Source organism: Mycobacterium sp. NGS49 (assembly GCF_059812565.1).
The window spans coordinates 1-56314 of record NZ_JCALCX010000028.1 but is presented as its reverse complement, the minus strand read 5'-3'; the positions used below and the strand labels follow the sequence as shown (position 1 = coordinate 56314).

Annotated in this window: 52 protein-coding genes, 3 pseudogenes and 1 riboswitch (1 of these 56 cut by a window edge); of the genes and pseudogenes, 27 read left to right on the top strand and 28 right to left on the bottom strand. The window is 66.7% G+C overall.

Annotation, left to right across the window (positions count from 1 at the left end; genetic code table 11):
- Together AC5Y7D_RS24185 and metE are read left to right on the top strand one after the other, a co-directional pair.
- Positions 1-977: the 3' portion of an Rv1453 family transcriptional regulator gene (locus tag AC5Y7D_RS24185; RefSeq protein ID WP_499928368.1), read on the top strand. It extends 316 nt beyond the left edge of the window; only the last 977 of its 1293 coding nucleotides appear in the window; the start codon falls outside the window, past its left edge; it ends in the stop codon at positions 975-977.
- 30 nt (positions 978-1007) lie between these two features.
- Positions 1008-1220, top strand: a riboswitch (cobalamin riboswitch).
- 135 nt (positions 1221-1355) lie between these two features.
- Positions 1356-3641: a 5-methyltetrahydropteroyltriglutamate--homocysteine S-methyltransferase gene (metE, locus tag AC5Y7D_RS24180; protein ID WP_499928386.1), complete on the top strand. Its 2286-nt coding sequence runs from the start codon at positions 1356-1358 to the stop codon at positions 3639-3641.
- A gap of 105 nt (positions 3642-3746) precedes the next feature.
- On the opposite strand, the gene AC5Y7D_RS24175 is transcribed toward metE, so the two are convergent.
- Positions 3747-5477, bottom strand: a complete 1731-nt coding sequence (locus AC5Y7D_RS24175; RefSeq protein WP_499928367.1) for a DUF3556 domain-containing protein — start codon at positions 5475-5477, stop codon at positions 3747-3749.
- A gap of 137 nt (positions 5478-5614) precedes the next feature.
- Here AC5Y7D_RS24175 and AC5Y7D_RS24170 point away from each other — a divergent pair, with 137 nt between their 5' ends.
- The gene (locus AC5Y7D_RS24170; RefSeq protein WP_499928366.1) at positions 5615-7129 is read left to right on the top strand and encodes an MmgE/PrpD family protein; all 1515 of its coding nucleotides are present in this window, start codon (positions 5615-5617) and stop codon (positions 7127-7129) included.
- 287 nt (positions 7130-7416) lie between these two features.
- A complete protein-coding gene (locus AC5Y7D_RS24165; RefSeq protein ID WP_499928365.1) occupies positions 7417-8775 on the top strand; it encodes a flavin monoamine oxidase family protein in 1359 nt (452 codons plus the stop codon).
- Between the two features lie 206 nt (positions 8776-8981).
- Here AC5Y7D_RS24165 and AC5Y7D_RS24160 read toward each other — a convergent pair whose 3' ends face one another.
- The gene (locus tag AC5Y7D_RS24160) at positions 8982-9491 is read right to left on the bottom strand and encodes a DoxX family protein (RefSeq protein ID WP_499928364.1); all 510 of its coding nucleotides are present in this window, start codon (positions 9489-9491) and stop codon (positions 8982-8984) included.
- A gap of 107 nt (positions 9492-9598) precedes the next feature.
- Between AC5Y7D_RS24160 and AC5Y7D_RS24155 the strand changes: the two genes are divergently transcribed.
- Both AC5Y7D_RS24155 and AC5Y7D_RS24150 read left to right on the top strand, forming a co-directional pair.
- The gene (locus AC5Y7D_RS24155) at positions 9599-11212 is read left to right on the top strand and encodes a pyruvate, phosphate dikinase (protein WP_499928363.1); all 1614 of its coding nucleotides are present in this window, start codon (positions 9599-9601) and stop codon (positions 11210-11212) included.
- Positions 11209-11814 (top strand): MarR family transcriptional regulator, encoded by a 606-nt coding sequence (locus AC5Y7D_RS24150; RefSeq protein WP_499928362.1) that lies wholly within the window; start codon positions 11209-11211, stop codon positions 11812-11814. Before AC5Y7D_RS24155 ends, AC5Y7D_RS24150 begins: the two co-directional genes overlap by 4 nt.
- Position 11815: 1 nt before the next feature.
- Here the strand turns inward: AC5Y7D_RS24150 and AC5Y7D_RS24145 are convergent, their stop codons facing one another.
- Together AC5Y7D_RS24145 and AC5Y7D_RS24140 are read right to left on the bottom strand one after the other, a co-directional pair.
- On the bottom strand, positions 11816-13054 hold the full coding sequence (locus AC5Y7D_RS24145; RefSeq protein WP_499928361.1) for a WS/DGAT domain-containing protein: 1239 nt from the start codon (positions 13052-13054) through the stop codon (positions 11816-11818).
- A gap of 4 nt (positions 13055-13058) precedes the next feature.
- Positions 13059-13964 carry an alpha/beta fold hydrolase gene (locus AC5Y7D_RS24140; RefSeq protein ID WP_499928360.1) on the bottom strand — a complete coding sequence of 302 codons (906 nt, stop codon included), beginning with the start codon at positions 13962-13964 and terminating at the stop codon, positions 13059-13061.
- 181 nt (positions 13965-14145) lie between these two features.
- Between AC5Y7D_RS24140 and AC5Y7D_RS24135 the strand changes: the two genes are divergently transcribed.
- Both AC5Y7D_RS24135 and AC5Y7D_RS24130 read left to right on the top strand, forming a co-directional pair.
- The gene (locus AC5Y7D_RS24135) at positions 14146-15273 is read left to right on the top strand and encodes a PPE family protein (protein WP_499928359.1); all 1128 of its coding nucleotides are present in this window, start codon (positions 14146-14148) and stop codon (positions 15271-15273) included.
- A complete protein-coding gene (locus AC5Y7D_RS24130; RefSeq protein WP_499928358.1) occupies positions 15273-15872 on the top strand; it encodes a TetR/AcrR family transcriptional regulator in 600 nt (199 codons plus the stop codon). The genes AC5Y7D_RS24135 and AC5Y7D_RS24130 overlap by 1 nt, the downstream gene beginning before the upstream one ends.
- A gap of 2 nt (positions 15873-15874) precedes the next feature.
- Here AC5Y7D_RS24130 and AC5Y7D_RS24125 read toward each other — a convergent pair whose 3' ends face one another.
- From AC5Y7D_RS24125 to AC5Y7D_RS24115, 3 genes and pseudogenes are all read right to left on the bottom strand, one after another.
- Positions 15875-16348, bottom strand: a complete 474-nt coding sequence (locus AC5Y7D_RS24125; protein ID WP_499928357.1) for a VOC family protein — start codon at positions 16346-16348, stop codon at positions 15875-15877.
- 56 nt (positions 16349-16404) lie between these two features.
- Positions 16405-16575: pseudogene (locus tag AC5Y7D_RS24120) on the bottom strand (anti-sigma factor); the annotation flags it as partial.
- A 381-nt stretch (positions 16576-16956) separates the two neighbouring features.
- A complete protein-coding gene (locus AC5Y7D_RS24115; RefSeq protein WP_499928356.1) occupies positions 16957-17460 on the bottom strand; it encodes a YkgB family protein in 504 nt (167 codons plus the stop codon).
- A 138-nt stretch (positions 17461-17598) separates the two neighbouring features.
- Between AC5Y7D_RS24115 and AC5Y7D_RS24110 the strand changes: the two genes are divergently transcribed.
- From AC5Y7D_RS24110 to AC5Y7D_RS24095, 4 genes are read left to right on the top strand one after another with little or no spacing between them, the layout of a single operon-like run.
- Positions 17599-18462 (top strand): SDR family NAD(P)-dependent oxidoreductase, encoded by an 864-nt coding sequence (locus AC5Y7D_RS24110; protein WP_499928355.1) that lies wholly within the window; start codon positions 17599-17601, stop codon positions 18460-18462.
- 31 nt (positions 18463-18493) lie between these two features.
- The gene (locus AC5Y7D_RS24105) at positions 18494-19561 is read left to right on the top strand and encodes an NAD(P)H-dependent amine dehydrogenase family protein (protein WP_499928354.1); all 1068 of its coding nucleotides are present in this window, start codon (positions 18494-18496) and stop codon (positions 19559-19561) included.
- Positions 19558-20184 (top strand): TetR/AcrR family transcriptional regulator, encoded by a 627-nt coding sequence (locus AC5Y7D_RS24100; protein WP_499928353.1) that lies wholly within the window; start codon positions 19558-19560, stop codon positions 20182-20184. Before AC5Y7D_RS24105 ends, AC5Y7D_RS24100 begins: the two co-directional genes overlap by 4 nt.
- Positions 20181-21035 (top strand): alpha/beta fold hydrolase, encoded by an 855-nt coding sequence (locus tag AC5Y7D_RS24095; protein ID WP_499928352.1) that lies wholly within the window; start codon positions 20181-20183, stop codon positions 21033-21035. Before AC5Y7D_RS24100 ends, AC5Y7D_RS24095 begins: the two co-directional genes overlap by 4 nt.
- A gap of 83 nt (positions 21036-21118) precedes the next feature.
- Here AC5Y7D_RS24095 and gnd read toward each other — a convergent pair whose 3' ends face one another.
- On the bottom strand, positions 21119-22141 hold the full coding sequence (gene gnd / locus AC5Y7D_RS24090) for a phosphogluconate dehydrogenase (NAD(+)-dependent, decarboxylating) (protein ID WP_499928351.1): 1023 nt from the start codon (positions 22139-22141) through the stop codon (positions 21119-21121).
- A 105-nt stretch (positions 22142-22246) separates the two neighbouring features.
- Here gnd and AC5Y7D_RS24085 point away from each other — a divergent pair, with 105 nt between their 5' ends.
- On the top strand, positions 22247-23095 hold the full coding sequence (locus AC5Y7D_RS24085) for an adenylate/guanylate cyclase domain-containing protein (RefSeq protein WP_499928350.1): 849 nt from the start codon (positions 22247-22249) through the stop codon (positions 23093-23095).
- Here AC5Y7D_RS24085 and AC5Y7D_RS24080 read toward each other — a convergent pair.
- Positions 23032-23253, bottom strand: coding sequence for a hypothetical protein (locus AC5Y7D_RS24080; RefSeq protein ID WP_499928349.1), 222 nt, complete (start codon positions 23251-23253; stop codon positions 23032-23034). The two genes, AC5Y7D_RS24085 and AC5Y7D_RS24080, sit on opposite strands and share 64 nt — an antisense overlap.
- Before the next feature lie 32 nt (positions 23254-23285).
- Here AC5Y7D_RS24080 and AC5Y7D_RS24075 point away from each other — a divergent pair, with 32 nt between their 5' ends.
- A complete protein-coding gene (locus AC5Y7D_RS24075) occupies positions 23286-23978 on the top strand; it encodes a guanylate cyclase (RefSeq protein ID WP_499928348.1) in 693 nt (230 codons plus the stop codon).
- Here the strand turns inward: AC5Y7D_RS24075 and AC5Y7D_RS24070 are convergent.
- Both AC5Y7D_RS24070 and AC5Y7D_RS24065 read right to left on the bottom strand, forming a co-directional pair.
- On the bottom strand, positions 23945-24487 hold the full coding sequence (locus AC5Y7D_RS24070) for an OsmC family protein (RefSeq protein ID WP_499928347.1): 543 nt from the start codon (positions 24485-24487) through the stop codon (positions 23945-23947). The two genes, AC5Y7D_RS24075 and AC5Y7D_RS24070, sit on opposite strands and share 34 nt — an antisense overlap.
- A 319-nt stretch (positions 24488-24806) precedes the next feature.
- Positions 24807-25348, bottom strand: a pseudogene (locus AC5Y7D_RS24065) (hypothetical protein); the annotation flags it as partial.
- Positions 25349-25887: 539 nt separating this feature from the next.
- Between AC5Y7D_RS24065 and AC5Y7D_RS24060 the strand changes: the two are divergent.
- Complete coding sequence (locus tag AC5Y7D_RS24060) at positions 25888-26277, top strand: DUF732 domain-containing protein (protein ID WP_499928346.1); 390 nt, start codon at positions 25888-25890, stop codon at positions 26275-26277.
- Position 26278: 1 nt separating this feature from the next.
- On the opposite strand, the gene AC5Y7D_RS24055 is transcribed toward AC5Y7D_RS24060, so the two are convergent.
- The gene (locus AC5Y7D_RS24055; RefSeq protein WP_499928345.1) at positions 26279-26662 is read right to left on the bottom strand and encodes an Mtp family mycobacterial-type pilin; all 384 of its coding nucleotides are present in this window, start codon (positions 26660-26662) and stop codon (positions 26279-26281) included.
- 237 nt (positions 26663-26899) lie between these two features.
- Between AC5Y7D_RS24055 and AC5Y7D_RS24050 the strand changes: the two genes are divergently transcribed.
- Positions 26900-27133, top strand: coding sequence for a hypothetical protein (locus AC5Y7D_RS24050; RefSeq protein ID WP_499928344.1), 234 nt, complete (start codon positions 26900-26902; stop codon positions 27131-27133).
- Between the two features lie 118 nt (positions 27134-27251).
- Here AC5Y7D_RS24050 and AC5Y7D_RS24045 read toward each other — a convergent pair whose 3' ends face one another.
- Together AC5Y7D_RS24045 and ychF are read right to left on the bottom strand one after the other, a co-directional pair.
- Positions 27252-27590, bottom strand: coding sequence for a DUF4345 family protein (locus AC5Y7D_RS24045; RefSeq protein ID WP_499928343.1), 339 nt, complete (start codon positions 27588-27590; stop codon positions 27252-27254).
- A 231-nt stretch (positions 27591-27821) separates the two neighbouring features.
- Positions 27822-28895, bottom strand: a complete 1074-nt coding sequence (gene ychF / locus AC5Y7D_RS24040) for a redox-regulated ATPase YchF (RefSeq protein ID WP_499928342.1) — start codon at positions 28893-28895, stop codon at positions 27822-27824.
- A gap of 84 nt (positions 28896-28979) precedes the next feature.
- Between ychF and AC5Y7D_RS24035 the strand changes: the two genes are divergently transcribed.
- The gene (locus tag AC5Y7D_RS24035) at positions 28980-30203 is read left to right on the top strand and encodes a DUF6542 domain-containing protein (protein WP_499928341.1); all 1224 of its coding nucleotides are present in this window, start codon (positions 28980-28982) and stop codon (positions 30201-30203) included.
- On the opposite strand, the gene AC5Y7D_RS24030 is transcribed toward AC5Y7D_RS24035, so the two are convergent.
- Entirely contained in the window at positions 30200-31216 is a 1017-nt protein-coding gene (locus tag AC5Y7D_RS24030; RefSeq protein WP_499928340.1) for a 4-hydroxy-3-methylbut-2-enyl diphosphate reductase, read from the bottom strand. The genes AC5Y7D_RS24035 and AC5Y7D_RS24030 overlap by 4 nt on opposite strands.
- A gap of 89 nt (positions 31217-31305) precedes the next feature.
- Here AC5Y7D_RS24030 and AC5Y7D_RS24025 point away from each other — a divergent pair, with 89 nt between their 5' ends.
- Genes AC5Y7D_RS24025 through AC5Y7D_RS24010 form a run of 4 tightly spaced genes read left to right on the top strand, consistent with a single transcriptional unit; the run spans position 31306 to position 34575 of the window.
- Positions 31306-31929, top strand: a complete 624-nt coding sequence (locus AC5Y7D_RS24025; protein WP_499928339.1) for a lipid droplet-associated protein — start codon at positions 31306-31308, stop codon at positions 31927-31929.
- Positions 31926-33176 (top strand): exodeoxyribonuclease VII large subunit, encoded by a 1251-nt coding sequence (xseA, locus tag AC5Y7D_RS24020; RefSeq protein ID WP_499928338.1) that lies wholly within the window; start codon positions 31926-31928, stop codon positions 33174-33176. Before AC5Y7D_RS24025 ends, xseA begins: the two co-directional genes overlap by 4 nt.
- The gene (locus AC5Y7D_RS24015) at positions 33166-33411 is read left to right on the top strand and encodes an exodeoxyribonuclease VII small subunit (RefSeq protein WP_499928337.1); all 246 of its coding nucleotides are present in this window, start codon (positions 33166-33168) and stop codon (positions 33409-33411) included. Before xseA ends, AC5Y7D_RS24015 begins: the two co-directional genes overlap by 11 nt.
- Positions 33412-33465: 54 nt before the next feature.
- Positions 33466-34575: a 3-beta-hydroxysteroid dehydrogenase gene (locus AC5Y7D_RS24010; RefSeq protein ID WP_499928385.1), complete on the top strand. Its 1110-nt coding sequence runs from the start codon at positions 33466-33468 to the stop codon at positions 34573-34575.
- Here AC5Y7D_RS24010 and AC5Y7D_RS24005 read toward each other — a convergent pair.
- Complete coding sequence (locus AC5Y7D_RS24005; RefSeq protein WP_499928336.1) at positions 34572-36107, bottom strand: carboxylesterase/lipase family protein; 1536 nt, start codon at positions 36105-36107, stop codon at positions 34572-34574. The genes AC5Y7D_RS24010 and AC5Y7D_RS24005 overlap by 4 nt on opposite strands.
- 161 nt (positions 36108-36268) lie before the next feature.
- Between AC5Y7D_RS24005 and AC5Y7D_RS24000 the strand changes: the two genes are divergently transcribed.
- Positions 36269-37423, top strand: coding sequence for an AI-2E family transporter (locus AC5Y7D_RS24000; protein WP_499928335.1), 1155 nt, complete (start codon positions 36269-36271; stop codon positions 37421-37423).
- Here AC5Y7D_RS24000 and AC5Y7D_RS23995 read toward each other — a convergent pair.
- Both AC5Y7D_RS23995 and AC5Y7D_RS23990 read right to left on the bottom strand, forming a co-directional pair.
- Positions 37404-38201: a dienelactone hydrolase family protein gene (locus AC5Y7D_RS23995; RefSeq protein WP_499928334.1), complete on the bottom strand. Its 798-nt coding sequence runs from the start codon at positions 38199-38201 to the stop codon at positions 37404-37406. The genes AC5Y7D_RS24000 and AC5Y7D_RS23995 overlap by 20 nt on opposite strands.
- A gap of 24 nt (positions 38202-38225) precedes the next feature.
- Positions 38226-38870: a DUF4245 domain-containing protein gene (locus AC5Y7D_RS23990; protein WP_499928333.1), complete on the bottom strand. Its 645-nt coding sequence runs from the start codon at positions 38868-38870 to the stop codon at positions 38226-38228.
- Positions 38871-38945: 75 nt separating this feature from the next.
- On the opposite strand from AC5Y7D_RS23990, the gene glpX reads away from it, so the two are divergent.
- The 3 genes from glpX to AC5Y7D_RS23975 all read left to right on the top strand — a co-directional run bounded on the left by glpX (position 38946) and on the right by AC5Y7D_RS23975 (position 42541).
- Positions 38946-40022, top strand: a complete 1077-nt coding sequence (gene glpX, locus AC5Y7D_RS23985) for a class II fructose-bisphosphatase (protein ID WP_499928332.1) — start codon at positions 38946-38948, stop codon at positions 40020-40022.
- 26 nt (positions 40023-40048) lie between these two features.
- Positions 40049-41452, top strand: coding sequence for a class II fumarate hydratase (locus AC5Y7D_RS23980; RefSeq protein ID WP_499928331.1), 1404 nt, complete (start codon positions 40049-40051; stop codon positions 41450-41452).
- Positions 41453-41557: 105 nt separating this feature from the next.
- Entirely contained in the window at positions 41558-42541 is a 984-nt protein-coding gene (locus AC5Y7D_RS23975; protein WP_499928330.1) for a hypothetical protein, read from the top strand.
- A gap of 14 nt (positions 42542-42555) precedes the next feature.
- Here the strand turns inward: AC5Y7D_RS23975 and AC5Y7D_RS23970 are convergent, their stop codons facing one another.
- The 5 genes from AC5Y7D_RS23970 to glyA form a co-directional block, all read right to left on the bottom strand.
- Positions 42556-43998, bottom strand: a complete 1443-nt coding sequence (locus tag AC5Y7D_RS23970; RefSeq protein WP_499928384.1) for an adenylate/guanylate cyclase domain-containing protein — start codon at positions 43996-43998, stop codon at positions 42556-42558.
- Positions 43999-44050: 52 nt separating this feature from the next.
- Positions 44051-44926, bottom strand: coding sequence for a polysaccharide deacetylase family protein (locus tag AC5Y7D_RS23965; protein ID WP_499928329.1), 876 nt, complete (start codon positions 44924-44926; stop codon positions 44051-44053).
- 137 nt (positions 44927-45063) lie between these two features.
- On the bottom strand, positions 45064-46365 hold the full coding sequence (phoH2, locus tag AC5Y7D_RS23960) for an RNA 5'-3' helicase PhoH2 (protein ID WP_499928328.1): 1302 nt from the start codon (positions 46363-46365) through the stop codon (positions 45064-45066).
- 251 nt (positions 46366-46616) lie between these two features.
- Positions 46617-47444, bottom strand: coding sequence for an acyl-ACP desaturase (locus AC5Y7D_RS23955; RefSeq protein ID WP_499928327.1), 828 nt, complete (start codon positions 47442-47444; stop codon positions 46617-46619).
- A gap of 76 nt (positions 47445-47520) precedes the next feature.
- Entirely contained in the window at positions 47521-48801 is a 1281-nt protein-coding gene (gene glyA / locus AC5Y7D_RS23950) for a serine hydroxymethyltransferase (RefSeq protein WP_499928383.1), read from the bottom strand.
- A gap of 146 nt (positions 48802-48947) precedes the next feature.
- Between glyA and coaA the strand changes: the two genes are divergently transcribed.
- On the top strand, positions 48948-49886 hold the full coding sequence (gene coaA, locus AC5Y7D_RS23945) for a type I pantothenate kinase (RefSeq protein ID WP_499928326.1): 939 nt from the start codon (positions 48948-48950) through the stop codon (positions 49884-49886).
- Between the two features lie 18 nt (positions 49887-49904).
- On the opposite strand, the gene AC5Y7D_RS23940 is transcribed toward coaA, so the two are convergent.
- Positions 49905-50039: a hypothetical protein gene (locus tag AC5Y7D_RS23940; protein ID WP_499928325.1), complete on the bottom strand. Its 135-nt coding sequence runs from the start codon at positions 50037-50039 to the stop codon at positions 49905-49907.
- 177 nt (positions 50040-50216) lie between these two features.
- Positions 50217-50939, bottom strand: a pseudogene (locus AC5Y7D_RS23935) (PE family protein); the annotation flags it as partial.
- 287 nt (positions 50940-51226) lie between these two features.
- Between AC5Y7D_RS23935 and AC5Y7D_RS23930 the strand changes: the two are divergent.
- Positions 51227-52795 carry an FAD-dependent monooxygenase gene (locus AC5Y7D_RS23930; RefSeq protein WP_499928324.1) on the top strand — a complete coding sequence of 523 codons (1569 nt, stop codon included), beginning with the start codon at positions 51227-51229 and terminating at the stop codon, positions 52793-52795.
- 354 nt (positions 52796-53149) lie between these two features.
- Here AC5Y7D_RS23930 and AC5Y7D_RS23925 read toward each other — a convergent pair whose 3' ends face one another.
- The 3 genes from AC5Y7D_RS23925 to AC5Y7D_RS23915 form a co-directional block, all read right to left on the bottom strand.
- The gene (locus tag AC5Y7D_RS23925) at positions 53150-53563 is read right to left on the bottom strand and encodes a hypothetical protein (protein WP_499928323.1); all 414 of its coding nucleotides are present in this window, start codon (positions 53561-53563) and stop codon (positions 53150-53152) included.
- Positions 53564-53719: 156 nt separating this feature from the next.
- Positions 53720-54805: a methyltransferase gene (locus tag AC5Y7D_RS23920; protein ID WP_499928322.1), complete on the bottom strand. Its 1086-nt coding sequence runs from the start codon at positions 54803-54805 to the stop codon at positions 53720-53722.
- Between the two features lie 41 nt (positions 54806-54846).
- A complete protein-coding gene (locus AC5Y7D_RS23915) occupies positions 54847-56232 on the bottom strand; it encodes a hypothetical protein (protein ID WP_499928321.1) in 1386 nt (461 codons plus the stop codon).
- Positions 56233-56314 lie beyond the last annotated feature (82 nt).

The following is a 56314-nucleotide window of genomic DNA, read 5'->3' as shown; positions in this document are numbered from 1 at the left end:
TCGGGCACAACGTGGCATGGCGGCGCTGGACGGAGATCGCGTTCGAGCTCACGTCCGACCCGGAGGAGCTCCGCGAACTGCTCGACGTGCCGTTCCGTTCGGCCAATGAATTCGTGGACGGCACGCTGGCCGGCATCGCAACACAGATGCAGACCGAGTATTCCGAACTAACCCAGGACATCAGCGCCGAGCGTCGCAAGATCGTCGAACTCATTCTGGATGGCGCTTCCATCGACCCGGAGCGCGCCGAAGAGCGATTGGGCTACCGACTCAACCGAACTCATACCGCGGCCATCCTGTGGTCCGACGAGTTGGACGACCCGGAGGATCGGCTTGACCGCGCCGTTGAGGCATTCAGTCGAGCGGTCGGCTGCGAGCGCCCCCTTACCGTCGTCGCCAGCGCGGCCACCCGCTGGGTGTGGGTCAGAGATGTCGCCGCCCTCGACCCCGACCGGGTCCGCGAGGTCCTGAAGGAAACCACGGGAACGCGGATCGCGGTCGGCAGCACGGCGCCGGGAATCGACGGGTTCCGGCGCAGCCACATGGATGCTCTCACTACGCAGCGAATGTTGGTCCGGCTCCGCTCACGACAGCGCATCGCCTTCTTCGCCGATGTTCAGATGGTTGCATTGCTGACCGAAAGCCCGGACGGCGCAGACGATTTCATCAGCGCCACGTTGGGTGATTTCGAGACGGCCAGCCCGGTCCTGCACACCACAGTGCTGACCTACATCAACGCCGAGTGCAACGCGTCGCGCGCCGCAAAACTGCTCTACACGCACCGCAACACGCTGGTGTATCGGCTCGAGGCCGCGCAACGACTCCTGCCGCGCCCGCTCGAACACACCCTCGTCGAGGTCGCCGTCGCGATCAAGGCACTGCAATGGCGCGGCAACCCGTCCGATGGTCGGGCCGGAACGCCGGACGACAAGCCGGACCGCGACACCGTCGTTGTACGCGGCGACCACCAGCACTAGTACGCTCGGTTGTGCAGCTGGTCTGCTGTCGCCGCATCCCGCGGCGCCGGCATCGAGCGAGGCACCACGCTTCGTGAGAGGGAACCCGGTGAGAATCCGGGACTGTCCCGCAGCGGTATGCAGGAACGAAAGCCGTCTTTAAGCACTGGTCTTGAGAAATCAAGACTGGGAAGCGACGGTCAGTAGGAGCACCGAGGGTGCGCGCCCGCAAGTCCGAAGACCTGCCAGCTGTGCCGGGCGCGCCGCGCCCGGCGGCACACCGCCTCGTGGAATGGGCGTTTGGCCAGCCAGCCGTGGTGGTACGCGGGCTCCGGAGAGCACCAGCGCATCGCCCCGACTGTCGGCTGCGCGTCCGCGGGCGGTGTCCACACCGTCGACATGAAGGACCGCTTCGTGACCGCTCAACCATTCACCGCCACCATCACCGGTTCCCCCCGCATCGGACCGCGCCGCGAACTCAAGCGCGCGACCGAGGGATATTGGGCCGGCCGTACCAGCCGCGCCGACTTGGAATCCGTCGCCGCCACCCTGCGCCGGGACACCTGGGCAGACCTGGCCGCCGCCGGCCTGGACTCGGTGCCGATCAACACCTTCTCCTACTACGACCAGATGCTGGACACCTCGGTGCTGCTGGGCGCGCTGCCGGCCCGGGTCGGCGGCATCTCCGACGAACTGGACCGCTACTTCGCCGCCGCGCGGGGCAACGACGACGTGGCACCGCTGGAGATGACGAAGTGGTTCGACACCAACTACCACTACCTCGTCCCCGAGATCGGCCGGTCGACGCGGTTCTCGCTGAATCCCGACAAGGTGCTTTCCGAGTTGAAAGAAGCTCAGGAGCAAGGCATTCCGGCACGCCCGGTGATCGTCGGGCCCGTCACCTTCCTGCTGCTGAGCAAGGCGGTGGACGGCGCGGGCGCACCGATCGAGCGGCTGCAGGAGCTGATGCCGATCTATTCCGAACTGCTGTCGCTGCTCGCGGACGGCGGGGCACAGTGGGTGCAGTTCGACGAGCCGGCGCTGGTCACCGACATCTCCGCCGATGCGCCCGCGCTTGCCGAGGCCGTCTACAACGCGTTGGGTGCGGTGGCCAACCGCCCTGCCATCCACGTCGCGACCTACTTCGGCGATCCCGGCGCCGCGCTGGCGGGGCTGGCCCGTACGCCGGTCGAGGCGATCGGCGTCGACCTGGTCTACGGCCCCGACACTGCGATCGCGGCCGTTCCGGAGTTGGCCGGAAAGATACTGGTGGCCGGCATCGTCGACGGCCGCAACATCTGGCGCACCGATCTGCACGCGGCACTGGGCAAGTTGGAGACCCTGCGAGGAGCGGCGGGGGCGATAGCCGTCTCCACGTCGTGCTCCACCTTGCATGTGCCGTACTCCCTGGAGCCCGAGACCGATCTGGACGACAACCTGCGCAGCTGGCTGGCGTTCGGGGCCGAGAAGGTGCACGAGGTGGTCGCGCTGTCCCGGGCGCTACGGGACGGACGCGACGCCGTCGCCGAAGAGATGGCGGCGTCCGACGCCGCGGTGGCCGCGCGCCGCAACGACCCGCGCCTGCATAACGACCGGCTCCGGGCCCGCGTCCAATCGATCGTCGCGTCCGGCGTCCACCGCGGGGATCCGGCGCAGCGCCGTGCGGAGCAGGAAGCCCGCCTGCGACTGCCGGTGCTGCCGACCACAACGATCGGCTCCTACCCGCAGACCGCGGCGATCCGCGTCGCCCGGGCGGCCTTGCGCTCCGGTGAGATCGACCAAAGCGAGTACGAGCGGCGGATGAGACAAGAGATCGCCGACGTCATCAAGCTGCAGGAACAGCTGGGCATCGACGTGTTGGTGCACGGCGAGCCCGAGCGCAACGACATGGTGCAGTACTTCGCAGAACAGCTGGACGGCTTCTTCGCCACCCACAACGGCTGGGTGCAGTCCTACGGCAGCCGCTGTGTGCGTCCGCCGATCCTGTTCGGCGATGTGGTACGCACCCACCCGATGACGGTGGACTGGATCAACTATGCGCAGTCGCTGACCGATAAGCCGGTGAAGGGCATGCTGACCGGACCGGTGACCATCCTGGCGTGGTCCTTCGTCCGCGACGACCAGCCGCTGGCCGACACCGCCAACCAGGTGGCGCTCGCCATTCGCGACGAGACGGTGGATCTGCAGTCCGCCGGTATCGCGGTGATCCAGGTCGACGAGCCGGCCCTGCGGGAGTTGCTGCCGCTGCGCCGCGCCGACCAGGACGAGTACTTGCGTTGGGCCGTAGGGTCTTTCCGGTTGGCCACCTCGGGTGTGGCCGACTCGACCCAGATCCACACCCACCTCTGCTACTCGGAGTTCGGCGAGGTGATCGGCGCCATCGCCGATCTGGACGCCGACGTCACGTCCATCGAGGCTGCGCGCTCGCACCTGGAGGTGCTCGACGACCTGAATGCGATCGGCTTCTCCAACAGCGTGGGCCCGGGTGTCTACGACATCCATTCCCCGCGGGTGCCGAGCACCGAGGAGATGGCGGCGTCATTGCGAGCCGCGATGAACGCCGTTCCAGCGGAACGCCTTTGGGTGAATCCGGACTGCGGGCTGAAGACCCGCGACGTCGACGAGGTGACCGCGTCGCTGCGCAACATGGTCGCCGCCGCACAGCAGGTGCGGGCCGAGACCTAAGCCCACGGCGAGCTGGGGGCACGCCCCGCTCGCGAGCAGACGCAAAATCGCGTTCCGGCGCGCCGGAACGTGCGATTTTGCGTCTGCTCGCGGCGTTAGCCGGCCCTAGTCGGAATCGACGTGGACCGGGACGTCGTCGGCCCAGGGCTGGCGGGTCACCATGTCGGCCACGCGCACGTAGCCACGCTCGAATTCACCTGTCGCAGCATCGACTAACCGATACCGCTGGATCTGCCGGTGGATCGGCTGCGCATCGAGCAGGACGATGCGCACCTCCCCTGGCTCGAATCGGCACCGCCGCTGCATCGCGGCGATCAGCTGCTCGTTGTGCATGTGGCCGTCGCCGAAGTTCCACCCGATGGCGGTGCTGCAGATGCGTTCCCCGTCGGTGATGACGTAGTCGTCCTCGTTCTGGCCGGCCATCGCGCGGTGCGCCAACGTGAACAACGCCCTGCCGTGCGTGTTCATGGCGCGGAACGCATATCCGAGATACATCGGGATCTGCGCGCGGTCCTTGCCGTAGAACCGCTCCAGCTGGGCCTGCGGCATGCTGGCGATCGCCACGATGCCCCGCGCGATCTTCTCACTCGCCGACGGCTTGATACACCACAGCGTGGTGTCCCAGTTGCCGGCGTAGTAGCGCATGCCGGGCAGGAAGGAGATCTTGCGCGGGAACATGTTGCCCGCGATCACGGTGCCCACCAGCACGGCGATCAGAATCGCCACTGGCACAGGGTGTTTCACGTCGCTGATGCCCAGCTGGGCGTGGCCGACGAACAGCGTGAGCACGCCGAAGATCATGAAGACGTTCCACTCCAGCGGCACCCCCATCGGGATCGCTGTCAGGATGCCGAGGTGGAAGCACACCATCACGATCGCGGCCACGGTGGTGGGCCAGCCGCCGTGGGAGAAGAACAACGCCAATGGAACCAACATCTCGATGAGCGTGCTGACGTGGGCGAACAACCGCGACAACAGCCCGGGCCGCAGGTCGTCGGGGAACTTCTCGAAGAACATCCGCTTGATGAAGCGCGGCCGGAACAGCGGGTTGTTCGACATCATGGTGGAGATCACGAACGGGAAGTGCTTGTTGAGTTTGGACGTCGCCGCCCCCATCCAGATCACCAGGAACACCAGCTTGGCCGCCACGATCATGTCGACGGCGCCGAACAGGAAGGTCACGGTCAACGACCCGTAGACCTCACCGCGGGCTGCCAGGAAGATCACTTTGTCGCGCAACCCCGCCGCGGCCAGCACCAGCAGGATGGCCACGATCTCCCACGTGGGCAGCACCCCGACCTTGCTGCCCAGCGCCGGTATCGGCCCGCTGCCGTCGGTGAACAACGCCGTCACCAGCAACACCAGCAGCAGCGCATATAGGGCGACGTCCACCGGCTTGCGCTTGGTGCCGAACGTCAGCGGGACGCGATCCGGCCACGGTGGCAACCGGATGGTGCCGAAGCGCATCCAGTACAGGATCGATCCCATCGGCGGGAAGAACCGGTTGTTCAGCGGCCCGAAGCCACAGCCCAGCCCGACCACCTCGAACAGCATCGTGTACAGCACGACCTTCTCGAAGACGATCGGCTCGGCGTACCACGCCCGGACGTCGGTGAACCCGGCCAGCCCTCCCAGGCCTTTAGTGCTCAAGACGATCAGCCACGCAACCAGGATGTACAGCAATATCTTGACGACATAGAACAGGTGCATCACCACCGGCGTGCCGAAGCCGACCTCGGCCCAGTGCCGGGCCATCGGTCGGATCTTCTCCGCACGGGTGCCCTTGCTCCATTCGGCGATGTCGACCTCGGGCAGTTGGGGCTTGAGAAATCCCATGGTTTGACAGACTAGAACGTGTTCTAGCCGCGTGGACAGCCTCCTGCTCCGCGAATCCCCCTTCGCCTCGCCGCGACCGGTAAAGGACGGCCCAAGGAAGCGCCTGCGTCCGGCAGGCTGTCCGTACTGTGCGATTCATGCGCCTTCATGACGTCCGGGTCCGACGCAGTGCCGAGGAGTTTCCCCGCACCGAACACCTGGCCTGGAAGATTGCCGAAGTAGCCACCGACCCGGTAGCGGTGCCTGCTGACACCGAGTCCATGCTGATCAACCGCATCATCGACAATGCCGCGGTGTCGGCGGCCGCGGTGATCCGGCGGCCCGTCAGCGCCGCGCGTGCCCAGGCGCTTGCGCACCCCCGCTCGGTCAGGGGTGCGAAGGTCTTGGGAGTTGAGGGCGACTACTCGCCGGAATGGGCCGCGTGGGCCAACGGGGTGGCGGCCCGCGAACTGGATTTCCACGACACGTTTCTGGCTGCCGACTATGCCCACCCGGGTGACAACATCCCACCCCTGGTCGCGGTGGGTCAGCATCTTGGGCTGGGCGGCCCGGACCTGATCCGCGGGTTGGCGACCGCCTACGAGATCCAGATTGCCCTGGTGAAGGGAATCTGCCTGCATGAGCACAGGATTGACCACGTCGCGCACCTTGGCCCATCGGTGGCGGCGGGCCTGGGAACGATGCTGGGCTTGGACAGGGAGACGATCTACTCCGCGATCGGTCAGGCGTTGCATCTGACAACCGCCACCCGGCAATCGCGTAAGGGCATGATCTCGAGTTGGAAGGCCTTCGCTCCGGGGTGGGCCGGCAAGGTCGCCATCGAGGCCGTTGATCGTGCCATGCGCGGCGAGCAAGCACCCGCTCCCATCTGGGAGGGCGAGGATGGAGTGATCGCCTGGCTCCTTGCCGGGCCCGACCACACCTACCAGGTGCCGCTCCCCGAACCGGGCGAGCCCAAGCGCGCCATCCTGGACAGCTACACCAAGGAACATTCCGCCGAATATCAGAGCCAGGCACTGATCGATCTGGCCTGCCGCATGCGCGAGCGGATCGACGATCTGGAGCAGATCGCGAGCATCGTGCTGCACACCAGCCACCACACGCACCGCGTGATCGGCACCGGGTCGAATGATCCGCAGAAACTCGACCCGGATGCCTCGCGCGAAACATTGGATCACTCGGCGATGTACATCTTCGCGGTCGCTCTACAAGACGGAACCTGGCACCACGAAAGGTCTTACACGCCGGAACGATCGCACCGGCCCGACACCATCGAACTGTGGCACAAGATCTCCACGGTCGAAGACCCCGAATGGACCAGGCGCTACCATTGCCCCGACCCCGCGGAAAAGGCGTTCGGCGCACGTGCCGAGATCAGCTTGAAAGCCGGTGCGGTGATCGTCGATGAGATCGCGGTAGCCGACGCACATCCCTTGGGCGCCAGACCTTTCCAGCGCAACGACTACCTGGCGAAGTTCGCCGTCCTGGCCGGCGGGGTGATCGCAGCCGCCGAACAGCGGCGGTTCGTGTCGGCGGCCGAGGGTCTTGCGGACATTGCCGACGGTAAGCTCGGCGCTCTCAACCCGCTCGTGGCCCCGTCCGTCTTGGACATGGCGCCGACCATTGCACCGGGAATCTTCCGCGCCGGTTGATCGAGGCGTTCCTGAAGAAGATCTTGTGCCGGGCAACGGAATTAGGCGTGGCGCAGTGTTCTCCGGAGGAGGTTTCCCAGGCACCGGCTCCCGTCCACCGGCAGCAGCATCCCCTCGAGCCGACGGAACTCTTTACGCTGCAGTCAATTCGATGTGCGCGAGGACGTTCGGCGCACTCTCGGTGCGATCCGCTGAGCGGGCACCCAGTTCTTCCCGAACCCGCATCAGCGCCGCCATGATCGGTGTAGCTTGCAGCTGGGGGCCACGGGGGCACCGAGGAGCTGCGCATGAACGATGTCGACTGCTGCGTTGTCGGAGCGGGGTTCGCGGGGCTGACGGCCGGGCTGCGTTTGAAGCAGGCTGGTCACTCGGTGGCGCTGCTGGAAGCCCGCGACCGGGTCGGTGGCCGCACGTTCACCGTCACCCGCGACGACGGGGTGTGGATCGACCGCGGCGGCGCATGGATCGGACCGGGCCAGGACCGGATCTATGCACTGATGCAGGAATTCGGCGTGCCGGAATACAAGCAGCACAACGACGGTGACGCCATGATGATCGTGGACGGAAAGAAGCACCGCTATGGCGGCAAGCTCCCGTGGTCGATGAGTCCGTGGGCGGTCGCCAACCTGGGCCTGGGCCTGATGAGCATCGAGCAGATGTGCAAGACGATCCCACGCGATGCACCGTGGCAGGTCAGGGAGGCCGCCGAATGGGACCGGATGAGCGTCGGCGACTGGCTGGAGCGCAACGTGCCGTCCAAGCCCGCCCGCGAGATGTTGGACATGGTGCTCGCGGGCACCTACACCTCGAGCGCTGCCGAGGTGTCGTTGTTGTGGATGCTGCTGCAGATGTCCTCGGGCGGTGGCCCGACGTTCGTCATCTCGGGCAAAGGCGGCGCGCAGGATGCCCGCCCGGTGGGCGGCATGGGCGCCATCTATCGCCCGATGGTGGCTGAGCTGGGCGATGCGCTGCACTTGTCGCGGCCGGTGCGGACCATCATTCAGGACGTCGACGGCGTCACGGTCCAGTCGGATGGCTTCGCCGTGCGTGCCCACCGGGTGATCGTGGCCATCCCGATGGCGATCGCCGCCTCGATCGGCTACGAACCCGCACTACCGGTGGACCGGGCGATGCTGAATCAGCGGATGCCGAGCGGTGCCGTCGTCAAGACCTCCGTCATCTACGACGAGCCGTTCTGGCGCGCGGACGGATTGTCCGGCCAGTCCGCAGCGCCGGGAACACCCGCCACGTTGACCATCGACGCGTGCACCGACACCGGAAGTCCGGGGATCTTGTGTGCCATCACCGAGGGTCCCGCCGCCCGGCGGCTGACCGACCTCGACGAAGAGCAGCGCAAGGCGACCATCATCGGTGAGCTCGTGCATCGGTTCGGTGAAAAGGCAAGTGCACCTGTCGAATTCCATGAACAGAACTGGACGCTGGACCGGCACTCCGGAGGCGGCATGATCAGCCATACGCCGACGGGGGTGCTGACGGAGTTCGGTCATGCGCTGCGCCCGCCGTGCGGGCGGATCCATTGGGCGGGCACCGAAACCTCGGCCGTGATGTGCGGTTGGATCGACGGCGCGATTCGCTCCGGTGAGCGGGCAGCGGCCGAAGTGCTGGCGGCGCGGACCGCCGACTGAGGCCATCTGCCGGCTCCGCCTGGCACCCACCTTGCTGGACAGTCACCGCCCGGACTCGGCAGCACCGCTGCGATTTGCCCCGGCCATAGGTCGGTCATCGATCGACAGCCGGTCGCGGTGACTTGCGGTGTCGTCTGAGGTGTCGGTCACGATGGCGGTGCCCGAGATCTTGGATCCCCGAAGCACCTCGGGTTACCTGGTCATGGCTAGTCGGTCTGTTTCACCGGTGGCCGGTAGAAGATCAGCAACTGACCGATGGCCCCGGCCAGGCCCAGGCCCAGCGATATCGCCAACCCTGCCCAGCCGTCGAACCAATTCTTGCCAAAGATCAGGTAGTCAACGCTGAGCTTCCCCGCGCCCAAGGTGGCGACGACAACGGCGCTGACTGCCAGCACCAGGTTGTACTCCCAGCCCTCCTTTACGATGAAGAAACCGTTGGCCCGATGTACGGTCCAGGCCGCCACCAGCATGAGTGAGACGAAACCCGCCGCCGGGATCGGTGTCAGCAACCCAACCGCCAGACCGAGTCCGGCCGCCGTCTCGGTAGTGGCCGCGACGGCGGCGTGGAACCTGCCCGGCTTCATCCCCATGCTTTCGAACCAGCGCGCGGTACCGGGTATCCGACCGCCGCCGAAGAATTTGTTCAAGCCGTGTGCGGCCAGCGTCAAGCCCAGTACCAGTCGCAGAATCAGCAACCCGACCTCGTAGGGAGTCATAGGCTCAAAACTAGAGCATCGGGCGCCGCGCAGGGCGGTGAGCAGCCGTGTCCGGTGTCCCGTGTGGGACCATTGCGGGCGTTCCGGCAACGACGAGGGGGTGCAACTTGACCCGGCCCGCGCAGTCCTCAGTGGGCTCGCTGCGAAACGCGGTGGTGGTGCTGGACGGCCGGTCGAATCACCCGCGAGAGGTGCTGGGCAACAAGGGCCACGGCATCGACACCATGCGACGGCACCACCTGCCGGTACCCCCCGCATTCTGCATCACCACCGAGGTGGGCGTCCGATATCTCGCCGAGCCGGGGCGCACCATCGACGCCATCTGGGCGGACGTGGTCGACCGGATGAGCTGGCTGGAAGACCAGACCGGGCGCACCTTCGGACGCGGGCCACGTCCTTTGCTGGTCAGCGTGCGCTCGGGCGCCACCCAGTCGATGCCGGGCATGATGGACACGATTCTGGACCTGGGCATGAACGACGAGGTGGAACAGGCCCTGGCTGCGCAGTGCTCCGCGGAATTCGCCCGAGACACCCGGCGCCGCTTCACCACCATGTACCGCCGCATAGTCGCAGCCGGCTCCGCCCCGTCCGAAGACCCGCACGCACAGCTGCGGGCCGGCATCGAGGCCGTGTTCGGCTCCTGGAACTCGCCGCGCGCACTCGCCTACCGCGAGCACTACAGCCTCGACGAGTGGCAAGGCACCGCGGTGGTGGTGCAGGCCATGGTGTTCGGCAACCAGGGGGCGAAATCGGGCGCCGGCGTGCTGTCGTCGCGCAACCCGATCACTGGAGCCAACGAACCGTTCGGCGAATGGTTGCCCGGCGGTCAGGGCGACGACGTGGTGTCCGGCCTGGTCGACGTCGAACCGATCACCGCACTGCGCGATGAGCAACCCGCCGTATTCGACGAGCTGATAGCGGCCGCCCGGCGGCTCGAGCGGCTCAATTCCGACGTCCAGGAGATCGAGTTCACCGTCGAAGACGGCAAGCTGTGGCTGCTGCAAACCCGCGGTGCCGAGCGTTCCGCGCAGGCGGCAGCGCGCCTGGCACTGCAACTGCGCCACGAAGGACTCATCGACGACATTGAGACACTGCGCCGGGTGACCCCCGCCGACGTCGAGGCGGTGCTGCAGCCGTCGCTGCAGCCGGAAAGCCGGCTGAGCGCCCCCCTTCTGGCCAAAGGACTACCAGCCTGCCCGGGCGTGGTGACGGGCACCGCCTACACCGACGTCGACGAGGCTCTCGATGCCGCCGATCGCGGCGAGCCGGTGATCCTGGTACGTGACCACACCCGCCCGGAAGACGTCCTGGGCATGCTGGCCGCCCAGGGCATCGTCACCGAGGTCGGCGGGCCGGCGAGCCATGCGGCGGTCGTCAGCCGGGAGCTCGGCCGCGTCGCCGTGGTGGGCTGCGGTCACGGCGTCGCCGCGGCGCTGGCCGGCAAGCAGATCACGGTCGACGGTTACGAAGGCGAAGTGCGGCAAGGGATTCTCCGCCTGACAGCCTGGTCGGAGGACGATACCCCGGAGCTGCGCGAACTGGCCGAGATCGCTTTGCGCGCCAGTCCGCTGCGTGCGCACGCCAGCGGCGACCATCCGCGGCTGGACGATCTCTCCGACGATTCGCTGCGGGCGGCCATCGCCGCCGGACACACCGACGTCGTCTCGCCGACTCCGCTGATCGCCATGCTGAATGCCGTACGGGTACAGGCCGACTCATGATCGACTTGCGGGTACTGCAGGCTGTGCGATTGAAGGGCCGGGTCAGTGCCGCCGATCTGGCGACGACTTTGCTGGCCGACTCCGCCGAGGTCGATGCCACGGTGCGCCGACTCACCGATGCCGGGCTACTGATCGCGGCTCCCGCCGTCCGGATCAGCCCGGCCGGGCGCGCCCGGCTCAGCGAGTTGCTGGCGGCTGAGCGCCACGGTGTCGATTCCGCCGCGATTGCCACCGCCTATGACGAATTCCGCGCCGTGAACACCGATTTCAAGGCATTGGTCACCGACTGGCAGCTCCGCGACGGCCGGCCGAATGACCATCAGGACGCCGAACACGACGCCGCGGTGTTGGGCCGGCTCGAGGATGTGCATCAGCGGGTGGCGCCGATCATCGCATCGGTCACCACGCAACTGCCGCGGCTGGGCAGTTACCACGTGAAGTTGACGGCGGCGCTGGATCGGGTCAAGGCCGGCGAGATAGTTTGGCTGACCAGGCCGCTCATCGACTCCTACCACACCGTGTGGTTCGAACTGCACGAAGAGCTGATCCTGGCCGCCGGCCTGACCCGCGAGCAGGCGGCCAGATCCGGTGATGCGCAGTAATTCACAGGGCCGTGTCCAGTAGCCGCAGATAACCGTCCACGTCCGGCACCGCCGACTCCGCCGCGTGCACGCTGATCGCGATGGTGTCCCCGATCCCGTGCACGCCGTGGGTCAACCCCATCACCGGCGAAAGCCCCGGATAGCCCGCCGTCAGTACCACGGGTGCGCCACCGAAACTCAGGTCGGTGGCCCCCCGGTGCACACTGGACAACACGGTGTTGCCGGAGACCTGCTCGGGCCGCACATCGGCATCGAATTGACTGACGCCCCAACGCAACAGCGCTGCAGGAACCGTGGCGAAGGCGCGATCGGCAGCGCGGGTGGCCGGGTGTTCGAAACGGCGCCGGCCATTGGCCAGGTCGGTGCTGATCCGTCGCAGCCGTTCGTCGTGGCCGAGTTCCGGGTACAACCCGACGACAACGTTGCCGAAGTGGTTGAAGGCCAACGGTATTCCCGGTTTCGCCATGGGCACCTCCGCCGCCAGTGCGGCGGTGGGCGCGCCGAGCAGTTCGGATAGCGCGGTGGACACCGCGGCCAGCACGGCGACGGTGACGGTCGGCCCGCGGAGCTGCCCCCGGCCGCGCACCAGCGTGCGCAGCACCCGCGCGCCCGCAGGCCGGGAATTGGTCGCCTGCAGCGGCCGCGAGCCCAGTCCCGGCGCCAACCGTCCGGCCGCGGTGTCGCGGACGAATCTGCGATGGGTCCGGGCCGCAACCGCCCCCCGCCACGGAAGAAAGCCCGGGCGCGGTCGCACGGCGGGCACCGGCGCAGCACGCCCGAACAGCAAGGCTGCCATTGCCGACGCCCGAGCACCGTCAGCCAACGCGTGCCCGATCTGCAGCACGGCGACGGTACCCGCCCCCCGAGCACCGGGGATATCGCGCACGGGCGCGAAAAAGTGCAGCTGCCAGGGCTTCTGGCGAATGTCTAACGGATGGCCGGCCAGTGCGGCGACGGCGTCCAGACCTGCCGCCCAGCCGTGGTCGGACAGCTCGTGTCGCACCGCCCGGCCGGGCTCGACCGGCGCCCGCACCCAGCGCGGATAGGTCAGGGGGCTGCCGTCCTCGACGACCAGTCCCAGCTCGGCACAGGTGCGGGCACGCCGAAGAACCTGAGCGAGCGCGGCGTCCATATCAGCGGGCACACCGTCGAAGGCGTACAGCAGGAACTCGTCGTTGGGAATCTTGGCCGACATCCAGTAGAACTGCGCGTCGACGGCCGCCATCCGCTGCCCGGCCAACACCTCAGGCTGGTGCGCCGATGAACGCCAAGACCAACTCGGCTATCTTGTCCGGTCGCTCGAGCTGCAGAAAGTGACCGGCACGGGAGACGATGGACACCTCGCTGCCGGGCGGCAGAATGGGTTGCACCCAATGCGCGAAAGCCGCTGTCATGCAACCGTCGTCGTCGCCATGCAGGTACAGGGTGGGCAGCTTCGGCGCCTCGGTCCAATACCGGTGCAACTCCGCGTACTGCGCGGGCGGGCGGGTGTTGCGGATGGTGGCCCGGTACGGGCCCAGTGCCGCGCGCCAGCTTTCCGGCGTCCCGATCGCGGCGTCGACATGGCGCAGATCCTCCTCGGCGCGATAGCCAGGCGACCACCGTCGCCACAACAGCGGTACCACCCAGGACGCTGAGCGCTCTGGCAGCAATGGCAGCTGGAAGTAGCTGACGTACCAACTGCGCAGTAGTTGACGCGACACCTGCGCTGCCAGCCGGGCGCGGTCGGGAAGCCGGCCCAGCGGACGCAACGCCCCGACCGGCGGCACCGACATGATCACCGCTTTGGTGAAGGGGCTGCCGGGCATGGCGGCCAGACCGGTGGCGGCGATAGCACCCCAGTCGTGGCCGATCACCACGTCGTGCTCCGATCCCCCCGCTGCTGTCCGAACCCGCAGTGCGTCGTGCATCAGGGCACCGATGTGGTAGCTGCCGTCGGCGGGAATCGAGGACGGCGCGTAGCCGCGCATGAACGGCGCCACCACCCGCCAGCCGGCCTCGGCCAGGGCCGGCGCGAACTTTCGCCAACCGTAAGCGGTGTCGGGGAAGCCGTGCAGGCACAACGCAATCGGGCCGTCAGCGGGTCCCCAGGTCAGGGCCTTCAGATCACCGTTGGCGCCCTTGACGTCGATCCAGCGTGGTTCGGACAACTCGACTCCTGTTCGCCATGTACAACCCGCACCGTCCAACGTATCCGGCCGCACGGGGGACAAGAAGACCGTCGATCGGGGGACACGGATTTCCTCCCCCGGTGTAGCCGCTCGGTCGACAGACTTCGGACCCTCGCCACGGGAGGCTTATCACCAGGGCGCAGAGGGAGGAGCTGCAACAATGATGTTTGCCGCCTTACCACCGGAGATCAACTCCATTCGTATGTACACGGGACCGGGTGCCGGTTCCCTGTTGGCCGCCGCGACGGCCTGGCAGCAGCTGGCTGCCGACCTGGACTCCACCGCGGTTTCATTCGAAGCGGTGATCAGCAGCCTTGTCGCGGGGCCGTGGCTGGGCCCCAGCGCGACGACCATGGCCGCCGCCGCGGTGCCGTACCTGGTCTGGCTCAACGCCACCGCCGGCCAGGCAGCTCAAACGGCCGGCCAGGCGACGGCGGCGGTTGCCGCTTACGAGGCGGCCTACGCGATGACGGTTCCCCCGGCCGTTGTCGCCGCCAATCGCGCTGAGCTGGCTGTATTGACCGCCACCAACTTTCTCGGCCAGAACTCGCCGGCCATTGCCGCGACGGAGATCCAGTACGGCGAAATGTGGGCGCAGGACGCGACCGCGATGTGCACCTACGCCGCCGCGTCGAGCGCCGCCAGCACGCTGTCCCCCTTGACCGAGCCGCCGCTGCCCACCAACCCCGCCGGCCTGGGCGCCCAGGCCGTCGCTCAGACGGGCGTGTCCGCGGCGGTCTCCGAGGTCGTCAGCGCACTGTCCCAACTGATCAGCGCCATCCCCAACACCTTGGCCGGCATCGGGTTCACCACGTTGCCGGATTGGGTGAACGACCTGCAGACCGTGATGAGCATCTTCGGCACACCGTTCTTCGCGTCCACCGCCCTGGCCGGCCTGGGAATGTCGATGATGTCGACGCTCAAGGGTCTGCTGCCGGCGGCCGCCGCAGTCGGCGGCCAGATCGCGTCGGCGGTGGCACCGGCTCTCACCGGGGCGCTCGGTTCGGCGTCGGTGACCGGCGCGGTGTCAGCCGGCCTGGGTAAGGCAGCCACCGTCGGTGCGCTGTCGGTGCCGCGGACCTGGGCGTCGGCGGCCCCGGCGGTCAGCGAGGTCGCCGCACTGCCGGGCACCCGGCTCAGTGCCGCTGTCAGCGCCCTTGACACCGCACGCCCGGAGAGCTTGTTGGGCGGGCTGCCGCTGGCCCAGATGTCGGGTCGCGCGATGACAACGTCCGAGTCCAGACTCGAACTCCCAACCCTGCGAATCCTTCCGGAGGCCGTCGGCTGATGACAGACCTGACTTCAACAGTACGTGCCCGTCGCTGGGCCAAAACCGATGCGACCCAACGCCGAATCCTGGATGCCGCGACCGAGGTGTTCGCCGTCAAGGGCTTCACCGCGGCAACGATCGCCGAGGTGGTGTCCGGATCGGGCGCCAGCATCGGCAGCATCTACCACCACTTCGGCGGCAAGAGCGAACTCTTCCTGGCGATCTTCGAGCAGCTGGCCGCAGCCGTCGAACGACGGATCCGGGCGACGGTCGGCCAGTTCGACGAGGGCACCCCCGACCGGCGGCGCGTTTTCCAACTCCACGTGAGGGCCTACCTGGAAGGGATGTGGGAGAACCGGCACGCGGCCCGCGTGCTGTCGTCCGGAGATACGCCACCCGGATTCGAGATCACCCGCCGTAAGCGTCTGGCGTCCGTTCTGCACAACTGGATGGCGGTGCTGGACATTGACACCTCACCGCGCAAACAACTGATGGTCCGCGTGCTGATCGCGACCGTTGCCGAGGCAACGCTGATGGTCATCGCATCTGACGACCCCGATGAGGTACCCCCCATCATCGAGGCGACGATCGAATGGATCGACCAGATCACCGAGTGAGCTCACACGTGGGCAACCGCTTGCTCCAGTTCGGCAATGACGATCTTGCGCATGCCGTGCATGGCCTGGGTAGCCGCCGTCGCTCGGGCGGGGTCCGGGTCGGCAACCAGTTCATACAGCCGATCCGGGATGATCTGCCAGCTCAGGCCGAAGCGGTCCTTGAGCCAACCGCACTGTGATTCCTCGCCGCCGTCGGACAGCCGCTCCCAGTAGTAGTCGACCTCGTCCTGGTCCTTGCAGTGGACGGTGAAAGAAACCGCCCAGTCGAACGTGAACGCCGGACCGCCGTTGATACCGATGAATCGGGTGCCGTCGAGCACGAAAGTGCCGGTGAGCACCGTGCCCGGCTCACCCGGCCCGGCCTCGGTATACCGGGTGTATTCCTCGATTTTGGAGTTCGGGAAGACCGAGGTGTAGAACTCGGCCGCCTCCTGAAGGTTGTCGTCAAACCACAGTGAGGGAGTGATCGCCGGCATGTCTGCCTCCTGGCTGTCGGGGTCTTTCGCAGATTGACTCCGACGTCGCCGAGAACTCACCGCTGACCCGGCTGCCATCCGCTGAATGTTTCGAGCAGACGCTTGCGGAAGTCGGGGTCCAGCCGATCGGCCGGCACTCGCCCCAGCGTGCTGATCGTGGTCCGGAATTGCTCGAGGTAATTCTCGCAGCCGTCGCATTCGCCCAGATGCGCGTCGAAGCGTGCCCTGGTGGCGGGATCGAGCGCGTTCTCGAGGTAGCGGTGTCGGCGTAGCGTCGTTTAGCGACTCCCTGGCGCTTGCCGATGTTGATCAAGATGCTGAAAATCCATGTCCGCAAGGATGATCGACCCTCGAATCGTCGCGGGCTACCCGCAGCATCGAGGGCCCGTACATGTCTACGATTTCGGCGAAAGCCTCGGCATCCCCGCTACGCAGCCTGGCCGGCAACGCTTCCACGTCGTCTGACATCTGGGCATCCCGTCATCGGTACCGATCGCGGACAGCGCTCCGACCAGCGGACGCGTTCCGCGACAGTCACCCTATCGTGCTGACCGCCCACGACGAGGGAAGCCGGCCGTGATCAGGCCGACTTCCATCCAGCGCGTCGATCATATTATGGTGCGAGTTCGGCTGGCCGACAGGCTATCGCGCAGCGACCAGAGCGAGAGAGCCAGCAGCGCAACGTCTTTGATCAGGAATTGGCCGGTGCTGGAGAGCACCGGAAACCCACCTGCCTCGGCGGCCAGCACGCCCGGCGTGGTGAACATGAATGACAGTGTGGTGGCGAACATTCCGATCGCGCCGATGCTGCCCAGCGCCGACAGTCCCGGCCGCCACGGTTTGATCGCGAGCAACGCCGCCATCGACAGCTCCACCACACCCAGGAGGGTGGAGAACGCGGTGACCGAGAAGACGCCGTACACCCAGCTCATCAGCGGGCTGTGCGCAACGAGCGGTTCGATGCCGCGGGCTTCGTAGCTGGTGAACTTCAGTGCGCCGATCCAGGCGATCACCAGCACCAGCGAGTACCGGGCCGCCAGGTCGGTGATGGTGGTCAACCGCGTGTCCCAGCGCGACAAGCGCTGGCCGGAAGCGAATTCCTGCAATGACATGACGTGATCCCTTCAGGTTTATCTGTGCTGTCAGTGATTGGTGCAGCTTCGACCCGAAGGCGTTACACACAACGCCAGAGAATTTTTCCGAATGGTGGCCTCTTGCCCCGGAAAGATTACAGGTGTAATCATCTCTGGGTGGGGTTGTTGGACGGCAAAGTCGCCGTCGTGACCGGAACCAGCCGCGGCGTCGGCGTCGGCATCGCACACGAATTACTGCGGGCGGGCGCCACCGTCGTCGGGTGCTCCCGATCGCCGCTGGACGCACTGCCCGGCGTGGAGTCCGAACCCGAGTGGGGGCAGCGCAGCGCCCAATTGGTCTGCGACCAAGGCGATCACCACGCCATCGACGCATTCGTGCAGCGTGTCGTGAACGCCTACGGCCGCATCGATATCCTGGTCAACAATGCCGGTGGCACCGTGCCGGCACCACATGCCGAAGACATTCCCGAACTCGTGCAACGACTTCAGGGTGCACCGCGCAGCGCCGACGACTTCGAACGGACCGCGTTGTTTCACGCCTACGCGGTACAGATGAACCTGATCAGCCCGATGTGGTTCGCCGTCCGGGTCTACCGGCAGATGAAGACCCAGGACGGCACCGGCTGCATCGTCAACATCTCCAGCGGTGCCGGCCACCCCGCGGGCGCACCGACGTTGGTGTCCTACGGCGCGGCCAAGTCCGGGCTCAACCACCTGACCCGCTCGCTGGCCCAGGAGTGGGGCCCGAAGGTACGGGTCAACTGCGTGGCGCTGGGCCCCACCATCACCGAGAACTTCCGTGCGTTCGTGCTGCCGAAGGACGACCCGACCGGCAGCGAGTACTTCGCCAAGGTCCCGCTCAAGCGCGGCGGTGATCCCGCCGAAGTAGGCCGCACCGTCGTCTTCTTGGTCTCGGGCACAGCCGATTTCATCAACGGCACCACCATCGAGATGGACGGCGGCATGTTGCCGGGCGTGCTCTACGAGGCGGGTCTGAAAACCATCACCGACCTGATGTGAGGTGCGCCATGACCTGTTGGGAGTTGCCGAAATGACCCGCGTCATCCAGTACTCGACCGGAAACGTCGGCCGGCACGCGTTGCGCATGCTCATCGAGCGACCCGACTTCGACCTGGTGGGCGTGCACGCGTCCAGTCCGGACAAGGTGGGACGCGACGCCGCCGAACTGTGCGGGCTCGACGAGAGGACCGGCATCACGGCGACCGACGACTCGGACGCCCTGGTGGCGTTGCACGCCGACTGTGTCGTTTACACCTCGCAGGCCGAGACCCGGCCCAAGGAGGCCATCGGCGAGATCAGCCGCTTTCTGCGGGCCGGCACCAATGTCGTCGGCTCGTCCTTCGTGTGGATGGTGGCCCCCGAGCAGGCCGGCGACTGGCTGCGCGAACCGTTGCAGCAGGCCTGCGCCGAGGGTGACGCGACGCTCTACATCAACGGCGTCGACCCCGGCTACTCCGGCGACACCCTGGCCTACACGGCGTTGAGCCTGACCGAGCGGGCCACCAGCATCACCGTGCAGGAGATCTGCGACTACGCTAGTTACGACGACGCCGAATTCACCGGTGTCAGTTTCGGTTTCGGCACCAGCCCGGATCACACACCGGTCATGTTCGCCCCGGGGGTGCTCACCTCGATGTGGGGTGTGCAGGTGCGCAGCCTGGCACAGGACCTCGGAGTCGAACTCGACGAGCTGCGCGAGCGCTGCGAGAAGTGGGTGACACCGGTACCGATCGATTGCACGATGATGCACGTCGAACCGGGCCAGGTCGCCGCGGTGCGCTTCGGCGTCGAAGGACTGCGCGCCGGCGAGGTGGTCATCACCATGGAACACGTCAACCGGCTGGGACCCAACACCGCACCGGACTGGGCCTATCCCCCGGACGGCCGCCCGGGGGTGCACCGGGTGGTGGTCACCGGCAGCCCGGGCGTCGAGATCAACACCCATCTGGGCGGGGAGATCGACCACAACGAGGGCGGCGTGATCGCCACCGCGGCGCGAGTCGTCAACCTGATCGACGCAGTATGTCGGGCCCCGAGCGGCATTCTGGCCGCCCATGATGTTCGGCCGCTCGACCACCTCCATGGCGTGATGCGTTGACGGGCCCACGCAGACCTCCCGGCGGCACGCAGGCTCGCGCCGAACGCAGCAGGCAGGCCGTCATCGACGAAGCGGTTCGCTACATCCTCAAAGAGGGATTCGCACCGCCCAGCGTGCGCCAGATCACCGAACGCGCCGGATTGACCTGGGGCGTAGTGCAATACCACTTCGGCGATCTGAACGGCATCCTGATGGCGGTGCTGGACAACGGGTTCGCCGAGCTGCTGGAGATTCTCGACGGCCTGCCCGCGCAGGCAGCGCAGATACCGCCGCGAGAACGGCCGGCTTTCGTCGTTGAAGCGGTGTGGCGGGCGTTCTCCAGCCCCACGTCGATGGCGGCGCTGGAGATCCTGATCGCTACCCGAAAAGCACGTACCGCCAAGGCCAACGCCCACCTGGCGGCGATGTCGGCGCGGATGACCCGGATCGGTGAGCACCTGGGTACCGACGTCGGGCCGGCCCAGGCGACCCGGCTGGGCAACCTCATCTGGGCCACCGTCCGCGGCTTGGTGGCATTGCAGTTGACGTGGCCCAAGCCGCTGGACAGCACTCGGGACCGCGAGATGCTCGTCGCAGTGATCACCGCGTACCTGGCCTCTAGCGAAGGAGATTCAGCACCATGAGAAGCAGCGCAGCGACGGTTGAGTTCGCGGGGGTAGACGGGATCACCCTGGTCGCCGACGAGTGGAATCGTGGCACCGCTGACGATCGGCCCTCCATCCTGATGTTGCACGGCGGCGGCCAGAATCGGTTCTCCTGGAAGAACACCGGGCAGATCCTGGCCGACGACGGGTATCACGTCATTGCGCTCGACACCCGCGGGCACGGGGACAGCGACCGTTCGCCGGATGCCGATTACGACGTCGAGACACTGGCAGCCGATGTCATGGCGGTGCTCGACGCCATCGGCCGGCCGGTGGTGATCATCGGCGCCAGCATGGGCGGATTGACCGGCATCCTGGTCGCCGACCGGGCCGGCCCGGCGAAGGTGACCAAGTTGGTGCTCGTCGACGTGGTGCCCCGATTCGAGAAGAACGGCAGCGCGCGCATCCGCGAGTTCATGCTCACCAACATCGACGGCTTCGACTCGCTGGATGAGGCCGCCGGCGCCGTGGCCGCCTACCTGCCGCACCGCACGAAGCCGCGCAGCACTGAGGGCCTCAAGAAGAACCTGCGGTTGCGGGATGGACGCTGGTACTGGCACTGGGATCCGGCGTTCATGACCAAGCCCGGAGACGACCCGGAACTGCGCACCGAGGGCTTCGAGGAAGCCGCCACCAAACTCACGATCCCGGTGCTGCTGATCCGCGGGAAGCTGTCCGACGTCGTCAGTCCCGAAGGCGTGGAACATTTTTTGTCCCAAGTGCCCGGCGCGGAGTTCGTCGAACTGTCCCATGCCGGGCACACCGCCGCCGGCGACGACAACGACGCGTTCAGCGACGCGGTGGTCGACTTCGTAGAACGGCGTGCCTGACCCGCGCCGAGGGTGAACCTCACAACGCGACGCGCCGTTGGTACGTCGGGGATTTCACGCTCGGGGCCCCGGTGCGCCCACGCTCAGTTCGCCGGCTTCTCCGCGTGGCCGCCGAACTGCTTGCGCATCGCCGACAGCGCCTTATTGGCGAAGTCGTCGAGGTCCCGGGACGCAAACCGGGATTGCAGGGCGGTCGTCAGCACCGGCGAGGGCACTCCCTCGTCGATCGCCGCGATCGCCGTCCAGCGGCCTTCGCCCGAGTCGGAAACCCGCCCGGAGAACTCCTCGAGATCCGGCGAATCGTGCAACGCGATCGCGGTCAGATCCAGCAGCCAGGAACCTATCACGCTGCCGCGCCGCCACACCTCGGCGATGTCGGGAATGTCGAAATCGTATTGGTAGCACTCGGGATTGGACAGCGGAGCGGTTTCGGCGTCGCCCTGTTCGATGCGGGTTCCGATGTCGGCGTTGCGCAGAATGTTGAGGCCTTCGGCGAGCGAGGCCATCATTCCGTACTCGATGCCGTTGTGCACCATCTTCACGAAGTGGCCCGCACCGGCCTGGCCGCAGTACAGATAACCCTTCTCGGGCTGGGCGACCTCACCGTCGCGTCCCGGTGTGCGCGGGGCCGCGTCCACGCCGGGTGCGACGGTGGCGAAGATCGGCTCGGCATGTTCGAACGCGTCCGGGTCGCCGCCGATCATCAGGCAGTAGCCACGTTCCCGCCCCCACACACCGCCGCTGGTGCCACAGTCCAGCAGCCGAATATCGTTCTTCGCCAACGATTTTGCGTGCTTGATGTCATCACGGTAGTAGGAATTGCCGCCGTCGATCACGATGTCGCCGGCTTCCAGCGTGTCGGCGAGTTCTTCGATCACCCCCGTGGTGATGGTGCCGGCGGGCACCATCACCCAGACCACCCGCGGCGCGGTGAGTTTGTCGCGCAACTCCGCCAGTGAGGACACCCCGGTGATGCCGTCCTCCCCCGCCATCGCCTCGACCGCATCAGCGTTGTGGTCGTACACCACACATTCGTGCCCACCGGCGACCACGCGCCGCACGATGTTGGCGCCCATCCGCCCCAGACCGATCATCCCAAGTTGCATCTCGTTGCGTCTCCTTCAAGTCCTTCGAGTGGTCCGGTTACTTGAGGTGGTGCTTCCCCGCGATGGCCGAACTCAACCCTAAACACCGATCGGCGGCCTGTCAGGATGGTGGGCATGGGTGATGCGCTGCATGTGGCGGTCTACGTGCTGACCGGCATCGCGGTGATCGAAGCCGGCGGGCTGATCGCACTGTGGCGGATGCTCGAGAACAGCCGTCGCGAGGTCGCGGAGCTCCAGGAGCGCGCCGACGTCCGCAATCGGTTGTGGTCCGGCGGCCGCGAAGCCGTCAAGACGGTGTGGAATACCGCCAACCTGATGCGCAAAGAGGGTTTCGGCGCCGTGGTACGCAGCTCCGTCGAAGACCTGGCCGACTGGGCCGAGGTGGAGCGGCCCGACCTGGCCAGGGTCACTCCGGACGGGCGGGTGGTGATTCTGTTCTCCGACATCGAAGAGTCCACCGCGCTGAACGAGGAGATCGGCGATCGCGCCTGGGTCAAACTGATCAGCGCCCACGACAAGCTGGTGCACCGGCTCGTCGATCGCCAATCCGGCCATGTGGTCAAGAGTCAGGGCGACGGATTCATGGTCGCCTTCGCCCGCGCCGAGCAGGCGGTGCGCTGCGGCATCGACATCCAGCAGGCGCTGTGCAGGGATGCAAAACGCAGGCGCCACAAACCGATACGGGTCCGGATCGGCATCCACATGGGCCGGTCGGTGCGGCGCGGCGACGACCTGTTCGGCCGCAACGTCGCGATGGCCGCCCGTGTCGCCGGTCAGGCCGTCGGCGGTCAGATCCTGGTGAGCGAGCCCGTTCGGGACGCCGTCCGCGACTGCGACGACATCTTTTTCGACGCCGGGCGCGAGGTCGAACTGAAAGGGTTCTCCGGCAGTTACCGGTTGTTCGCGGTGGAACTCGACACCGAGGCCGACGCCGAGCCGGAGCGGGACCGGTAATCGTCCCCGTCCAAGTCGGCCAGGCGCTGGTGCAGCCGTGCCCGGATTTCGTCGGGCGTGTACGCGCGCCGCTTCCGTTGATCACGCACGACGAGCGCGCCGCCGGCGACGACACCGGCCGCGCCGGCAAGGCCGATCCACTTCCAGACGTTGCGCATCAGCACAGGCTATCCCCCTTAGAGTGCTTGGCGTGAACTCCAGCACCCTCACCCTGGACCAAGCGCTGAACGAGACCCGGACCGGCGACCTGTGGTTGTTTCGCGGCATTTCGCCACCCGACCGGGCGATCCAGGCGTTGACCAATGCCCCGGTGAACCACGTGGGAATGACGGTCGCCATCGATGATCTGCCGCCCCTGATCTGGCACGCCGAGCTGGGCGACAAACTCGTCGACATGTGGACGGGCACCAACCACCGGGGGGTGCAGCTCAACGACGCCCGAGAGGTTTTCCTGCAGTGGACCGGGCGCTATCAGCAGCGCTGCTGGCTGCGTCAGTTGACGCCGCACGCCAACCAGAAACAGGAAAACGAGCTGCTGCGCGTGATCGCCAGGATGGACGGCACCGCCTTCCCGACCACCGCCAGGCTCACCGGCCGTTGGCTGCGCGGTCGACTGCCCACCATCAACGATTGGTTCCGGGGAATCCCGTTGGTGGACAAGAAAGTTCAGGAGCGTACCGAGCGGCGCAGAACCGAGCAGCGCAAGATGGGGCTGTCCACGGCGTATTGCGCGGAGACGGTCGCCATCACCTACGAGGAAATGGGACTGCTGAGAACCGACAAGGACACCAACTGGTTCGACCCGGGCAAGTTCTGGAGCGGTGACACGCTGCCGTTGGCGCCGGGTTATCAGCTGGGCAGGGAGATAGCCGTAACCGGCTGAACGACCTCCACCCGGGTGAGCACGGGAGTCGGGTTCCGGGTGAGATCCAGCACCGGGCAATGCGCATCCACCGCGTCCTGCAGTTCCCGGTAGCGCTCCGGCGTCTCCGGTCCGGCCACCTGGACCACCACCCGGACTTCCTGGAAGCCGGAGCGGACGCTGTCGTCCAGCGCGAAGAAGCCCTGAATGTCGAGATCACCCTCGGCGCGCGCGGTGATCTCGTCGACTGCGATGCCGAGTTTCTGCGCCCAGAACCGGTAGGTCACGATCTGGCACGAGAGCAGCGAGGCGAGGTAGTACTCGACGGGGTTGGGCGCCGTGGCCTGGCCGCCCAGCGGCGGCGGCTCGTCGACCTCGACGTCATAGGGCCCGACGGTGACCGTACTGGCCACCGCGTCGTGGGCGACCGCCGAAGCCTTGAACACGACGCGGGCCGTGGCAGGGTCGGCGTCCACCGCGTCTCTTGTCGCCGAGATGATGCCGCCCAGCTGGTCACCGGAAGTTGTCACAACAGCGGTCCTTTCCGTCGTTGCCAACATACGGAGCGAGGACCCCACCGGTCGACCCTCCGGCTCAGCTTGAGTTCAACATCAAATTTTCGCGCATACTTTCGGCTTGAAAGTGGTATTCATCAGGTATCAAGAGCGTTTGCTGGGACAATTGGTTTGAGCCACACCCGGGACGCATTGTGAGCTGACCCACAAATGCGCACCGGGTGTGGCTGCAGTTTTCTGATTTTTGTGATCTGCGTCGCAGATTCGCGACCGATTATGAATCTGTCATCCCGGGATCACCCGCGGGGCCCGGTTCGGGCGCCTGGTCGGGCGCCGGCGGAGCCGCCTCGGGTGCGGGCGGCAGCATTTCGGGCGCCGGGTCGGGAGCCACGGCGCCGACCAGTTCGACGGGCGCATCCGGAGCCGGCGCACCCTCGCCGAGGTCGACGTCCTCCACTGGCAGGAACATGTGATGGGTGAATTGGCGCTGGTAAGCGCCACCGCCACCGATACGGACGCCGCCACCTTCACCGCTGGAAACCGGCGTTCCGTCGGGCAGGGTCACCGCCGTGTGGCCGCCGTTCCACCCGATGACCAAAGCGTTCGGAGCGGTTCCGTACTGAAAGCCGCGGGCCGCCAAAGCGGACTCTTCGTTTCCGGTGTTGAACCGGCTTCCGAATACCGGCCGGTCGGCTGCCGCATTTGCGACCCACGAGGCCAGCCCTGAACAGTCGGTCCCCGCGGGGGAATCGCCACCCGGTACGTACGGGGTGCCGGAGACCTGATTTACGAGCGCCAACAGCGTTGCTAGAGCAATCATGGCCAGAAACCTACCGACCATATGCATAGGAAATCAAAAATTGTGGCACTAATCACCGCAAATGCGAATAACGCTCCGACCTGCACATACCGTAGTTATGTCACGCGATAATCTATTAAGTGAAACAAAAGCGAGTACTACACATGGCTCTATTGTCCAGCAAATTACGCTACCGCCATGAAAATGCTCTTAAGTATGGATAACATGGATGATTTATTAGTACAGCAACGTCAGCATCGCCACATGAGCATGACGAAGAACCGAATATGGCGAACGTACTGGTTACATTCCGGTCTCAGACGTGGCCCAGACCACAGAATGGCGCGCGCAGCACCTGGGCTACGGATGCCGGGGTAAGCCGTACCAGAACTTCGTCCCATGCGGCATTCGTCCGCGGGTGACCTTGCGACAGGCCACCCCCGGGGACCAGCGCAACGGTGGACGGACGATCTCGGACTCGAGCCGGGCCGAGACCGCGACCTCGACGTCCACCATTGCCCGGGGCTGTCGCCGGATTGTTCGTTAAACTGCCGGGTAATCGCGTCACGACCGCCCAGGTCATCGATGCCGGGATCTGACCTAGGAGGGGCACGCCATGGTGGCGAGAGCCATAGCGTTGATAGTCCTTTCCATCGCGTTGGCCGCGCCGGCCTCGGCGGATGCCACCGACGACGCGTTCCTCACCAACCTCAACACTTCCGGCATGAACTTCGGGGCTCCCGACAAAGCGATCCAGGTCGCAAAATCTGTCGTGTGCGGCTCGCTCAGCGCGAACCCCAGCACTCCCAACGCAGATCTGATCGCCAAGGTCACCGACGCCACCAAGTGGCCGACTCTGAACGCCGCCTATTTCACCGGAGCGGCCATTCAGGCTTACTGCCCCCAGTACGGCTCCCTCACCGCGCCCAGTGTTCCCAGCAGGGTTCCCACCGCCCCCAGCACGGCTCCCCCGGCTCCGTCCACCTCGGTGGTCCAGACGGCGTAGGTCAGGACGGAGTCCAGATTCCGTTGTTCCAGAAGCCCCAACTGTTGGCGGTCGGGTTCCACATCAGCTGCGCGCCGGGCGCCCACGCCGGCTGAGGTGGCCGCGGCGGCGCCCATCCTGGCGGGGGTCCCCAGGGTCCCCAACCCACGGGGGCGTAAGGGCCTCCCGGTCGTTGCCAGTCGTGGCACTGATTCCAGTCCCAGTTGTAGACGTCGCTCCAGCCCGGATCCCACGGCTGACCTGGACACCAGTGATAGGCCGGAGCCGCCCGGGCCTCGGGTGCGGGGCCGGCGGTCAGTCCGAAAGCGGACAACGCCAAACCGACGCCCACCAGCACGCTCGTAACCCGCCGAACCCATGGTCGCATTTCCTGTGCAGTCGACATCTCCCAAGGATTTCCCTGACCGGGGAGGTAAGCAACAGTGCTTCCCGGGCACCGCGCGCCGTAGCGCCCGGGTACGAAAGCACTCGGCGACGTCGCCGTCGATTCCCTTCGCGATGCCCAGCCGGCCCACCGAAGAGCGGGCCAACATGGATGGACGTCGAACCGGAACTCGACCACGTCGCCGTCCCCACCCAGCTCGCCGATTGACCGGTGTCGCGTAGCGACGACAATTCGGTCATGCACATCGACTCGTGGTGGCCGCGGTTGACCGAGCAGTCACGCCACTGGCTCATCGAGCACAACGGCGAGCCGCTGGACCCATCGGTCAAGCGCGACATCTTTGATGTCAACGACCAGGAGGCCGATCCATCCTGGTGGGCGGGCGATTCGTCTGACGGACTTTCCGAGCTGACCGACGCCTCGGTCGACTGGATCGAAGCGGTAGGCAACGGCGAACAACCCTCCGAATGATCGACTTCTTTGGTTGCTGACCAGACGTTGCCAGAAAGCGGAACTACACCGTGCGGAAGTGGAACGCCACGTCAGCGGACGGTGGAGCGATCCGTGGTTGTCGCACACCTTCACACCACTAGCCGAGGAGGAGCAAGGCAGCGACTGCCGCCTCGATGACGAGGCCGGCGATGTTCTCCTTCGACCGGGATCGATCAATGACGACCGACACGGCTCGTGCGATGAAGGCCCCGGCCCAGGCGGCGCCCAGCACTGTGGCCGCCTCGTTGGAACCGATGATCAACACGGCCAGCCCGGCGCCGATGAACAGCCCGCCGTAGGTGGCGCGAAATTCCGAGATTGACAGTTGAGACGGCAGACCGAGTCCGATGGTCTTGCTGACTTGTTGAGGCAAGAAGAAGCCGAGCGCTCCCGCCACGACCGAGACTCCGGCCCCGACGCCTGCCAGTGCATTCATCTCCGCCTCCTCGGGTCCATGACCCGCAACGTCATGGCTTCCGCGCAAAATTCCGTTGCGGAGTCCGCCCGGGGCAACGTTCCGGCTGCTTGCTCTTGGTTGTTGCTCCGAACCGGAACTCCACCAGATGCCGTTGCCGATCAACGTCGACAGCCGTCGAGATTGCGTCCACGGTCGTGATTTCCGTTGGAACGCAGCCCCCAGCGCAATCTCGACGATGGGCCGACCCCACTACACGTTGAACCGGAACTCCACTACGTCCCCGTCGGCCATCACGTAGTCCTTGCCCTCCATCCGGACCTTGCCGGCCGCCTTGGCCGCCGCCATCGAGCCGGCGGCGATCAGATCGTCGTACGACACGATTTCGGCCTTGATGAAGCCCTTCTCGAAGTCGGTGTGAATCACTCCGGCCGCTTTGGGCGCGGTGTCGCCCTGGTGGATCGTCCAGGCCCGCGCCTCTTTCGGACCCGCGGTCAGGTACGTCTGCAGCTTCAACGTGTGAAAACCCGCGCGCGCCAGCGCATCCAGGCCGCGCTCGGTCTGACCGATCGACTCCAACAACTCCGCTGCCGATTCGTCGTCGAGTTCGATCAGTTCGGACTCGATTGCGGCATCGAGGAATACCGCGTCGGCCGGGGCGACCAGCGCGCGCAGCTCAGCGATCCGCGCCGCGTCGCTGAGTACCGACTCGTCGGCGTTGAACACGTAGAGGAACGGTTTGGTGGTCAGCAGATTGAGCTCCCGCAGCAAAGAGGTGTCCACACCCGCAGCAAACAGCGTCTTGCCACTGTCGAGGATCTGTTGCGCGGCCACCGCGGCCTCGTGCATCGGTTTGCGGTCTTTGTTGGTGCGGGCCTCCTTCTCCAGCCTGGGCAGCGCCCGTTCGAGGGTCTGCAGGTCGGCGAGGATCAACTCGGTCTCCACGATCTCGATATCGGAGCCAGGGTCGACCTTTCCTGAGACATGCGTCACATCGTCGTCGGCGAACACCCGCACGACCTGACAGATGGCATCGCATTCGCGGATATGAGCCAGGAACTTGTTGCCCAGCCCGGCCCCCTCCGACGCTCCCTTGACCAGTCCGGCGATGTCGGTGAAGGTCACCGGCGCCGGAACGACGCGAGCCGATCCGAACAGCTCGGCCAGCTTGTCCAGGCGCGGATCGGGCAGCGAGACCACGCCTTCGTTCGGTTCGATCGTGGCGAACGGATAGTTGGCCGCCAACACGTTGTTCCGGGTCAGCGCATTGAACAGGGTCGACTTGCCGACGTTGGGCAGACCCACAATTCCCAGGCTTAGGCTCACGGGAAACCAAGTTTAGGGGGCACGCCAGCGGAAAGTGTCCGGCGATATACGGGCCTTTGGCGTCATTGCCGGTACGGTCAACGTGTGTCAGCGCAGCGGGAGAGAGCGGCGGTGGAGGCAAGTCACCGCTCCATTGTCCCCACCATCCCAGGTGTGCCGTGGTGGGCGGCCGTGCTCATCGCCGTGGGAGCCACAGCCCTGGGGTATGCGTTCGACGCCGGCCACAAGGAGCTGACCCACACCTTCTCGGGTTTCTATATCGCCGGCTGTGTCGCGGCCGTGCTGGCGGTCCGGCAGGCCGCGGTGTTCACCGCGGTCATCCAGCCGCCGCTGATCCTGTTCTGCAGCGTGCCCGGGGCTTATTGGCTGTTCCACGGCGGCAAGGTCGACAAGTTCAAGGACCTGCTGATCAACTGCGGTTATCCGCTCATCGAGCGGTTCCCGCTGATGCTGGGCACCGCCGGCGTCATCCTGCTGATCGGGCTGATCCGCTGGTACTTCGGCAAGAACAGCCGGACCGCCGCGGAAGCCGGGGACGAGCCAGCCGAGAACGCCAGAGCGCAGCGAACGCCGCTGCTCGGCAGCCTCGTAGCGAAACTCAATGCACTGCTGGCCGGCGGTTCGGACGACGACGGGGACGCCGCCAACGCAGCGCCTCCGGCTCACTCGAGAGGCCGGGCCGCCCGGACCGGACGAACCGCCCGCAGCAGCAGCCGTACCTCTTCGCAGCGCGCAGCCCGGACCAGATCCCGGCACGCTCGCCCCGACGACAGCTACGAGCCGGGCGATGAACGTCCCCGCCGCAGTACCCGGCGCAGCCAGGTGCCGCCGACCGACACGGACTATGACACGACAGGCGCGCCGCCGCGCCCGCGCCGCCGGCGTCCGCCGGGTGACTCAGACCTGGGCGCACACCCGCCCCGGGAAATGCGCCGCGAACCGCACCCGCGACGCAGCCCCTACGACCGGCCAACCGAGCGGTCCTATGACCGCCCCGAACCGCGCAGCAGCCGCTTCAATCCCTACGAAACCCACGAGCGCCCCGAGCCATCCGAGCGCCGTAGCCGGTATGAGCGCCGCCCGTCCGGCTACGAGCCGTACCCGCCGTATGAGCCGCCGTACGAGCCGCGCGGCCGCCGCACGAACGGGTCCCCCGGCACCAACCCGACCCACCACCCAATTTCGCAGGTCCGCTACCGCGGGCAGGCGCCCCGCAGCGAGCCGCGCGAGGACCGCCACGACGAACCGCGTTCGGAACGGCGGAGTCGGTCGCGCGCTCCGCGCAGGCCGCAGGACTACGACGCTTAACCGGACGAGCGGGCCGGCCGGATCTCCCGCGGCAGCGCGAATACCAGCGTCTCGTTGGCCGTCGTCACCGGCTGCACCATGTCGAAGCCGAACTCGGCCAACCGTTCCAGGACACCGCTCACCAGGATCTCGGGGACCGACGCCCCGGACGTCACGCCGACGGTAGTGACACCGTCCAGCCAGGCGGGGTCGATGTCGTCGGCCCAGTCCACCAGGTGCGCCGCGCGCGACCCGGCGCCAAGGGCCACCTCGACCAGCCGCACCGAGTTCGACGAATTGCGCGAGCCCACGACGATCACCAGCTCGCACTCGGGAGCCATCGCCTTGACCGCCACCTGGCGATTCTGGGTGGCATAACAGATGTCGTCGCTCGGCGGATCCTGCAGCTTCGGGAAACGCTGACGCAGCCGCTCGACGATCTCCATCGTCTCGTCGACCGACAGCGTGGTCTGGGACAGCCAGATGACCTTGTTCTCGTCACGGATGGTGACCTTCTCGACCGCGTCGACCCCGTCGACCAACTGCACGTGATCCGGGGCTTCCCCGGCCGTGCCGATGACCTCCTCGTGGCCCTCGTGCCCGATCAGCAGGATGTCGTAGTCGGCGCGGGCGAAGCGCTTGGCCTCGTTGTGCACCTTGGTGACCAGCGGGCAGGTGGCGTCGATGGTCTGTAGGTTGCGTTCGGCGGCGGCCGCATACACCGTCGGCGCGACACCGTGCGCGGAGAAGACGACGATGGCTCCCTCGGGTACCTCGTCGGTTTCCTCGACGAACACCGCGCCCGCCTTGGCCAGCGTGTCGACCACGTGCCGGTTGTGCACGATCTCGTGCCGGACGTACACCGGAGCGCCGTGCTTCTCCAGCGCACGCTCGACCGTCTCGACGGCACGGTCCACCCCCGCGCAGTACCCTCGCGGCTCAGCCAGCAGCACCCGCTTGCGGTCAGGCCGCCCGCCATCCGACGCCACCGAACTCACCGCACCGGGAATCCCCATGTCAATAGTCGGTGCCATGCCCATCAGGGTACGTTCCGCCGACACGGATCCGCCATTTCGTCACGGTCGGCTTGGAGTTATCCGCCGGGTGAGGCAGGCTGGGACGCATGGCTACTGCACCGTACGGGGTTCGGCTGCTGGTCGGCGCGGCGACAGTCGCCGTCGAGGAGACGATGCGGCTCCCGCGAACCATCCTGATGTACCCGATGACGCTGGCCAGCCAGGCGGCACACTTGGTGATGCGTTTTCAGCAAAACCTCGCCGAGCTGGTCATCAAGGGTGACACCACGCTGGAATCGATCTTCCCACCCAAGGACGAGCAGCCTGAGTGGGCGACGTTCGACGAGGATCTGGAAGCCCAGGACGGCACCGCGGGCGGATTCTCCAGCATTCCGGTCGACGGCATCGAGGGCGACCGGCGCGCCGAGGGCCGGTTCGCGTTGTACTCGGTGTCCGACACCGCAGAGCCCGGCTCCGCCTCGAGGGATGCGACCACTCAACCGGTCTCGGCCCGGCAAACGAAGAAGGCGGCCGCGGCCAGCGTGCCGGTACCGACGGTGGCCTCCGAATTGGATTACCCGCAGCTCACCTTGGCCCAGTTGCGGGCCCGGCTGCAGTCGCTGGATGTCGCCGAACTCGAGGCCCTACTGGCCTACGAGCAGGCCACCAAGGCACGCGCCCCGTTCCAGACGCTGCTCGCCAACAGGATCACCCGCGCGACCGCGAAGTGACGCGCGCCTCGCAGCCAGGACCCGGCGCTAACTCGGCCGAGAATCCGTTCCCGGTTCGCGCGGTGGCCATCCGGGTGGCGGGCTGGATCGACAAACTGGGCACGGTCTGGGTCGAGGGACAGTTGGCCCAGATCAACATGCGGCCCAACAGCAGCACGGTGTTCATGGTGCTGCGCGACCCGGCGGCCGACATGTCTCTGACGGTCACCTGCTCACGCGATCTGGTGCTGAACGCGCCGGTCCGGCTGACCGAGGGCACCCAGGTCGTCGTCTGCGGCAAGCCCTCGTTTTATACCGGCCGTGGCACATTCTCGTTGCGGCTCAACGAGATTCGGGCCGTCGGAGTCGGCGAGTTGCTGGCCCGCATCGAGCGGTTGCGCCGCCTGCTGGACGCCGAAGGGCTTTTCGACCCCCGCCTCAAGCGCCCGATCCCGTTCCTGCCCAACATGATCGGCCTGATCACCAGTCGCGCCAGCCACGCCGAGCGCGATGTCACGACGGTGGCCGAAAAGCGTTGGCCCGCGGTGCGATTCGAGATCCGCCATGCCGCCGTGCAGGGGGTCAATGCCGTCGCGCAGGTGGTGGAGGCGTTGCGCGATCTCGACGGGCATCCGGAGGTCGACGTGATCGTGATCGCCCGCGGCGGCGGTAGCGTCGAGGATCTGCTGCCGTTCTCCGACGAAACGCTGTGCCGCGCGATCTCGGCCTGTCGCACTCCGGTCATCAGCGCCGTGGGCCACGAACCCGACAATCCGCTCTGCGATCTGGTCGCCGACCTGCGCGCCGCCACCCCCACCGACGCGGCCAAGAAAGTGGTCCCGGATACCGCCGCCGAACAACACCTGATCGCCGACCTGCGCCGGCGCAGTGCCCGGGCGCTGCGCAACTGGGTCTCTCGGGAGGAGCGGTCGCTGGCTGCGCTGCGTAGCCGTCCGGTGCTGGCCGACCCACTGCGGATGGTGACGATCCGCGGCGAGGAGGTGCACCGCGCCCGATCGGCGCTGCGCCGCGACATCAACCGGCTACTGACGGCGGAATCCGAGCGTATCGGCCATCTGAGTGCGCGGCTATCCACACTCGGCCCGGCCGCCACGCTGGCCCGCGGCTATGCCGTGGTGCAGGTCCTGACCGAGGATGCGGAGATTCTGCGGTCCGTCGACGAGGCACCGCCCGGTGCCAGGCTGCGGGTGCGAGTCGCCGACGGCGCTATCGCAGCGGTGAGCGAAGGACGTACCAATGGTGCCTGACGAACAACCGGAGGCGTCGTCGATTACGCCTATTAGTCAGCTCGGCTATGAAAACTGCCGGGACGAGCTGATCGAAGTCGTGCGGCTCCTCGAGCAGGGCGGGCTGGACCTCGATGCGTCGCTGAAGTTGTGGGAAAGAGGCGAGCAGCTAGCCAAACGGTGCGAAGAGCACTTAGCTGGCGCACGCCAACGGGTGTCCGACGCCCTGGCCGCCGGCGAGGTCCCGGAAAGCTGATCCCGGCAAAATTAGTCCTGCCGCTTCGGTTCCAAACTGGAACACGTTTCAGTTATTCTCTCCCGCATGGGTGATGCATCACTGACAACCGAACTCGGCAGCGTCCTGGTCACCGGGGGCTCCGGCTTCGTCGGCGCTAACCTGGTGAGAACGCTCTTGGAGCGTGGACACCGGGTACGTTCGTTCGACCGCGCGCCATCGCCGTTGCCCCAGCACCCGAATCTGGAAGTGCTTCAGGGAGACATCACCGACAAAGCCGTCTGCGAAGCGGCGGTCGACGGCATCGACACCATCATCCACACTGCGGCGATCATCGACCTTATGGGTGGCGCGTCGGTCACCAAGGAATACCGGGAGCGCAGCTTCTCGGTCAACGTCGGCGGCACCCAGAACCTGGTGGCAGCCGGCCAGCAGGCGGGAGTCAAGCGATTCGTCTACACCGCATCCAACAGCGTGGTGATGGGCGGGCAGAACATCGCCAACGGCGACGAAACGATGCCCTACACAAGCCGTTTCAACGACCTTTACACCGAGACGAAAGTGGCCGCCGAGAAGTACGTTCTGGCGCAGAACGGCGTCGAGGGCATGCTGACCTGTTCAATCCGGCCCAGTGGCATCTGGGGCAGCGGCGACCAGACCATGTTCCGCAAGTTGTTTGAAAGCGTGATCAAGGGCCACGTCAAGGTGTTGGTGGGACGCGAGTCGGCCAAGCTGGACAACTCATACGTGCACAACCTGATTCACGGTTTCATCCTGGCCGGAGAGCACCTGGTGCCGGGCGGCACGGCGCCCGGCCAGGCCTACTTCATCAACGACGCCGACCCCATCAACATGTTCGAGTTCGCCCGCCCGGTGGTCGAGGCATGTGGTGAAAAGTGGCCCAGAATAAGGGTTTCCGGACCCGCCGTGCACCGGGTGATGACGGGCTGGCAGCGGTTGCACTTCCGGTTCGGTTTCCCCGCGCCACTTCTCGAGCCGCTGGCCATCGAGCGGCTGTACCTGGACAACTACTTCTCCATCGAAAAGGCGCGCCGCGACCTGGGCTACGAGCCGCTGTTCACCACCCAGCAGGCGCTCAAGGATTGCCTGCCCTACTACGTCGACCTGTTCCACAAGATGAAGGCGGAGGCTCAGGCCGCCAAGAAGCAACGGGTCAACTCCTAGCGGAAGCTCACCATCTGGGCGCCCCAGGCATCCCGGATTCGCGCGTCGACGTCGTGCACCACCGTGTCGGACTTGTCGATGACCAGGCAGGCGCGATCGGTCTGGTCATAGCGCGGCCAGGCCAGCTCGCCGGCCGGACCCGCCGGCTCGCCGCCGGTGGCGAAGTTGATCCAGCGGGTCTGCATCCGCGTAGCCACCGCCATCGCGCTCTTGGCCCCACCGAGCTTGAGCGTCACGTCCTGCGGTCCCCCGAGATTGCCCCAGATGTAAGGCAATTCGGTGGCGTGCGCGGCCCGGACCAGCAGCACCTTGAACAACGGTGTGGCGTAGTCGAAGCGGTACATGTACACCGGCGCCACCGCGCTGTGACCTTGCGCGAGCCAGACCGTCGGCAACCGGAAACCGATATCGGTCGCCATGCTGACCACGCGCGACTTGTGGCGGCCGGTATACGCCGACCCGATCTCGTCCAGCGTCGGCAGTTGCAGGTCGGGCTGTTCGGCGGCGATCTGGTCGAACATCGAGGTGATGGCGCGCGGGGTGATCGGCATCAGCGGCGAGCGCATCAACCGAAACAGCGCCGCCTCGTTCTTATTGGTCCCGATGATGAGCGGCACCGGCAGCAGCCGGCCTTCCTCCGCCAGCTTGACGGGGTAATCGGGCAGCAGGTCACCATCGACGATCGGGACGAATGCCAGGGTGCCGGGGTTGCGCACGGGCACCTCATTGAACACTTCATGCGTCGCCGCAACGAGCGCCTCGGTCGAGACCTCGGTCATCCGCCGCACCTCGGCGGCTGCGATGCCCAGCTTTTCCAGCAGGCTCGTCGCGACCCGTCGGCCCCGTTCCTGGTCGTACACGGAGGTGGCCGGTGAGCTCTGCGCGATCGCGCGAACGAAAAGGCCCTGGGCGGCCGGGCTGGCGAGCAGGGTGGTCACCAACCCGGCGCCGGCGGATTCGCCGAACACGGTGACATTGCCCGGGTCGCCGCCGAACGCCGCGATGTTGTCACGCACCCAGCCCAGCGCCGCCAGCACGTCACGCAGCCCGATGTTGGAGTCGAACGGTCGCTGCCAGGTGCTGAACGATGACAGGTCCAAAAAGCCCAGGGCGCCGAGCCGGTAATTGACCGTGACCACGATGACATCACCGGTAGCCGCCAGTGCCCGACCGTCGTAGAGCGGCTGACTGCCGGAGCCCAGCACGTAGGCGCCGCCGTGCAGCCACACCATCACGGGCTTCCCGGCACCGGGCTGGGCGCCGGCCGGCGCCCAGACGTTCAGCCGCAGGCAGTCCTCGCCCAGCGGGGCGCCGAGGTCGAGCGGCATCCTGGGCACCACCGGCTGTGGGCAGGCCGGACCGTATTGGGTGGCGTCGGCGACCTCGGTCCACTGCTGCGGCGGTTCGGGCGCCCGGAACCGCAATTCATCGAGCGGCGGTGCCGCATACCGGATGCCTTTCCAGAACTTGACGTGCCCGTCGTGGCCACCCCGCACCGGCCCGTATCCGGTTTCGACTACTTCGGTCGCCATTGCTCTCGAACTCCTATTTCCCGCTTCGCCCCGAACGTCCGTCGATCACGGCACAACAGCTCTCCACTTTAATCGCGTTTCGGGGCGGCGCTGCCGGACCAATGCCGGGTGCGGCTCCCGGCGACACGGGTGATCGCCGCAGCTATGGTTGCCGTCAACCCATGAACACCGAATTCACGCTCACCCAGAAACGCGCTCTGGCGATCTTCACCCTGCTCGCCCTGGCATTCGGCGCGTACTTCCTGCGCGACTATTTCGTCCTGATAGTGGTGGCCGCGGTCGGGGCATACCTGTTCACGCCATTGTTCAACTGGTTCAACAAACGACTCAACACCGGCCTGGCGGCCACCGCCACCCTGTTGTCGGCGCTGGCGATCGTGATCGTGCCGGTGGGACTGCTGGTGGCTCTGGCGATCATGCAGATCGCCCGGATGGTGGACTCGGTAGCCGGCTGGGTCAGGTCGACCGATATGAGCACTCTGGGCGACAAGACCCTGCAACTGGCCAACGAGCTGTTGGGCCGGGTGCCATTCGTGCACCTGCACGTCACCGCCGAGATGCTGCGCAAGGCGCTGGTCTCCGCTGCCCAGAACGTCGGGCACTGGCTGTTGGGAGTGCTGCAGAACACGGCCGGCAGCCTCGCCGGCACGATCACCTCCGCCATCATTTTTCTGTACGTGTTCGTCGCACTGCTGGTGCACAGCGAGAAGTTACGGACGTTGATCGGTCAACTCAACCCGCTCGGCGAAGAGGTCACCGATCTGTATCTGCAGAAGATGGGTTCGATGGTGCGCGGCACGGTCGACGGCCAGTTCGTCATCGCCTTCTGCCAGGGCGTCGCCGGCGCCGCGTCGATCTATCTCGCCGGATTCCATCACGGCTTCTTCATCTTCGCGATCGTGTTGACCGCGTTGTCGATCATCCCGTTGGGCGGCGGCATCCTCACCATTCCCTTCGGCGTGGGAATGATGCTGTTCGGCAATATCGGCGGCGGTGTTTTCGTGGTGCTCTTCCACCTGATCGTGGTCACCAACATCGACAACTTCCTGCGACCGATCCTGGTGCCGCGGGATGCCCGGCTCAATTCGGCGCTGATGCTGCTGTCGGTGTTCGCGGGCATCTCGATGTTCGGCCCGTGGGGCATCATCATCGGCCCGGTGCTGATGATCATCATCGTCACCACCATCGACGTCTATCTCGCGGTCTACAAGGGCGTCGAGCTCAAACCCGCCGATACACCGGATATGCCGAAACCCATTCGCCGCAAGTGGTTTCCGAAGGTGTTTTCAAAGGAAGCTAAGTCAGCCGCTCCTTGAGGAACTCGACCACCCGCTTGCGCGCCTCGTAGGCGGGCTGCCCGTCGATCTCGCGGACCTCGTCGGTCAGCACCGAATGCGCCATGCGGCCGAAGCCGTGCTCGTTGCCCGGGCCGGAGTCGATCTCGATCACCTCGAACGCGTCGCCCAGCCGCTGCTTGAGCGTCTGGAAGCGTTCGCCGGGTGCCATTCTGTCCCCGCTGAACCGCAGCCCGAGGGCGCACAGGTCCCCCTTGGCGCAGCGATCGGCAACCACGCTGAGCTCCGACTCACTCATCCCGGGGTCGCGGCGCTGCTTGGCCGTGAGCGGGAAGGGCACCGAGGGTTGGCTGAGCACCGGAGCCAGCACACTGTCATCGACGGCCGCGGCCAGCGCGAAGCCGCCGGTGAAGCACTGGCCGATCACCCCGACGCCCCTGCCGGGCGCCTTCTCGTGGAGATCGCGGGCCAGGGCGCGCAAGAACATCGACACCGGTCGCTGTTTGTTGGTGGCCATTGCGGCGAACTCTTTGGCCACGCAGCCGCGGCCGATTTCGGCCACGATGTAGCCCGGCGTTTTCGGCCGGCCCGGCACGCCGAAAAGGGACGGGATAGCGACGGTGAACCCGTTGTCCACCAGATGATTGCCCAGGCCCAGCACCCCCGGGTGGATGCCCGGCATCTCCGGGATCAGCACCACGCCCGGGCCGGACCCTTTGCGGTAAACGTCGTAGGTGTAGCCGGCACCGGTGAACGGCGCCGCCTCCCACCCGGCGAGATCTGCTTCGGGTGCGGTCACGAGACGGTCCCTTCTGTCGACCTGCTAGCGGCTGGGTAGCGGCTGCGCGGACTGCGTGGCAGCCGCCAGCGTGCGGAACTGATCGGGGGTACCGGCACCGGTGATCGCGACCTGGGTGGGTCCGGCCGGGCTGGCCAGTCGGGTGGTCCACACCGGCTCGACCGCACCGTTCCGGTCGGCCCCCTGGTAGATGATCCAGCTGGTGCCCGCGACGTCGACGTTCCCGGTGGGGTACATGCCCGGATGGATGGAGCCGACCAGCTTGTCCTCGTCGGCATTGCTCTGCGTCAGGCTCAGATACATACCCGTCGGGCTGATGTATCCCACCGTCGAGGTGGCGGCATGCAGCCGTTGTCCCGCGGCCGCGTCCGTGCGTCCGGCGTCGATCCCGCCGCGGCCGCCCGAATTGGGCTGCCAACCCGGCGGCAGTTGGGGCAACCGGATGGGGAATCCCAGCGTCGCGGCGTCCGCCCGCAGCGCCGACGCCGCGTCGTAGGACGGGACCTTTCCTTTGTTCGTGCCGCCCGGTGCGAGGGAGCACATCCCCACCATGCCCGCCAGCAGGACGCATCCCAGCACCAGCGGCATCAGCGACCAGAACATGTCGCGTCCGTCCTGCAGCAACCGCGGCTTGGCCGGCTTGGGGGCAGGATGCGGCTCCGATGTCACACCGCAAGTATCCCAGCTCCAGTCGAGTGTTCTGCTTCTGGGACAATCGGCAACCATGAATGAAGGTCGCCAACCATGACTGCAGAGGGATCAGGCTCGCCGCCGACCGTTGCGACGCCGTCGCACGCCCGGCCGCGTGGTGAGGCCCCCGACCGCAACCTGGCGCTCGAGTTGGTGCGCGTCACCGAGGCCGGTGCCATGGCGGCAGGCCGCTGGGTCGGCCGCGGCGACAAGGAGGGCGGCGACGGGGCCGCCGTCGACGCGATACGCGAACTGGTCAATTCGGTGTCGATGCGCGGCGTGGTGGTCATCGGTGAAGGCGAGAAGGACGAAGCGCCGATGCTCTACAACGGCGAGGAAGTCGGCAACGGGGACGGCCCGGAATGCGACTTCGCCGTCGACCCGATCGACGGCACCACGCTGATGAGCAAGGGCATGCCCAACGCCATCTCGGTGCTGGCAGTGGCCGACCGCGGTGCGATGTTCGACCCGTCGGCGGTGTTCTACATGAACAAGATCGCCGTCGGCCCCGAGGCCGCCCACGTGCTGGATATCACCGCACCGATCGCCGAGAACATCCGGGCGGTCGCGCGGGTCAAGGAGCTCTCGGTGCGGGATATGACCGTATGCATCCTGGACCGCCCTCGGCATGCCCAGCTGATCGCCGATGTTCGTGCGACGGGCGCTCGTATCCGGCTGATCACCGACGGCGACGTCGCCGGCGCCATCTCCGCGTGCCGGCCCGACTCGGGCACCGACATGCTGGCCGGTATCGGCGGTACCCCCGAGGGCATCATCACCGCGGCGGCAATCCGTTGCATGGGCGGGGCCATTCAGGCTCAATTGGCACCCAAAGACGAGGCCGAGCACCGCAAGGCGCTCGACGCCGGCCACGACGTCGACCGGGTGCTGACCACCCGGGATCTGGTATCGGGTGAGAACGTGTTCTTCTGCGCGACCGGGGTCACCGACGGCGACTTGCTCAAGGGCGTGCGCTATTACCCGGGCGGCTGCACCACGCAGTCGATCGTGATGCGGTCCAAGTCGGGCACCGTGCGCATGATCGAGGCCTACCACCGGCTGTCCAAGCTCAACGAGTACTCGGCGATCGACTTCACCGGCGACAGCAACGCCGCCTATCCCCTGCCCTGACACCTAGACAAGCAAGGATCCGATTCATGGCCGATAGCGCCGAATACCGCATCGAGCACGACACCATGGGCGAGGTCCGGGTGCCGGTCAACGCGTTGTGGCGCGCCCAGACCCAACGCGCGGTCGAGAACTTCCCGATCTCGGGCCGCGGCCTGGAGCGCACCCAGATCCGCGCGCTGGGACTGCTGAAAGGCGCTTGCGCGCAGGTGAACAAGGACCTCGGACTGCTCGACGCCCAGAAGGCCGAGGCGATCATCGCCGCGGCGGCCGAGATCGCCGACGGCAAGCACGACGACCAGTTCCCGATCGACGTCTTCCAGACCGGGTCGGGGACCAGCTCGAACATGAACACCAACGAGGTGATCGCGTCGATCGCCGCCGCCAACGGGGTGAAGGTGCACCCCAACGACGACGTCAACATGTCGCAGTCGTCCAACGACACCTTTCCGACCGCCACCCACATCGCGGCCACCGAGGCCGCGGTGCGTCATCTCATTCCGGCGCTCGAGGTGCTCTACAGCGCGCTGTCGGCCAAGGCACTCGAGTGGCAGACGGTCGTCAAATCCGGCCGCACCCATCTGATGGACGCCGTTCCGGTGACCCTCGGCCAGGAGTTCAGCGGCTACGCCCGCCAGATCGAGGCCGGCATCGAGCGGGTGCGCGCCACCCTGCCCAGGCTGGGCGAGCTGGCCATCGGCGGCACGGCGGTCGGTACCGGGCTCAACGCCCCCGAAGGCTTCGGCGTCAAGGTGGTCGCGGTGCTGGTCGCCGAGACTAATCTGTCCGAGTTACGCACCGCGGCAAACTCTTTCGAGGCGCAGGCGGCACGCGACGGGCTGGTCGAGGCCTCCGGGGCGCTGCGCACCATCGCGGTGTCGCTGACCAAGATCGCCAACGACATTCGCTGGATGGGGTCGGGCCCGCTGACCGGCCTGGCCGAAATTCAGTTGCCCGACCTGCAGCCGGGCAGCTCGATCATGCCTGGCAAGGTGAATCCGGTTCTGCCGGAGGCGGTTACCCAGGTCGCCGCGCAGGTGATCGGCAATGACGCCGCGGTTGCGTGGGGCGGCGCCAGTGGTGCTTTCGAGCTGAACGTCTACATCCCGATGATGGCGCGCAACATTCTCGAGTCCTTCAAGCTGCTGACGAACGTGTCAAAGCTGTTCGCGGAGCGGTGCATCACCGGTCTGGTCGCCAACGTCGAGCACCTGCGCGAACTGGCCGAGTCCTCGCCGTCAATCGTGACGCCGCTGAACTCGGCCATCGGGTACGAAGAGGCGGCCGCGGTGGCCAAACAGGCGCTCAAGGAGCGAAAGACGATCCGCCAAACCGTCATCGATCGGGGTCTGATCGGCGACAAGTTGTCGGAAGAGGAACTGGATCGCCGCCTCGACGTGCTGGCGATGGCCAAGGTCGAGCCGATCGACTAGAGCTGTCGGGCGATCCGGTAGTCCCGAGCCGCAGGTACCCTGCGGTGAACGCGGTGTACGGCTATCTCGGTAGAGGCGGCCGGTAAGAGTAAGGGTGATTCAGTAATGACGGTTCCCCCCGGTGGTCCCTACGGACAGGATCCCTACGGTCAGGATCCCTACGGAGCGAACCCGTATGGGCAGCAACCGTATTGGGGCGGCCAGCCGCAGGGCCAGCCGGCCGGTCAGCCCGGGTCCTACCCCTATCCGCCGCCGGGCGGCCAATACCCACCGGGTACCGATCCGTACGGCGTCCCTGGTTACCCGCCCCAGCAATACCAACCGGGACAACAGGTTCCCCCCGGCTGGCAGCCGGGGCCCTACCCGCCGCCGTCGGGCTCGAGTTCGAAGCTGCCGTGGCTGATCGTCGCCGGCATCGCGGTGCTGGGGGCCATCGTGCTGGTGGTGATCCTGGTCGTTGCGCTGAACAACAACGGCGACGAGACCCCTGCGGCCGGCCCGTCCGGGGCGACCAGCGCCGCGACGTCGGGACCCGAGACTTCGATGCAGACCGCGACCGGCTGCACCCCGAACGTCTCCGGCGGCAACAAGCCCACCGGTGACACGGTTTCTGCCGGCAAGCTGTCCTTCCCGGCGACCGCGGCACCGGGCTGGACGCCGTATGTGGACGACCAGAACCCGAACCTGATCGACGCAGTGGGTCTCGGCGCGGAGGTGCCGAACGCCAGCCAGTGGATGATGCAGGTCGAGGTCGCCCTCACCAACTTCGTGACCAGTATGGACGTCACTGCGCAGGCGTCGAAACTGATGGAATGCGTCGCCAACGGTCCCGGATACATCCAGTCGAATCCCACGCTCGGCCCGAAGAAGACGTCGTCGGTGACGGTCGACGGGGTCAAGGCCGCACGGGTCGATGCCGACATCACGATCGCCGACACCAGCCGCGGCGTCAAGGGCGACACCGTGACGATCATCGCCGTCGACACCAAGCCGGTCACGATCTTCCTGGGCGCGACCGCCATCGGCGATAAGGCCTCCGCCGCCATCGTCGACAAAGTCGTTGCCTCGCTGAAGGTTTCGAAGAAGTAACGGCCGCCCGTCGGCTAGGTCCGGTCGGCCGGCGTCCAGACGTGCGTCGGCTCGGACCGGCCGCGCAGCACCGTCGAGTAGCACTCGTCCCAACGCCTGCGCTCGTTCTGCGCGGCGCGGTCAATTGCCGCACCGGAGCAGAGGATTCGGCGCTCGGAGGTCTTGGCCAGGTCGGCCAGCCGGGCGGCTTCGTTGACTGCGTCGCCGATCACCGTGTATTCGTACCGGTTTTCGGCACCGATGTTTCCGGCGAAGACACGTCCCGCCGAGACGCCGATACCGAAATCCACCATCGGGAGCAGACGCAGCTTGCCGCCCAGGGCACGCGCCGTCCCCAACGCTGCCGCCGCCGGTTCGTTCGTCCGCAGTGGCGCACCGAAGATGACCAGTGCCGCGTCGCCCTCGAACTTGTTGATCAGGCCCTGAAATTCCTCGACGGTGCCCACGACGATCCGGAAGAAGTCGTTGAGTACCTGCGCAACCTCTTGGGGCGGGTGGCTCTGGGTGAGCAGGGTGGAACCCACCAGATCGATGTAGAGGACCGCGGCGTCCACCACATCACCGGACAGGGTGGCGCCCTCCTCGAGCGCGCGCCGCGCCACGTCGGTCCCGACGTGTCGGCCGAACAGGTCGCGGAGGCGGTCCCGTTCCTCGAGCCCGTTCACCATGCGGTTGAATCCGCTTTGCAGACGCCCGATCTGGGACCGTTCGTAGACCCCGACGTAAGTGTCGATGTGGCCGCGCTCGACCTCGGCCATCGCGTCGGCGACCTCGGCAACCGGATCCGAGATCGATCGCGATGTCAGGATCATCGTCGGCATGCCCAGCAACAGCGCCGCCAACGACACCACCAGCACGGGCACGTCCAGGGATGCCGACTTGTCGACCAGCCAGCCGAAAGAGCGCAGTAGGACGAGGGTTGCGATAACGCCGATGGGCAGTGCGCTGCACAGAAACCACAGCAGAACCAGGCGGGCGAAGACTCCCGGTACCGCCAGCCGGGGTTCACAGCCCCGGGTGGCCACCACCATGATGGGCCGCAACGTGCGCTGGGCCAGCAGTAACCCGGTGCCCGCGGCGGCGGCGGCTCCGATCGCCACGCCCAGCATCAGGGGTACCAGCAGTGCAGCTCCACCATGACTGTTGACCACCATCATCACAGCGCCACACAGCACCCAGGTCGAGGCCAGCAGGACCGACTGCCGGCCGGCAAGCCTCATCGCAGCCTCCCGCTGCTCGGAAGTCGGTTCATCACCCGCGACATACCAGCGCAGCGTGGGGCCGAGGATGAGGGGACCCGCGACAGCGACCGTGATGGTCCCCAATACCACCAGGACTGCCACCAGAACGGTGTTCTTCTCCGCGAAATCGGCGTCGGCGACGCCGGGAGTACGACCGCGCAGTGGAATCAGGATGGCCGCAGCGTCGATGACGGCGATGACGTAACCCAGCGCCAGGTCGATTCCGTACTGGATCGACAGCTTCAGCGCGGACTGCGGCGCCTCTGCCCTAGGCACCGTTATTCGGCCCGCCCGAATTCTGCCCGGGAATGTCGGTGATCGGGAAGTTGGGCATCGGCTTCGGTGACGGGGTGTTCGGCAGAGCCGGGATCTCGCTGACCGGAATGTCGTGTAGCTCGTTGACGGGCGGGCCGTTCTCCCGGCTGCCGTAACTGCTGCCAGGTGCCCGCGGCCCGAGCAGCTCGCTGACCGTCACGAGGCGGTAGCCGTTGGCCTTGAGCACCGGAATGAACTGGTAGACCAGATCGACGGTGCTCGAGTAGGTGTCGTGAAAGAGCACCACGGAGCCCGGCTTGATCTGCGACATCAGCACCTGCCGCGTTGCCGCGGTGTTGGAATCGTTGGCCCAGTCGAAAGGGATTACGTCCCATAGGATTTCGGCAAGACCGGCGTTGGCGGCGGCCTGCCGCACCGCCGCATTCGAAAGCCCCCCGGCGGGCCGGTACAGCGCAGGCTTGCGGCCGGTCGCGGCCGCGATCGCGTCGTTGGCCCGGGAGAACTGCGCGGCGATGTCCTGGGGCGGAATCGTCGTCATGTTGGGGTGCTCCCAGGTGTGGCTGCCGATCTCCATTCCAGCCTCGGCGATCCGCTTGGCACCGGCCGGATTGGCCGCCACCTTGTTGCCGATCAGGAAGAACGTGGCCTTGGCGTCGTTGTCCTTGAGAATCTGCAGCAGCCGGTCGGTGTACGGGCTCGGGCCGTCGTCGAAGGTGAGCGCGACGCACTTGACCATCGCGCAACTGGGGTTGTCGGCGCGGGTGACGTGGCCGGTCAGACCGCCGATCACCAGCACGGCGACCGCGACCACGACACCGAGAACCATGCGCCCGTAGCGCCAGGCCTGATTATCGGGTCGTTTCGGCACCAGGGAAGTTTACCGAACGTCGGGCGCGCGACCTCGACGCCGAGTGTGCCGTGGCGGCTTGCGGTGTGCATCCAGGGCGTGATTCCGGCGAGTTTCCCGCCGTGGACGCACACGCGAACGCCGCCCAGGCGCCACAATCAGTGCGGCCCGGTGATCTCCTCGAGCATCTCGGTGACCAGCGCGGCGATCGGCGAGCGCTCACTGCGCAGCAGCGTGATGTGGGCGAACAGCGGGTGCCCTTTGAGCTTCTCGATCACCGCGGCGACGCCGTCGTGCCGACCGACCCGCAGGTTGTCCCGCTGTGCGATGTCGTGCGTCAGGACCACCCGGGACCCGGTGCCCAGCCGGGACAGCACGGTGAGCAGCACGTTGCGCTCGAGGGACTGGGCTTCGTCGACGATGACGAACGAGTCGTGCAACGACCGTCCCCGGATGTGGGTCAGCGGCAGTACCTCGAGCATGCCGCGGGACAGCACCTCGTCCAGCACGGCCGGACTGGCCAGGCCTTCGAGGGTGTCGAACACCGCCTGCGCCCAGGGGCCCATCTTGTCGCTCTCGCTACCGGGCAGGTAACCCAGCTCCTGGCCACCCACGGCGTACAGCGGGCGGAACACGACCACCTTGCGCTGGGTGCGACGTTCGAGCACCGCTTCCAGTCCCGCGCACAGCGCCAGCGCCGATTTTCCGGTGCCGGCCTTGCCGCCGAGCGACACGATGCCTACCGACTCGTCCAGCAGCAGGTCCAGAGCCACCCGCTGCTCAGCCGAGCGCCCGCGCAAGCCGAACACCTCGCGGTCACCGCGGACCAGCTGAACGCGCTTGGCCGGAGTAACCCGGCCTAGCGCGTGGGAACTCCCGCCCAGCAGCCGAATCCCGGTGTGGCACGGCAAGTCCCGGGCCTCGGCCAGGTCGATCTCGCCGTCGGAGAACAACGCGGCGATGTCGTCCGGCGCGGTCTCGATCTCGTGCATTCCCGACCAGCCTGAGGCCACGACGTCCTGTGCGTGATACTCGTCGGCGGCCAGACCCACCGCGGCGGCCTTGACCCGCAACGGAATGTCTTTGCTCACCAGCGTCACCCGCTTGCCCTCCGCGGCGAGGTTGGCGGCGCAGCTCAAGATCCGCGAGTCGTTGCTGTCGGTCCGGAAACCGGCGGGCAACACCGTCGGGTCGGTGTGGTTGAGCTCGACGTGCAGTGAACCACCTTGTGTGCCAACCGGAATGGGCTGGTCCAGCCGGCCGTGTTCCAATCGCAGGTCGTCGAACAGACGCAACGCCTGGCGCGCGAACCAGCCCAGCTCATGGTGGTGGCGCTTGGCTTCCAGTTCGCTGATTACCACCAGCGGGACCACCACCTGGTGCTCGGCGAACCGGCTGCATGCCCATGGATCGGACAGCAGGACGGAGGTGTCGAGCACGTAGGTCCGGGTTTCGGTCACGGGGCGCTCCTCGAGCGGATGACGCTCGGGCGGACCCACGCGAGCGTGTCGGCGGGGGCCGCGGCACCAGGACCGGGGCCGGTCCTGCCGTAATCGTGACGGAAGGTGCCGCCCTGGCAGCAGAGCAAGTCGCTGACCATCACCGGCGACGCTACTCCGGTGGCGGCACCAACGCAGCGCAGGCGCGCCGAGACGCTATCGAGACACGCAACCGCAACACGGCGGGTGTGCGAAATCGACTGGAATTCTGGCTAGTCCGTGACGAAGCGCTTCAGCGCAGGCTCGTCGGCCAGGCCCCAGGCTGTGATGCGCTCGGAGACGACCTGCTGCAGTTGGCCGCGATCGAAGATGCCCGCCTCCGCCACCGCCTGCAGCTTGTCCCGGTACGCGTCAATGTCCGCGCCGGGGACGTCGAGGTCGGCGGCACGAGCGGCAATCGACTCGATCACCTCGTCGCGAGAGTAGTCCAGCAGGTGGGCGATCAGGTTGGCGAAGAATTCCTCGTGCCGCGCCTCGTCCCGCGCGATCCGGTCGACCAGTCCGGCCAGGATCGGCTCCTCGATCTGCGCGGCGAGGTTACGGCAGAACGTGCCGTAGGCGCGCTCCGAGAAGGTCATGTAGACCAGGGTGTCGATCTGCGAGTACTTCTCGGTGCGGTAACCCTTCATCACGTACTGCACCCGGGCGTCCTCGTTCTCGGCCGGGTCGACCTCGCGGGTCACCACCAGGTATTCGCGCAGCGCGATGGCGTGCAGGTGCTCCTCCGCGGTCCACCGGCCGATCCAGCGGCCCCAGTACTCCTCGAGGATGAAGTGCTCGACGAACTCGCGGTGGTGGGCCGCCAGGTTGTCCTTGAGCAGGAGCATGATCTCGCACGCATCGGTGATCGACCGGGGCAGGGTTGCCTGCGACGGATCCCAGTCGCGGCCGCCGAGAAACGCGAAGTTCTCGCCGCGGTCGAAGGGTACGTAGTCGTGGGCGAACCAAATCTCTTCGGTGGCGAGATGGCGGGCCAGGTTGGCCTCCACCACGGGCTCGAGTTCCAGCGTCAGCGCATTAGCGACAGGTTTCTGTGCCATGCGGTTACTGTAACCCGCATTCACAGGTTCTTTCAAATTTGGGTGGGCGTGTCGCGGATCACCCGGGTGAGCAGACTCAGCGCCCGATCAGGGCCCAGTCCTCGATCCCCTCATAGAGCGGAAACTCCCTGGCCAACCGGGTTACCCGCGCACCCAGCCCAGCCACGTCCGCCGACGTGCCGCCGGCCAGCGCGGTGGCGATGATGTCGGCGACCTCGGAGAATTCGGCATCGCCGAAGCCGCGGGTCGCCAGGGCGGGCGTCCCGATGCGCAGACCCGACGTCACCATCGGCGGCCGGGGGTCGTTGGGGACGGCGTTGCGGTTGACCGTGATGCCGACTTCGTGCAGCAGATCCTCGGCCGCCTGGCCGTCGAGTGGCGAGTTACGCAGGTCGACCAGCACGAGGTGCACGTCGGTGCCGCCGCTGACGACCGATACCCCGGCCTTGGCGACGTCGTCAGCCAGCAGGCGGTCAGCGATGATCCGCGCACCCGACACCGTGCGCTGCTGGCGCTCGGCGAACTCGGGCGTGCCGGCGATTTTCAGCGCCACGGCCTTTCCGGCGATGACATGCATCAGCGGTCCGCCCTGCTGGCCGGGGAACACCGCGGAGTTGACAGCCTTGGCGTACTCCTGCTTGCCCAGGATCATGCCGGAGCGGGCACCACCGAGCGTCTTGTGGATGGTCGTGGACACCACGTCGGCGTAGGGCACCGGGGACGGGTGCAGCCCCGCGGCGACCAGGCCGGCGAAGTGCGCCATGTCGACCCACAGCTTGGCGTCGACCTCGTCGGCGATCGACCGGAACGCCGCGAAGTCGAGGATCCGGGGGTAGGCCGACCAGCCCGCGATGATCACCTTCGGACGGAACTCGAGCGCCTGTTGACGTACCACATCCATGTCGATCAGATGTGTCGTCGGATCGACGCCGTAGAAGGCGTTCTCGTACAACTTGCCGGAGAAGTTCAGCCGCATGCCGTGGGTCAGGTGGCCGCCGTTGGCCAGGTCCAGGCCCAGCAGCCGCTCGCCGGGCGACATCAGTGCGGCGAGCACCGCGGCGTTGGCCTGGGCGCCCGAATGTGGCTGCACATTGGCGAAATCGGCACCGAACAGCGCCTTGGCGCGGTCGCGGGCGATGTTCTCGACCACGTCGACATGCTCACAGCCACCGTAGTACCGCCGGCCCGGCAGGCCCTCGGCGTACTTGTTGGTCAGCACGCTGCCCTGCGCCTGCAAGATCGATCGCGGCACGAAGTTCTCCGACGCAATCATCTCGAGGGTGTCGCGTTGCCGCCCGAGTTCTTTGCCCAAGAGCTCTGCAATATCGGGATCGACCTCGGCGAGCGGTGCGGACATCAGGGCGGCCGAGGCCGGGGTGGCGACGCGGGCGTCAGGAGTAGCAGTCACGGGCATCAGTCTATCGAGGCCCTCATTTCACAGCTGAAGCACGTTTTGTCCAGCCCCACCGCCGGTGCCGCCTACGTTCCTGAGAGACTGGCACCATGCCGCGGCCGAGCGAGCCGAGCCCCTATGTCGAGTTCGACCGACGGCAATGGCGCGCGCTCCGCATGGCTACTCCGCTGGCACTCACCGAAGAGGAACTGGTCGGGTTGCGCGGCCTCGGTGAACAGCTCGACCTGCTGGAAGTCGAAGAGGTCTACCTGCCGCTGGCGCGGCTCATTCACCTCCAGGTAGCCGCTCGCCAGCGCCTGTTCGCCGCCACCGCGGAATTCCTCGGCGAGCCTCAGCAAAACCCCGACCGCCCGGTGCCGTTCATCATCGGGGTCGCGGGCAGCGTCGCCGTCGGGAAGTCGACCACGGCGCGTGTGCTGCAGGCGCTGCTGGCCCGCTGGGATCACCACCCCCGGGTGGACCTGGTGACCACCGACGGTTTTCTCTACCCCAACGCCGAGCTCACGCGGCGAAACCTCATGCACCGCAAAGGTTTTCCTGAAAGTTACAACCGCCGGGCGCTGATGCGATTCGTCACGTCGGTGAAGTCTGGATCCGACTACGCCTGCGCGCCGGTGTATTCCCACCTGCGCTACGACATCATTCCCGGTGCCAAACACGTCGTCCGCCATCCCGACATCCTCATTTTGGAAGGGCTGAACGTGCTGCAAACCGGTCCGACGCTGATGGTGTCGGACCTGTTCGACTTCTCGCTGTACGTGGATGCCCGGATCGAGGACATCGAGGAGTGGTACGTGTCGCGGTTCCTGGCGATGCGCAGTACCTCGTTCGCCAACCCGGAATCGCACTTCCACCACTATTCGGCGCTGTCCGACCCGCAGGCCGTGGTCGCGGCGAAGGAGATCTGGCGCTCGATCAATCGGCCCAACCTGGTCGAGAACATCCTGCCGACGCGGCCCAGAGCCACCCTGGTGCTGCGCAAAGACGCTGATCATGCCATCAACCGGCTGCGGTTGCGCAAACTTTAGAGTCGCCGAGCGCGACCGCTACCCGGGCAACCCGGCCGTGCCGAACAGTAAGCCGCCGGAACCGCCTACCGCACCGTCACCGTCATTGCCGATCAGCCCCGAGACCGCCGGCGCGTGCGCCGGGAGTTCGGGTGCTGCAACCAGGAAAGGCATGGCGTGTCCTATCGTTCGACGGCGCACGCGGCGAATCGCAGAATATGCGCGGCTGACCGATCACGCGGCGAGATTCGTATCCTCTTGGCGAAGACGAATCCGCGCCGCTGCGGACAGGGCAGACTGCACGTGCATTACGGCGAAGGCTGTGCACTCTGCACAGCCGCTCGCCGATCAGCCCGCCCTGCCGTCAGCACCCCTTGTCCCCGATATGCTGCCCGCCCCGGCGGCCCCGGAGCCGCTGGCGCCACCCGCACTGCCGTAGGTGGACGGCGCACCCGCAACCGGGGTGGATGTCCAGCTGGCCGCCGTGACGCCGCCGGCGCCCACCACTCCAGCTGCCCCGCCGATTCCGCCCGCCCCGCCGTTACCGAACAGCCCGGCAGCGCCACCGGCACCACCCGCCTGACCGGTCCCGGCCGGACCGGCAGCGCCACTACCCCCGCTACCCCACAGCAGGCCGCCGGCGCCGCCGGCTCCACCCGGGGCGGTGGCGTGGGCGCCGTCGCCGATCAGAGGGCGACCCAACAGCAGCTGGGTGGGCGCGTTAACGGCGCCCAGCACGGCCTGCTCAACCGCCTGCAACGGTGACGCGTTCAACGCCTCGGCGGTCGCATATGACCCGCCGGCACTGGTCAGCGCCTGCACGAACTGTTGGTGGAAGAAAGCCGCCTGGGCGTTGACCGCTTGGTGCGTCTGGGCGTGTGTCGAGAACATCGCGGCAATCGCCGCCGACACCTCGTCGGCACCGGCCGCCGCGAGCGCGGTCGTGGGGCCGACCGCGGCGCTGGTGGCTTCGCTCAGCATCGATCCCACATTCGCCAGTTGGCTCGCAGCATGCACCACCGCGTCCGGCGCGGCAATCAGGAATGCCGTCGCTGTCCTTCCATCGGGTTCCATCAAGGCCGCGTCGGCCAGGCAATGCGCCAATCAACAACGGGCCCAACATCTCTTGAGTCTTGCCAGCTTGCCTCGCCAGACACTGGGACGACATCGTGCAGAGTGCACAGACCCGGTTCGCGGCGAGGTGCACTGTGCACAGACGCTGAAAAGGGTCGGGAAGGGGCAGTCGGTCAGAAAACGAAGAAGGCGACATTGCTGGCTCGGACGTCAGCACTCCGGAGCGGGGGTGATATGAACTTTGCGCAATCGGTCAGCGGGTTGGGCATTCCGGTAAATTCCGGCTCGTGGCTGATGTGGTGATCGCCGGTGGCGGCCCGAACGGACTGATGCTGGCCTGCGAACTCGGGATGGCCGGCATCCGGCCGGTGCTGCTGGACACGAGCCCAGGTCCCAACACGCAGCGACGTGCGGCGGGCATTGTGGGCCAGGGAGTCCGGATCTTCGACCACCGCGGCCTGTACGACACACTCGCGGAAACAACAGAGCCCCCGCGGCCGGCCCCCGGCTCGTTCTTTGCCGGCTTCGGATTCGGTTTCGCCGAGGTGCCGAAACACCAGCTGTACACGTTGCGGGTGGAACAGCCCAGGCTCATTGAGGTGCTTGTCGCCGCCGCCCAGAGATACGACGTCGACTTTCGCTGGGGTCACGCCCTGACCGGTTTCGAGCAAGACGACGATGGCGTCGTCATACACGTCGCGGGTCCGGACGGCCCCTATGAACTGTCGGCCGAATACCTGGTGGGCGCCGACGGCGGCTCAAGTCTCACCCGCAAGCTGGCAGGCATCGGTTTTCCAGGGATGTCGTCCTACGACGTGACCGAGCATGTGGCGTTCGGAGTCCTGCCGCCTCTGGACTGGGTTGATTCCGACACCGGGGCGCTGAACGTCCCAGGGGTCGGCGCCATTCCGCCGCGGCAATACTTTCGTGCCGTCGGAGGAATATTCGGGTGGGGCCTGAAACTGACGGACCGGGCCGGGGCATTCACGATTGAACTCGACAACTCACCACGTGAGAACCCTGACCTCAACGGCGACAATTCCCCCGCCAGCATCGCCGAGCAGGAAGCCAGCATCGAGCGCGTGCTCGGGGTACCTGTCCCGCTACAGGTCGAATCCAGTGACGTGGCACCTGATCTGCGCCTTTATCGCGGCGTGAACTCGAGGATCGCGTCACAATACCGGCTGGGCCGGGTCATCCTCGTCGGCGATGCCGCGCACGTGCAGCCGCCGCTCGGCGGCCCCGGTCTCAATCTGGGTCTGCAGGACGCAGTGAACCTCGGCTGGAAGCTGGCGGCTGTACTCGACAAGCGCCGCAGTACTGAACTGCTCGACACCTACGAAATCGAGCGCCGGCCCGCCGCCGAGCGGGTGATCATGCACAGCCGCGCTCAGCTGGCGCTCATCCGGCCAGGCGTCGAAGTCGGCGCCCTGCGGGAACTCTTCGGCGAATTGCTCGCGGAGCCGGAAGTCGTGCGTCACCTCGGGGACCTCGTGTCCGGCGCCGACATCCGCTACGGCGCAGACGCGACAGACCATCCTCTGGTCGGACGTTGGGTGCCCGATTCCGCCGTGGCGAACTCGTCTGGAACGGCCCGCTTCGCGGAGCTCGCCCGGACCGGGAAGCCGTTGCTGATCGATCTGACCGAGCTGGGAGTGGTGCACGCCGCGGCCTCGGCCATCGCGAACCGAATCGTCGTCGTCGCCGGGCGCCCGGTGGAGGAATCGTCGGCCACGGCTCTGCTGGTACGCCCCGACGGCTATGTGGCCTGGGCGTCCTCGTCGCAGACGCCTGACTTGGACGAACTCGATCGCGCACTCACGTTCTGGTTCGGTGTCACCACCACAACCCGCTGAGTCCCCCGAACGGCGGACCCCCGTTGTCCCCCGTTCGTAGTACCCGAAATTCATCCCGCCGCCGGCCGATCGGAGGACAACGCAGAGGCGCAACTCCGGGCATCGTGGTGTAGCTGGGCACTTCCGCTTAGCACGTCAATATCGACGAGGAGACAACTGATGAGCCACGAAGTCCTTTTTCAAGAGACGGACGCCTCATACGCGTGGGCGGTCTTTGTAGTCGAAGACGTCGACGCGTGACAACCGTGTCGGTCCTGCGGGGCCGACACGACAAAGCACTCATACCAACAGGCCAAGCGGGGCCGCACACCGCAACGCTCAGGCGGTGGCAACCCCGCTCGGCGGGAAGGGGAATTACGCCGCCAGGCGGCGCACTCCCAGGTACTGCAGGCCGGCGAACGCCAGCGTGTAGACGCCGCTGGCCAGCGTCGCACCGACCCCGAAAGACGTCATCGGCACCAACTCTGCGGCGGCGATCGCCGCCACGGTGTACACCAGGTTCCCCGCTACGACCCCAAGCCCGGCGCGGCGCAGGTTCGGCAATGCAGCGAGGCTGAACACCACCAGTCCGTAGAGGACGAAGAAGGCGCCCATGCTGTATTCCTGTTCGGAGGTCAGACCGGTCAATCGCGACACGGGGTCGGCAGCGATGGCGACGATCAACCCCATCAGACCCGTCAAGGTGGCATCGGCTCGCATGGCGAACCGCAGTAGCGAGTCGTTGGAATCGGACAGCGGACGGGTCGGCGCACCGGAAATTGCGGTCATGGTGAGATCTCCTTGGTCTTCGGGCGTTGGGTCGGGTCGAACACCTCTGACCGTGCCGCGTTATCACTGCCAGATCGACGCATGGCACTGCCAATTACTGCCAGACACCCGATGACCAGGGATTTTGCCTGCGCTCCCGCACGGACGAGGGACCGGTTAGACGGCTTTCGCCTCGAGCACGCTGAACGGCGAGGCGGTGGGCACCACCCGTTGCAGTCGATAACCGGCGCGGTGGAAGAGCCGCTCGAACTCCGCGGCGCTGCGCTCGCGAGCATCGAGCGCCAGCAGCATTTCCAGGTCCAGCCAATTGCCCACGAATTCGCGGTGATGTTCGGGAACCACGAACTCGATCAGCAGGAGGTGACTGCCGGTCTGCGCCGCATCGCGCACGTTGCGCAGGATCCGCACCGCGTCGTCGTCGGGCCAGTCGTGAATCACGCTCTTGAGGACGTAGGCGTCGCCGTCGGCAGGCACCGATTCGAAGAAGGAACCCTCGGAGATCTTGATGCGGTCGGCTACGCCCCGTTCGGTGATGACGGCCGGGGCTCCCGCCACGACCTGGGGCAAGTCGAACAACACGCCGCGCGCCGTGGGGGTGGCGGCCAGGATTTCGGACAGCAGCCGACCATGACCGCCCCCGACGTCGACGATGGTGGCGAAGGGGCTGAAGTCGTAGGCGGCGATCACGGGTCCGATCGACATCGCAGATCCGGCGGTCATGGCCTGGTTGAAGATCTCGCCGAGCTCCGGCTCGGACGCCAGGTATTCGAACGCCGGCTTGCCGCGCAATGCCGGGACGACCGATCGGCCGGTACGGATGGCATCGGTGAGATGGCTCCAGTGCTCGCGGTGCTGTCGCGAACCCAACCACCGCGCCCACCCGCCGAGCGGCACCTCCGCGTCCCGCCGAAGCGTGTCCGCGAGGGGGGTGAGTTCGTAGCGGCCGTCCCGGCGCTGCCGAAATATGTCACGGCTGATCAGTGCCCTGAGCAATCGCCTGATGGCGTCGGCGTCGGCGCCGACCGCAGCTGCCAATTCCTGCGCGGACAACGGCCCGTCGGCGAGCGCGTCGGCAATGCCGAGTTCCGCAGCCGCGACGATCGCCTGGGCCGCCCACATGTCGGTGACCATCTCCATCATCGCGACCGGCGGCGGCACCAGGCGCCGGTGCAGGCGGGCGAGGTGATGTCGTGCGGTGTCGATCGTTCGCACGAGCCTGGCGGGAGGAATTCTGGAAGGCATGGCTGACTCCGTCTGGTGTGTTCGCGGTCAGGGTTCTCGGGCTAATCGCTGGCGACCGTGACCCGGCCCCGCAGGTCGGCGGCAATCAACCGGGCCGCAGCGTTCTGCCAATTGTGCAGTGAGCGCTGCGGTACCTCGTTGACGAACCACTGCCATGCTTGCCGGGCGGTCGGATTCAGTCCTGCGGCGGTGGCGTTCTGAGCGTATGCGCGAACACCGACGACATAGGGGAAGTACAGGGAGTTGTAGTAGCGCCATTCCTCGGTGGTGCCGAAGTCGCCGGCGTCGCGGGGCTTGAGCCGGCCGATCCCGTCGGCGAGCACCGCTTTGAGTTCGTTGGCGCGCTCTACCGGGTGGTCCGGCGCGCCACGCGCGGCCAGCCGTTCGTCGATCACCGGCAACGCGGTCAGCGGACTCGCGACCAGTTTGGTCAGATCGCCATAATGGCCCAACGCCCGCCGGGTCAGCCGGACGAACGTTTCGTCGTCGACGTCGACCAGTGGATCCTGCAGCCGCAACGGCAGCGCCGCCCCCGCATCACGCAGCGCGGCCCGGTTGGCCCGCAGTTCCGGTGACCGGGAGAACGCCAGCCGGTCCAGCACACCGGCCAGCGGGTCCGCGAGCACCTGCACCGTGATCGCGATCGCCAGACTGGTGAACAGCAGCACCGTCATCGCGGTCTGCGCGGTGGGTTCCCTCCCGGTCACCGCCAGGCCGACCAGCGCCTGGCCGCCGAACAACACCGACACCACCGAGCAGCCGGCAAACGAGCGCAGCATGTCGGCGCGCAACGCCTGCCCCTCGTCAAAAGAGTCCCACACCGCGACGGCCACCCCGAGCAGCAGCACATCGAAGCCGGTCGATGCCAGCGCAAGCCAACTCGGCACCAGTCCCAGCGGGATGATCAGGATGGCGTTGGCCAACGCGAAGAACAGCGTTGCGACGACGACCATTCCCGTTTGGCGCCGGTTGACCGGCGTCGTCGGCCGGGCGGGCCGCAGCACCTTGACGGCCATCGCGCCGAGCGTGGATAGCGAGATCACCGCAAACATCAGCCAGTGCCCCAGGCGCAGCGGACCGTCGACGCTACCGGCCATCGCCGCGGCGAGCAGTGTGAACGCCGCGACGGCACCGATGAGAAGCACTTCACCGGTCCGCGCCCGGGGGCTGTCGGACGGCCGCGCCAGTTCGACGAGTACGGCGAACCACGCCACGCTGGGGACCGCGACAAGGTAAACCTCGAGCTGGCTCAGTAGCTGGGCGTGTGCCGCGCTGGTGGTGCGCACCGCGTCCAGTGCCACCACCGCGGCAAACCCGCAAAGCCCGATCGACGCCAGCACGAGCACCGGCTTGCGCGGATCCCGGGCGAGTAGATAAAGCCCGAGCCAACCGCTCAGCGTGAACACCACCGCCGACAGCGCAGCCATGGGACCAGTGTGTCACGCGGCCGCCGGAATCTGACCGGCCTCACCTGGAACCGTCGGGCGCGCTCCTCAGCCCACGCCGGTC

Excerpts from the sequence above, each read along its gene's own strand:
- metE (WP_499928386.1), top strand. The coding sequence starts at position 1,356 with ATGAAGGACCGCTTCGTGACCGCTCAACCATTCACCGCCACCATCACC.
- AC5Y7D_RS24175 (WP_499928367.1), bottom strand. The coding sequence starts at position 5,477 with ATGGGATTTCTCAAGCCCCAACTGCCCGAGGTCGACATCGCCGAATGG.
- AC5Y7D_RS24170 (WP_499928366.1), top strand. The coding sequence starts at position 5,615 with ATGCGCCTTCATGACGTCCGGGTCCGACGCAGTGCCGAGGAGTTTCCC.
- AC5Y7D_RS24165 (WP_499928365.1), top strand. The coding sequence starts at position 7,417 with ATGAACGATGTCGACTGCTGCGTTGTCGGAGCGGGGTTCGCGGGGCTG.
- AC5Y7D_RS24160 (WP_499928364.1), bottom strand. The coding sequence starts at position 9,491 with ATGACTCCCTACGAGGTCGGGTTGCTGATTCTGCGACTGGTACTGGGC.
- AC5Y7D_RS24150 (WP_499928362.1), top strand. The coding sequence starts at position 11,209 with ATGATCGACTTGCGGGTACTGCAGGCTGTGCGATTGAAGGGCCGGGTC.
- AC5Y7D_RS24135 (WP_499928359.1), top strand. The coding sequence starts at position 14,146 with ATGATGTTTGCCGCCTTACCACCGGAGATCAACTCCATTCGTATGTAC.
- AC5Y7D_RS24130 (WP_499928358.1), top strand. The coding sequence starts at position 15,273 with ATGACAGACCTGACTTCAACAGTACGTGCCCGTCGCTGGGCCAAAACC.
- AC5Y7D_RS24125 (WP_499928357.1), bottom strand. The coding sequence starts at position 16,348 with ATGCCGGCGATCACTCCCTCACTGTGGTTTGACGACAACCTTCAGGAG.
- AC5Y7D_RS24115 (WP_499928356.1), bottom strand. The coding sequence starts at position 17,460 with ATGTCATTGCAGGAATTCGCTTCCGGCCAGCGCTTGTCGCGCTGGGAC.
- AC5Y7D_RS24105 (WP_499928354.1), top strand. The coding sequence starts at position 18,494 with ATGACCCGCGTCATCCAGTACTCGACCGGAAACGTCGGCCGGCACGCG.
- AC5Y7D_RS24095 (WP_499928352.1), top strand. The coding sequence starts at position 20,181 with ATGAGAAGCAGCGCAGCGACGGTTGAGTTCGCGGGGGTAGACGGGATC.
- gnd (WP_499928351.1), bottom strand. The coding sequence starts at position 22,141 with ATGCAACTTGGGATGATCGGTCTGGGGCGGATGGGCGCCAACATCGTG.
- AC5Y7D_RS24085 (WP_499928350.1), top strand. The coding sequence starts at position 22,247 with ATGGTGGGCATGGGTGATGCGCTGCATGTGGCGGTCTACGTGCTGACC.
- AC5Y7D_RS24080 (WP_499928349.1), bottom strand. The coding sequence starts at position 23,253 with ATGCGCAACGTCTGGAAGTGGATCGGCCTTGCCGGCGCGGCCGGTGTC.
- AC5Y7D_RS24060 (WP_499928346.1), top strand. The coding sequence starts at position 25,888 with ATGGTGGCGAGAGCCATAGCGTTGATAGTCCTTTCCATCGCGTTGGCC.
- AC5Y7D_RS24055 (WP_499928345.1), bottom strand. The coding sequence starts at position 26,662 with ATGTCGACTGCACAGGAAATGCGACCATGGGTTCGGCGGGTTACGAGC.
- AC5Y7D_RS24050 (WP_499928344.1), top strand. The coding sequence starts at position 26,900 with ATGCACATCGACTCGTGGTGGCCGCGGTTGACCGAGCAGTCACGCCAC.
- AC5Y7D_RS24045 (WP_499928343.1), bottom strand. The coding sequence starts at position 27,590 with ATGAATGCACTGGCAGGCGTCGGGGCCGGAGTCTCGGTCGTGGCGGGA.
- AC5Y7D_RS24030 (WP_499928340.1), bottom strand. The coding sequence starts at position 31,216 with ATGGCACCGACTATTGACATGGGGATTCCCGGTGCGGTGAGTTCGGTG.
- AC5Y7D_RS24025 (WP_499928339.1), top strand. The coding sequence starts at position 31,306 with ATGGCTACTGCACCGTACGGGGTTCGGCTGCTGGTCGGCGCGGCGACA.
- AC5Y7D_RS24015 (WP_499928337.1), top strand. The coding sequence starts at position 33,166 with ATGGTGCCTGACGAACAACCGGAGGCGTCGTCGATTACGCCTATTAGT.
- AC5Y7D_RS24005 (WP_499928336.1), bottom strand. The coding sequence starts at position 36,107 with ATGGCGACCGAAGTAGTCGAAACCGGATACGGGCCGGTGCGGGGTGGC.
- AC5Y7D_RS24000 (WP_499928335.1), top strand. The coding sequence starts at position 36,269 with ATGAACACCGAATTCACGCTCACCCAGAAACGCGCTCTGGCGATCTTC.
- glpX (WP_499928332.1), top strand. The coding sequence starts at position 38,946 with ATGACTGCAGAGGGATCAGGCTCGCCGCCGACCGTTGCGACGCCGTCG.
- AC5Y7D_RS23980 (WP_499928331.1), top strand. The coding sequence starts at position 40,049 with ATGGCCGATAGCGCCGAATACCGCATCGAGCACGACACCATGGGCGAG.
- AC5Y7D_RS23975 (WP_499928330.1), top strand. The coding sequence starts at position 41,558 with ATGACGGTTCCCCCCGGTGGTCCCTACGGACAGGATCCCTACGGTCAG.
- AC5Y7D_RS23955 (WP_499928327.1), bottom strand. The coding sequence starts at position 47,444 with ATGGCACAGAAACCTGTCGCTAATGCGCTGACGCTGGAACTCGAGCCC.
- glyA (WP_499928383.1), bottom strand. The coding sequence starts at position 48,801 with ATGTCCGCACCGCTCGCCGAGGTCGATCCCGATATTGCAGAGCTCTTG.
- coaA (WP_499928326.1), top strand. The coding sequence starts at position 48,948 with ATGCCGCGGCCGAGCGAGCCGAGCCCCTATGTCGAGTTCGACCGACGG.
- AC5Y7D_RS23940 (WP_499928325.1), bottom strand. The coding sequence starts at position 50,039 with ATGCCTTTCCTGGTTGCAGCACCCGAACTCCCGGCGCACGCGCCGGCG.
- AC5Y7D_RS23925 (WP_499928323.1), bottom strand. The coding sequence starts at position 53,563 with ATGACCGCAATTTCCGGTGCGCCGACCCGTCCGCTGTCCGATTCCAAC.
- AC5Y7D_RS23920 (WP_499928322.1), bottom strand. The coding sequence starts at position 54,805 with ATGCCTTCCAGAATTCCTCCCGCCAGGCTCGTGCGAACGATCGACACC.
- AC5Y7D_RS23915 (WP_499928321.1), bottom strand. The coding sequence starts at position 56,232 with ATGGCTGCGCTGTCGGCGGTGGTGTTCACGCTGAGCGGTTGGCTCGGG.